A 49637-nucleotide genomic window follows, 5' to 3' on the forward strand; every position below is an offset into this window, starting at 1 on the left:
CAGCGCCTGGCGAGCTGGTCGACGAGGTAGAGACCGCGGCCGCCCTCGTCGTTCTCCCCGGCGCTGCGGATGCGGGGAAGCCGCAGGTCCTGGTCGAAGACCTCGACCCAGACGGACTCCCGGCCGCGCCGGATCCGGAGCGTGAACTCCTTCTCGGCGACGGTCTCGCCTTCGTCCTCGTCCTCGAAGCCGGGCAGGTCCCAGGACTCGTCGAAGTCCAGCGCACCGCCGTCCATCACCAGGTCCCGGCGGGGGACGCCGGAGTTGGCCGCGTGCAGCACGACGTTGGTGACCACCTCGGAGACGAGCAGGCAGGCGAGCTCGGCCCGCTCCTCCGGGACGTTCCACCCGGCGAAGGCCTCCGCCGCCATCCGGCGGGCCTCGCTGACCATGATCGGCTGGGCCGCGAAGGTGCGCTCCTCGACCTCCAGGTCGGCGGCGGAGGACCTGACCACCAGGATGGCCATGTCGTCGTCGATCTCACCGGGCACCGCGACCGTCGCGGCGTCGGCGATGCGCTCCACCGAGCCGCCGGAGAACTCGACGAGCTTGTCGCAGAGCAGCGCGAGGTTCTCCTCGTCGCTGAGCGGGTGGCTGCCGGAGTCGCGCATGGGGCGGCGGTCCACCAGGCCGTCGGTGTAGAGCAGCAGCGAGGCCCCCGGCGGCAGCGTCCGCGTCTCCTCCTTGTAGACCAGGTCGGCGTGCATGCCCTTGGCACGGACGCCGAGCGGCTGGCCGACCTCCTTGATGTCGAGCTCGACGCAGGTGCCGTCGGCGAGCAGCAGCGGCGGGGCGTGCCCGGCGTTGGCGAAGGACAGCTCGCGCGACCACGCGTCGTACACGAGGTACTGGCAGGTGACGATGGGCGGGACGCTGATGTCCTCGCCGCTGTCGTCCTGCTCGGGGGTGGCGATGATGCGGGTCCACTCGTCCAGCCGGGCGAGGATCTCCGCGGGCGGCTTGTCGTCCTGGGCGAAGGCGCGCAGCGCGGCCCGGAGCTGCCCCATGACGGCGGCGGCCTTGGCGCCCCGGCCCTCCACGTCGCCGATGACGATGCCGACCCGGCCGGCCGAGAGCGGGATCACGTCGTACCAGTCGCCGCCGACCTGGGTCTGGATGCCCTGGCCGTGCGAGGCGAGCGGTGCGGCGGGGTAGTAGCGGACCGCGATCTCCAGCCCGTCGAGCTGGGGCAGGGCGCGGGGCAGGAGGTATTTCTGGAAGGACTCGGCGGTGTGCCGCTCCTCCTCGAACAGCAGCGCGTTGTCCACGGCCAGCGCGACCCTGGTGGCGATGGCGCCGACGAAGTCGCGGTCGAAGGTGTCGTAGTGCGGGCTGCGCCGGTCGGTGAGGTTGGACAGCCCGAGGTACATCAGGCCGAGCGTCTCGCCGCGCACGCACAGCGGGGCGACGATGGCCGACGTCAGGCCGACCTCCGCGGCCAGCCGGGTGCTGCCCTCACTGGGGCTCGGGTAGCTGGTCCGGGCGAAGTCCTCGACCAGGACCGTCTCCTGGCGGCGCAGCGCGGTGTCGGCGTAGTGGCCCGCGGGGTAGCGGATCTCGGCGCCGAGCGGCGCCCAGGTGTCCGGCGGCGGGCTCCAGCCCTGGACGTGGGTGGAGACCCTGCGGGTCAGCCGCTCGCCCTCCATCAGCTCGATGAAGCAGTGGTCGGCGAACTGCGGGACGAGCATCTCGGCGACGCGCTTGAGCGTCTCCTCGACGTAGAGGGAGCCGGCGAGGCGCTCGCCGATCCGCTCCAGCAGGCCGAAGCGGTCCTTCTCCCGCTCGTTGCTCCGCATGGCCTCGCGGGCGGTGATGACGATGCCCGTCACCGCCCCGGAGGAGTGGCGCAGGGGCACGGCCTGCGCGCGGACGTAGATCATCGTCCCGTCGCCGCGCTTGACCTCGAAGGTGCCCTCCCAGACGCCGCCCTTGAGCACCTGCTTGGCGGCCTCGACCGCGAGCGGGTGGTCGGCCTCCATGAGGCTCGACGTGAGCCCGCGCGGCTCGGCGGAGCCCGGCGGGCCGGAATGGCCGAAGAGCTTCTCGGCGAACGGGTTCCAGTAGAGGAGATTGCTGAAGCGGTCGGTGACCACCACCGCCATCTCCGCCTGGTCGAGGACGGCTCCCGCCGAAAGGTGGTCGGCGGCGTCCTGCGGAAGATCCCCCCACCGCTTCATCCGGTGACCGCCCCTCGGTAACGGGTGTGCGCAAAGCGAACCACGGTTGCTCCTGCTGCAGTCTCGGCCGGGGAGTGGAGGGATTTCCCCGTGGGATCCAACCGAGTGAGTGCGCGCCGGTCAGCGCGCGGAGACGAAGACGTGGGCAGCGACCTCCCGCGGAAGGTCCGCAAGAGAGTTGCCCGTCGCATCGTCACCTATCACCCGCACACCGTAGTCGCTCGCCGCGAGCGTGACCTCGCGTCCGGGTTGTATCCCAACTTGCTTGAGTTTAAGCATCACAGCGGGATCGCTTTGCACTTGTTCGCTAATTCGACGGACGACAACGGGTACGTCCCTGGGTCCGGCCGCCTCCGCCATCGACGGCAGCGACTCCCATTCGACTCCGGCCACGGCGACGCCGAGCTCCTCCAGACCGGGGATCGGGTTGCCGTGCGGGTCCCGGACGGGGTTGTTCAGCAGCGTGACCAGGCGCGCCTCGACGGACTCCGACATCACGTGCTCCCAGCGGCACGCCTCGATGTGCACCTCCTCCCAGGGCAGGCCGATCACCTGGGTCAGCAGGCACTCCGCGAGGCGGTGCTTGCGCATGACACGGGTCGCGAGGGTGCGGCCGAGGTCGGTCATGGTCAGGTGCCGGTCGCCCTCGACGCGGACCAGGCCGTCCCGCTCCATCCGCGCGACCGTCTGGCTGACGGTCGGGCCGCTCTGCTGGAGCCGCTCGGCGATGCGGGCCCGGAGGGGGACGATCCCCTCCTCCTCCAGTTCGAAGATCGTGCGGAGATACATCTCCGTGGTGTCGATCAAGCCGTGTGCGGTCAAGACCCCTCCCTTCCTGTATCGGTGCCGTGTCCGCTCCGCGGCGTCCCGCGGGTCGTTCCGGACAGGGCTGGATTCACAAAAAGGTCTTGGGCTACGACCCTATTGGGAGAACCGCCCGCGATGGCCCCGAGATGACAAAGGAGGGCAACACCACGCGGCCCGGAATGCTTCCCGACCGGCCTTGGACGCCCCGGTCACGCCCCGGTCCCGCCGTCGCGCGCGCCGGTCCCGCCCGCCCGGTAGTTCCGGAACGCCGGTACGGCCAGCCCCGCGGCGAGCACCGCGGCCGCGCAGGCCAGCCCGCCGCCGACCCAGGCGCCGGTGGCGCCGAACCAGGTCGCGGTGGCCCCGGCCCGCAGGTCGCCCAGGCGGGGGCCGCCGGCGACCACCACCGTGAAGACCCCCTGCATCCGGCCGCGCATCTCGTCGGGGGCGTGGGTCTGCAGGATGGTCTGCCGCCACACGGCCGAAACCATGTCCGCCGCCCCGCCGACCGCGAGCAGCGCGACCATCAGCCAGAGCTCGCCCGCCAGGCCGGAGGCGGCGACGCTCGCCCCCCACACCGCGATGGTGAACGTGAGCGCCACTCCCTGGCGCCGGACCCGGCCCACCCAGCCCGACAGCAGCCCGCCGGCCACCGAGCCGATGGCCATGCCCGCCGAGAGCCAGCCGAACGCGATCTGGGAGCCGCCGAACCGCTCCGCCGCGATCTCCGGGAACAGCGCCCTGGGGAGCGCGAAGGCCATGGCGATGACGTCCACGACGAACGACATCAGCACCACGGGGTTGCCCGCGATGTAGCGCAGGCCGTCCGCGACGGACCGCAGGCCGGGCCTGGTCACCTCTCCCAGGGGGGCGAGTCTCGGCAGCCGCAGGGCGGCGTACAGGCTCGCGCCGAACAGCACCGCGTCGGCGAGGTAGGCGATGGCGACCCCGCCCCCGGCGAGCGCCACCCCGGCCAGCAGCGGGCCGATCACCGCGCCGATGCTGCTGACCAGGAAGTTGAGCGTGTTGGCCGCCGGGACCTGCTCGACGGGGAGCAACCGGGGGATGATCGCGCCCCGGGTCGGGCTGGTCACGGCGAAGCCGGTGGCGTGCACGGCCACGGTCGCCAGCAGCAGGCCGACGCTCGCCGTACCCGTCCAGGCCTGGACGAGCAGGGCGAGCGTCGCCGCCCAGGCGACCAGCGCGCCGCCGATCAGGAGCCGGCGCCGGTCGACGGCGTCGGCGACCGCGCCGCCCCACAGGCCGAAGACGACCAGCGGGACGAGGTTGGCCGGGCCGAGCATGCCGACCCAGAAGGACGAGCCGGTGATGGCGTAGATCTGCGCGCTGACCGCCACCGAGGTGAGCTGGAACCCCATGTAGGAGACGCCCTGCCCCAGCCAGAGCCGCCGGTAGGCCGGGTGGGCCAGGGGCCTGACGTCGACCAGATGCCTGCGCCCGAACTGCAGCAGCCCCACGTCCGCCCCCTCTTACCCATCCGGAATGACCGGATATATCAGTAAAAAGAGGGTGATGCGGTCAGGGGGCCAGGCGCTCGACGATCCAGGAGTCCCCCGCGCGGCGGTAACGCAGGCGGTCGTGCATGCGGTCGAGCTGGCCCTGCCAGAACTCCACCTCCACCGGCACGACCCGGAACCCGCCCCAGAAGTCCGGCACCGGCGGGTCCTCCGGCCAGCGCTCCGCCAGCCTGGCGTACCGCTCGTCCAGCTCCTGGCGCGAGCCCACCACCGCGGACTGCCGCGACGCCCAGGCTCCGATCCGCGAGCCGTACGGCCGGGACCTGAAGTAGGCGGCCGACTCCTCCCGCGGCAGCCTGACCACCGGGCCCTCCACCCGCACCTGGCGGCGGATGGAGTGCCAGGGGAACAGCAGGCCGGCCCGGGGGTTCTCGGTCAGGTCCCGGCCCTTGCGCGACTCGTAGTTGGTGTAGAAGACGAACCCGGTCTCGTCGTAGCCCTTGAGCAGCACGGTCCGCGCCGTCGGCCGCCCACCCGCCGAGCACGTCGCGACGACCATCGCGTTCGGCTCGGGAAGCCCGGCGTCCACGGCCTCGCCGAACCAGGCGGCGAACTGGGAGATGGGATCGGGTGCGAGGTCCTCCTCCAGCAGGGGATGACCCTCGTAGGTGCGTCGGAGCCCCGCCAGTGACGGCGGGCGCGAGGTGGCGTCCACGGGACGGTATTCTCGCGTGCTTGACGCCCGCGCACGCGCACCGCCCCCCACCTGGGGCTATCGCGTTCCGGCGGGACCGGCGGCAGGCCTCCTGAACACAGGGGGTTGAATATGACTCGCCGGTATCTCGACATCAAGGCTTTGACTTCAAGAAAGGGAGGCGGCCGAGAATGTCCGACTTCAAACCCGGGCTCGAAGGCGTCGTAGCTTTCGAGACGGAGATCGCGGAACCGGACAAAGAAGGGGGCGCCCTCCGCTACCGGGGCGTCGACATCGAAGAGCTGGTCGGCCGCGTCTCCTTCGGGAACGTCTGGGGCCTGCTCGTCGACAACAAGTTTCAGCCGGGCCTCCCCCCGGCCGAGCCGTACCCCATTCCTGTCCATTCCGGTGACATCCGCGTCGACGTGCAGAGTGCGCTGGCCATGCTGGCCCCCGCCTACGGCTTCAAGCCGCTGCTCGACATCGACGAGGACGAGGCGCGCGACAACCTCGCGCGCGCCAGCGTGACCGCCCTCAGCTTCGTCGCCCAGTCGGCGCGCGGCCTCGGTCTGCCGATGGTCCCGCAGAAGCGCGTCGACGAGGCCCAGAGCATCGTCGAGCGGTTCATGGTCCGCTGGCGGGGCGAGCCCGACCCCAAGCACGTCAAGGCCATCGACGCCTACTGGGTGTCCGCGGCCGAGCACGGCATGAACGCCTCCACCTTCACCGCCCGCGTCATCGCCTCCACCGGCGCCGACGTCTCCGCGGCGCTGAGCGGTGCGGTCGGCGCCATGTCGGGCCCGCTGCACGGCGGCGCCCCCGCCCGCGTGCTGCACATGATCGAGGGCGTCGAGCAGGTCGGCGACGCCAAGAAGTACGTCCAGAGCGAGCTGGACAAGGGCCAGCGGCTGATGGGCTTCGGCCACCGCGTCTACCGCGCCGAGGACCCCCGGGCCCGCGTGCTCCGCCGTACCGCCAAGGAGCTCGACGCGCCCCGCTACGAGGTCGCCGCGGCGCTGGAGAAGGCCGCCCTGGAGGAACTGCACGCCCGCAAGCCCGACCGGGTGCTCGCCACCAACGTCGAGTACTGGGCCGCGGTCATCCTGGACTTCGCCCAGGTCCCCTCGCACATGTTCACCTCGATGTTCACCTGCGCCCGCACCGCGGGCTGGGCCGCGCACATCCTGGAGCAGAAGCGCACGGGCAGGCTCGTCCGCCCCAGCGCCGACTACGTCGGCCCGGCACAGCGCTCGGTCAACGACGTCCCCGGCGCCGCCGAGGTCATCGGCGCGTTCTGACGCGCCCCGAGCCGGTACGGCCGTCCCGCGGGGCGGCCGTCTCGTTCTCCACCGGTACGGCCGTCCCGCGGGTCTCCGCGGGGCGGCCGTCTCGCTCTCCAGTAATCCCCGTCTCAAATCCCGGACCCGGGTCCGGGCCGCAGGACGGGCTCAGTAGGCTGGTCAGGTGGCTGACATCGTGATTCCCTCTGACCTCAAGCCCGCCGACGGCCGTTTCGGCTGCGGGCCCTCGAAGGTGCGCCCCGAGCAGATCTCGGCTCTGGCCGCCTCCGGCGCGAGCGTGCTGGGCACCTCCCACCGCCAGAAGCCGGTCAAGTCGCTCGTCGGGCGCGTCCGGGCGGGTCTGTCGGAGCTGTTCTCCCTCCCCGAGGGCTACGAGGTCGTCCTCGGCAACGGCGGCACGACCGCGTTCTGGGACATCGCCGCCTTCGGGCTCATCCGCGAGCGGTCGCAGCACCTGCACTTCGGCGAGTTCTCCTCCAAGTTCGCCTCCGTCGCGGCCAAGGCCCCGTGGCTGGGCGACCCGAGCGTCATCAAGTCCGAGGTCGGCAGCCACCCCGAGGCCGTCACCGAGGCCGGCGTGGACGTCTACGCGCTCACCCACAACGAGACCTCGACCGGCGTCGCGATGCCCGTCAAGCGCGTGGGCGAGGACGGCTCGCTCGTGCTGGTGGACGCCACCTCCGGCGCCGGCGGCCTGCCCGTCGACATCAGCGAGACCGACGTCTACTACTTCGCGCCGCAGAAGAGCTTCGCCTCCGACGGCGGCCTGTGGATCGCCCTGATGTCCCCGGCCGCGCTCGCCCGGGTCGAGGAGATCGCCGGCAGCGGCCGCTACATCCCCGAGTTCTTCAGCCTGCCCGTGGCGATCGACAACTCCGCCAAGGACCAGACCTACAACACCCCGTCGGTCGCCACGCTCTTCCTGCTCGCCGAGCAGATCGAGTGGATGAACGGCAACGGCGGCCTGGCCTGGACCACGGCGCGCAGCGCCGACTCGGCGAGCCGGCTCTACACGTGGGCGGAGAAGACCTCCTACACCACGCCGTTCGCCGCCCCCGAGTTCCGCTCCAACGTCGTCGGCACCATCGACTTCTCCGACGGGGTGGACGCCGCCGCGGTCGCCAAGGTGCTGCGCGCCAACGGCATCGTCGACGTCGAGCCCTACCGCAAGCTGGGCCGCAACCAGCTCCGCGTCGCGATGTTCCCGGCGATCGACCCGGCCGACGTCGAGGCGCTGACCCACTGCATCGACCACGTCGTCGAGCGCCTCTAGTCACGCGCTGAAGGCCCGGGAACGGCTTCCCCTTCCCGGGCCCCACCCATGACGGCCCCTGTTCGACGCACGCCGTACGGTTCCCCGGTCACAGCACCGTCGGAAGGCGTCAGGAGCCGATGCGGACATCCGTGCGGCGAGCCGGTCATCCGGAACCACCTGGGTCAGCTCCCGACGCTGGATCATCCCGATGATCTCTTCTCGGCCACGCGCCCAGCCGGTCATGGAGCATCTTCTCGCCGGAGTGGAACCGGAACACGCGGCCTGCTCCGGAGTTCGGTCAGGAAGCCGTCGTCGCTGGTCCGCCATCGCGATGCGGACACCACGACCGTGTTGACCTCTCTCCCGAGCCTGGCACCGCCCCTGGCGGCGGCATCATGCAGGTCATCCCGGTCGGGTCGGCCTATGACGAGGAGATCGATGTCGACGGGGGCCGGTCCCGGCTCACCGAGCATGCGCGCGGCCCAGGAACCGAACACCTCCGCCTGCTCTATCCCCGCCACCTCGACCAGTTCCTCGGACAGAACGTGAGCGGGACCGAGGGTTATGGTGACAAGCTCGCTGAGTGCCCGGTAGAAGGGGGCGTTCCGGTTCGCCTCCACCAGTCTGGTCCGCCCGATCCTGCGACTCCGGAGAACGGCCGCCTGCTCCAGACGCGCCACCTCCCGCGCCATGGTGCCGGTGTCGGTGTCCGCCGCGGCGGCGAGTTCGGCGATCGAGCATTCATCGCCACCGAGGTAAGCCCTGGCGAGCACCGCCGATGTGATCCGGGACCGGAAGACCGGGAAGACCGGTGGCGCTGGCTCCCGCACGCCCATCCTCTCCAGCAGGGGCGTGAGTGATGCGTTCGTCACGCTCCGAAATTCACTGTCATACGGACAGCATGTGCTGCGTTTTTGACAGTATACGTTGGCCGTTCCGGGTGGGGTGGGAACCGTGCGCGGTCAGTACGGGGATCCGTGCGGAGTGAAGGCGGGGCGAGGGCGGCGGACGATCCAGGCGGCCAGGACGCCGCCGAGCAGGCCGAAGAGGTGGCCCTGCCAGGAGACGCCCTCCTGGGTGGGGAGCACGCCCCAGATGATCGAGTAGTAGGCCACCGCGACGCCGACGCCGATCACGATGTCGAGCAGGCGGCGGTCGAACAGGCCGCGGGCCACCACCAGGCCGAAGTAGCCGAAGACCAGGCCGCTCGCGCCGACCGTGACGGACCGGGGGTCGCTGGTGAACCAGACGCCCAGGCCGCTGACCAGGATGATGATCAGGCTGGCGCCCAGGAAGCGGCCCAGGCCGCGCAGGGCCGCCAGGAAGCCCAGGACGAGCAGGGGCAGCGAGTTGGCCATCAGGTGGGCGAAGTCGGCGTGCAGGAACGGGGCGAGGAAGATGCCGGTCAGGCCCTCGACGTCCCAGGGCCGGATGCCGTAGGCGTCGAACTCGCCGGGGAGCACGTAGTCGGCGACCTCGATCGCCCACATGCCGGCGACCAGGAGGATGACGAGCATGCCGGCCCCTGCGGCTCCCGCGGCCAGGCTGCCCGCGCTGCGCCGGAGCCGCGCACCGGTGGATCGGGTGGGAGGGGTCGCCCCCGGGTGGTCGTACATGCGCTCTCCTGGCCTCATGGAGCCGTCACGTGGGCCTGTCCCGTGCCCACGCCGCACGCACCCACACCTTCACCGTACGCACTCCGGAGGCGCCGCACGCGCCCGGACGCGAACAGGCCGGGCGCGTGAGGTCTAAGGCGCTACTCGCCCTTCCACTGCGGAGCGCGCTTCTCGGCGAAGGCCGCCGCGCCCTCCATGGCGTCCTTGGAGCCGAACACCGGATTGACGATCTCGCCCTGCTTCTTGAACATCTCGTCGAGGCTCCAGTCGGCGGACTCGACGATCACGCGCTTGGTCGCGGCCAGCGCCAGCGGGGCGTTCGCCGCGATCCTGCGCGCCAGCTCCAGTGCCTTGCCCAGGGCCCCGCCCGCGGGGGTGAGATGGTTGACCAGGCCGACCTCGTACAGCCGCGAGGCCGGGAAGTGGTCGCCGGTCAGCGCGATCTCCATGGCGATGTGGTACGGGATGCGCCGCGGCAGCCGCATCACGCCGCCCGCTCCGGCGACCAGGCCGCGCTTGGGCTCGGGCAGCCCGAACTTGGCCTCCTCGGAGGCGACGATGATGTCGCAGGCCAGCGCCAGCTCGCAGCCGCCGGCCAGGGCGTACCCCTCGACCGCCGCGATGAGGGGCTTGCTCGGCGGGGCCTCGGCGAGACCGCCGAACCCCCGGCCCTCGACGACCGGGAAGTCCCCGGTCAGGAAGCCCTTGAGGTCCATCCCCGCGCAGAACGTGCCGCCCGCGCCGGTCAGCACGTAGGCGGAGACGTCCTTGCGCTCCTCCAACTCGTCCAGCGCCGCGGCGATGGCACGGGCCACGACGCCGTTGACGGCGTTCTTGGCCCTGGGCCGGTTGATCGTGATGACGGCGACGCCGCCGTCGACCTCGACGAGGACTTCGTCGGAGGCCTTCTTGTCGTCGGGAGAGACGTCGGACACCGGTGACTCCTACTTGGGCTGGAAGCGGATGCCGCCGTCGAAGCGGATGGTCTCGGCGTTCATGTAGTCGTTCTCGATCAGCGAGCGCACCAGGTGGGCGAACTCGGAGGCCAGGCCCATGCGCTTGGGGAAGACCACCGGAGCGACCAGCTTGGCCTTGAACTCGTCGGCGTTGGGCGAGAAGCCGTAGATCGGGGTGTCGATGATGCCCGGGCAGATCGTGTTGACCCGGATGCCCACCGCGCCCAGGTCGCGGGCGGCCGGGACCGTCATGCCGACGATGCCGCCCTTGGACGCGGAGTACGCCACCTGGCCGACCTGGCCCTCCAGCGCCGCCACGGAGGCGGTGTTGATCACCACGCCGCGCTGGCCGTCCGCGTCGACCGGTTCGGTCCTGGCGATGGCCGCGGCGCCGATGCGCATCAGGTTGAAGGTGCCGATCAGGTTGACCTCGATGACCTTGCGGTAGGAGGCGAGGTCGTGCGGCGAGCCGTCGCGGTTCACCGTACGGGTGGCCCAGCCGATGCCGGCGCTGTTGATCACCACGCGCAACGGCTTGCCGGTGGCCACCGCGGCGTCCACCGCCGCCTGCACCTGCTCCTCGTCGGACACGTCGGTCTTGACGAAAACCCCGCCCAGCTCGTCGGCGAGGGCCTTGCCGCGCTCCTCGTTCAGGTCGGCGACGACCACGGTCGCGCCGTGCGCGGCGAGCTCGCGGGCCGTGGCCTCGCCGAGGCCGCTGGCACCGCCCGAGATGATTGCTGCTGCTCCGTTCAGGTCCATGAGCGGACTTTAACGCGGAGACCGAATGAAGTTCTACTCAGGGTGGGGTAAATCTCGCCCGGGGAACGCCAGGGAATCGTCAGATCGGGTCACAGCTCCCCGACGGCGGTGCCGACGTCGGCGAAGACCTTGATCCGGCGGTCGAGACCGGTCGTGCGCAGGATCCGCGCCACCGGTGCCTGCGGGGCGGCGAGGGCGACGCCCCCGCCCTGGCTCGTCGCCAGCCGCCACGCCTCGATCAGCACCGAGAGCCCGCTGGAGTCCATGAAGGACAACGCGGTCAGGTCGAGCACCAGCCGGGAGCCGTCGAGCTTGATCGCCTCACGGACCTCGTCCCGCAGGAAGGGCGCGGTGAACAGGTCGAGCTCTCCCTCGACCGCCACCACCACGGCGTCGCCGACGGCCCGGCGAGCCAGCCGTAGTTTCATCGATCCTCCTAGTCGAGCACGAGAGGCAGGTCTACTTTACTTCGACATCACCGCATGCGTGCTCACGCGGTCCGGCGGCCCCCTCCGGCGCGGCAGGGACGGCTCCGTGCGGCAGGGGACACTCCGTGCGGCACGGCCGGGGAGGAGCGCACGGCTCCGAGATCGTCGGAGGAATCGCCCGCGACGGCCGCTTCCGCCTCCTCGCGCGCCCGGAGGACCGACATCCGGGCTGGAAAACGCTATCCATCGACCTGCGGGAAAGTCCCTCAGGCAACGACTGGCCGATAGCGGCCAGGACTGATCGGATGTATGCGGGTTTTATGGCTTATATGTTTACCTGAGGCAATGAGGTTCACCGGAAGCCCCGAACCGGAACGGCTCGACGCGGACGGGTGCGCCCGCCTGCTCGGCGTCCCGCCGAGCCGGACGCGGCGGGCGGTGGACGACGGCGGGTTCGCCAGACTCGCAGGATACGACGCCTGCGGACGGCCGTACTGGCACGCGGAGGACGTCTACCGGTGGGCGGCGCGGACGGCTCCCGAGCTCCGCGACCGCGTCCCGATCGGCTACTGGCCCGCCGCCCGCCGACCGGCGCGGTACCTCGGCACGGAGACCGTCGTGGACTGGTCCGACCGCTCCGCGACGGCGCTGGGCTGGCGGACCGCGGCCGGGCCGGTGTGGGTGGTGTGGGACCACCCGCTCGGCGGGGACGACACCCTGGCCGAGGCCGCGCGGCGGCTGCCGTCCGCCGCCGCGATCACCGCCGTGGGGGGCGACTTCGGCTTCGACGGCCCCGCGCTGCGCGGGGTCCTGCCCGCCCTCCCCGACCGCGTCTACGAGGTGCCCTGGTCCGCGCTGTCGCGGGCGGTCGGCGCGCCCGTCCCCTTCTGGCCGTTCGAGCTGCGCGTCCCCGAACTGCTGAAGGCCTGGCACCCGGGCGCCCCGCCCGTCGTGGCGCCGGCCGTCCCCGTCCAGAACCACGTCCCGGTGCTGTGCCTGGCCTCCCTGGTCGAGCCGGGCAGCCCCGCCCAGCGGGTGCTGACGAACCTGGCCCGGATCTGGCAGCACCGCGCCGCCGAGGCGGCCGCGCGGGACCTGGCGACCCTCGACCGGATCCAGGCCCCCGGGACCACGGTGGTGGCCGCCGTCCCGCTCCCCGTTCCCGACACCGTGCCGGACGACGTGGACCGCTCCGTCCGGCGCGCCGGATGGCTGGAGATCCTCTCCCGCGACGACGTCCTCGCCGCCGCCTGCGTCCGCCAGGCCATGCTGTGGGACGGCGGGGCCGACTTCCCCTTCGGCAATCCCGAGACCGTGGAGCCCGACAGCGCCCCGGGCGCCGAGTGGACCGAGCGGCTGGTCCCCGCGCGCCGCACCGCCGCCTTCACGCTCCTGGACCCGGACCGGTCGGCGGTCGAGACGCTGCTCGACCCCGAGACCGACGCCCCGGTCATCCGCACCGGGAACGGGACGCTGCACGTCGCCGTCCCGCAGCGGCTGCCCGCCACCAGCCCCCTGGCCGAGGTGATCCTGGACTCCCCCGTCTGGGTGCGGACCCGGGACGGCGTGCTCTACCCCGCGCCCATGGACCGGCGCCAGAGGCTGGGCTGGGGCTACCGCGGATCCGGCGCCACGGCCCTGGCGCTGCTGACCGACCGGCTCCTCGCCGACGTCAACGCCCTGGCCCCCGAGGGCGGCGAAGCGGCGCCCCGGGGCCTGGAGGAGCTCATGGCCACGGGATGGCCCCGGGGCACGGTCCTGACGCGGGGCCTGCTGGAGGCCGCCAGGGCGGGCCGGCCGTACAGCGGGCCGGCCTGAGCGGGGACGACCCCGGCGCTCCGACCGACGACTCCGGCGCTCCGACCGGGGACGACTCCGGCGCCTCCGACCGGGGACTCCGGCGCTCCGGCCGGGGACGACTCCGGCGCCTCAGACGACGGTGAAGCCGTACGGAAGCTCCAGCCGGTGCGCGGCCAGCAGCTCGGCGTCGGCCAGCAGCTCCCGGGTCGGCCCGTCGGCGGCGATCACCCCGCCGGACAGGATGAGCGAGCGCTCGCACAGCTCCAGGGCGTAGGGCAGGTCGTGGGTGACCATCAGCACCGTCACGTCGAGGCTGCGCAGGATCTCGGCGAGCTCGCGGCGCGAGGCCGGGTCGAGGTTGGACGACGGCTCGTCCAGCACCAGGATCTCCGGTTCCATGGCCAGCACGGTCGCCACCGCCACCCGGCGGCGCTGGCCGAAGGACAGGTGGTGCGGGGGGCGGTCGATCGCCTCCAGCATGCCGACCTTCTCCAGCGCGCCCTTGACCCGCTGCTGGAGCTCCTCGCCGCGGATCCCCAGATTGGCGGGGCCGAAGGCGACGTCCTCGCGGACGGTCGGCATGAAGAGCTGGTCGTCGGGGTCCTGGAAGACGAGGCCGACCCGGCGGCGGATCTCCAGCAGGGAGTCCTTGCCGACCGGGAGGCCGGCCACGGTCACCGTGCCGTGCCCGGCGGTCAGGATGCCGTTGAGGTGCAGCACCAGGGTGGTCTTGCCCGCGCCGTTCGGCCCGAGCAGCGCGACCCGCTCCCCGCGCTCCACCCGCAGGTCCACGCCGAACAGGGCCTGCGTCCCGTCCGGGTAGGCGTAGGCGAGCCGGCTCACCTCCAGCGACGCCGCCGTGCCGTCCCCCGGTCGCCGAGACGCCGTCATGCCATCCCCCAGTTGCCGAGCAGCGCCACCAGCGCCGCGCCCGGCAGCATAGCCGCGACGAGCCACTGCCGCGCCGACGCGGCCAGGTCGACGACGACCGGCATGGAACCGGTGTAGCCGCGGCTCAGCATGGCCAGGTGGACCCGTTCGCCCCGCTCGTAGGAGCGGATGAACAGCGCCCCCGCCGACCGGGCGACCACCGGCAGGTGCCGGACGTCCCTGGCGGCGAACCCCCGCGACTCCCTGGCCACCCGCATCCGGCGCATCTCGCCCGCGACCACGTCCATGTAGCGGAGCATGAACATGGCGATCTGCACCAGCAGCGGCGGCAGCCGCAGCCGCTGCGCGCCCAGCAGCATCAGCCTGGGCTCGGTGGTGGCCGCCAGCAGGATGCTCGCGGTCACCCCCAGCGTGGCCTTGGCCAGGATGTTCCATGCGGCCCACAGGCCCGGCTCGCTGAGCGAGAGCCCCGCGACCGCCACCCGCTCCCCCGTCCCGATGAACGGGATCGCCACTGCGAACAGCACGAACGGGATCTCGACCGCCATCCGGCGGAGCACGAAGCCGGGCGGGATGCGCGCGGCCAGGGCCACGCCCGCCAGCAGCAGCGCGTACGCCCCGAACGCGGAGAACCACTCGCGCGGCGTGGCCACCACGGTCAGCGCGAACGCGGCGACCGCGGCGAGCTTGCACTGCGGCGGCAGCCGGTGGACGAGCGTGTCACCCGGCCGGTGCAGCCGGTGACCGTGGCCCGCGCTCACCGGCGGCTTCCGGGCCCGGTCCGCCGTACGGCGGGCATCAGGCCGCGACCTCGCCGGTCTCGCGGCTCCCCTCCGGAGCGGCGCCCCTGCGGCGGCGCGCGGCGTACGCGACGGCTCCGGAGACCAGCAGCGTGATCCCGACGCCGACGACCCCCGCGACGCCGACCGGGACGCCGCCCACGTCGCCGTAGTCGGCCAGCGTCCACGAGCCGAACGCGTGGTCGGTGGCCCGGTCCAGGAAACCCTCGTCCTCGGCGACCTTCTCCAGGCCGTCCGGGTCGCCGGAGGCGAAGAAGGAGGCGACCCCGGCGAGCACCAGCGTGACGCCGACGCCCGCCAGCAGGAAGGGCCGCGCCGGGCGCGGGGCGGCGGCCGGAGCCGGGGCCTGCGGGGCCACCGTGCTCTCGCCGCCGGGGCCGCGCAGCACCAGCGGGGCGGCCAGGCCGCGCGCGCCGTACACCAGGTCGGGGCGGGTGGCGAGCACGGTGCCGACGGTGACCGCGGTGATCAGGCCCTCGCCGATGCCGATCAGCACGTGCACGCCGCCCATGGCGGCGGCGACCGTGCCGATCTCGACGGGCGCCGTGCCGCCGATCCAGAACAGCAGGGTGAAGGCGAGCGCGGAGGCCGGCACCGAGACCAGCGCGGCGGCGAACGAGGCCGCGGTGATCGCGGCGCGGCCGTTCAGGCTCCGGGCGATCAATCGGAAGACGCCCCAGCCGGCCAGGACGGTGACCAGGCCCATGAGCGTGATGTTGACGCCCAGCGCGGTCAGGCCGCCGTCGGCGAAGAAGAAGCCCTGCACGAGCAGGACCACCGCCATGCACAGCACCGCCGTGTAAGGCCCGACGAGTATCGCGGCCAGCGCCCCGCCGAGGAGGTGGCCGCTCGTGCCCGCGGCGACCGGGAAGTTCAGCATCTGCACGGCGAAGACGAACGCCGCCACCAGGCCCGCCATCGGGGCGGTCCGGTCGTCGAGCTCGCGGCGGGCGCCGCGCAGGCAGACCGCGACCCCGGCGGCCGCGACCGCCGCCGCCGAGACCGACACGGCCGCGTTGAAGAAACCGTCAGGAACGTGCACGACAAGCCTCCGATGGGCGGATTTGCTCTCACCCTAAGCCATCGGCTTGCTGTTGCAATATCCAGGCATTAACGGAACATGCGCCGGACCAGGGTGCGCAGCGGAACCGCCCTGACCACCATGCTGAGCCGTCCCTTGCCCGCCGTGCCGTACGGCTTGGCGGTCCGCCGGACCGTCCCGCGCCACCACGTGCGCGCCGGTGCGACGAGCTCCGCGGCGGCCTCGACGCGGAAGCGCACCGGGGGACCGCCCAGGTCCAGCTCCAGGTAGGCGTCCCAGGTCCCGGCCGCCAGCCGCCCGGCCGCCGTCCGCGCGGCGAACCCGCCGCCCGGCCCTGCGGTGACCGGCGCGTACAGCTCGCGCCCGGAGTGCCGGTCCCGCCACACCAGCCGCCGTACGGCCCGCGCCCCGGCCGGGACCGGCCGGGACCGGCCGACCGTCACCTCGCCGGTCAGCGCCAGCCGGTGCCCGGCCGCCCAGTGCGACCGGGTCAGCCTGGCCGTGCCGGGCACGGTGAGCACGTGACCGCCGACGTCGATGCTGAGGTTGCCGTGCGGCCGGGTGAAGTAGGGCAGGACGATCGTCCCGCCGACCACGCGGGGCTCCGGCCGGGCGATCGTCCCGTCCCGGTCCGCGCCGAGCCGTGCGGTGCGGACGATCCCCTCGCACTCGACGGCCACGTGGACGTCCCACACCCCGGAGGGCAGCCCGGTCAGGTCGATCGTCCCGGTGATCTCCCCGCCGTCCCCGGCGGTGGGCACGACGACGTCGGCGCGGGGCGGCTCCCCGTCCGGCCGCGGGCGCAGCACCAGGGTGACGCCGTCGACGGCGAGCTCCGGTCTGCCCGCCACGCCCAGGGCGTCCAGCGCGACCCGGCTGGAGACCGTCAGCGCGGTCGACCCGGCGTCCCAGCGCAGTCCCGTGAGCTCTCTGCGGACCGCGGCCGACTCGATGTGCGCCAGCCGCACGAGGCGGTCGATGTCCTCCAGCGCGGCGATCCGGTGCCGGTCGACCGGGGTGAGGCGCTCCCGCACGCCGTCGGTCAGCCAGCGCTCGCACAGGTCGGCGACCTCGGCCGCGATCTCCTTGCGCTCGATCTCCCCCGCCTCCAGGAAGGACCTGCCGAGGTGGGCGAGGGCGTCCAGCCGGAGGTGGCGGCGGAGCAGGTGGTCGCGGAGCGGGCCGGGCTGCACGTGGGCGGCCACCAGCTCGATCGGCTTCCTGATCATCCGCATCCAGGAGAGCGGGTCGCGGCTTCCCTTCCGCTGCATGATGCTGGTCCCGTCGGGCCGGTCGACCAGGTGGTAGCAGTCGTAGTCGGCGACCACCGAGATCACCTCGGCGTGGCAGTAGGCGTGGGCGGTGAAGACGATGTCCTCGCCGACCGTGAGCTTCTCGTCGAAGCGGACGCCGTGGCGTTCGATCATCTCCCTGCGGAACAGCTTGAAGCAGCTGAGGCTGTTGTAGACGGCGCTGTCCTCCAGCGGCGCCCGCTCGGCGTTCTCCTGGAACATGGAGACCGGGGCCCTGCGCCCGTGGCCGACGATCTTCCCCAGGACGATGTCGGAGCCGTTGCGCTCGGCCATGGCCAGCATCCGCTCCAGCGCCTCGGGGCCGAGGTAGTCGTCGGCGTCGCAGAAGAAGACGTATCTCCCCCGGGCGACGGACAGGCCCGTGTTGCGCGGGCGGCCCGCGCCGCCCGAGACCTCCTGGTGGACGACCCGGACGATCCCGGGGTGGCAGGCGGCGTAGAGGTCGGCCAGCTCCCCGCCGCCGTCGGTGGAGCCGTCGTCCACGACGATGATCTCCTTGTCGACCCGCTGGACCAGCAACGAGGTCAGGCACCGGTCCAGGTAGGGCCGGCAGTCGTGGAGGGGGACGATCACGCTCACGTCGACGGTGGACCGGCCGGCGCCCGCCGCCGCCACCGGCTCGCCGCCGCCGTGCCCCGTACGGACTCGCTGGAGGATCGCTCGCGTCACCGCACCACCCCTCGTCGGTCACATAGCGCATACGTCGCGCTTCAGTATGTGACGAAGGGCGGCCCTCGCGCGGCCGATCCATCCGGTTGGTCCGCTCACCTCCACGCTGAGATTGCCGTGAAGGGTGAAGAACAACCGGTTCGTACGGCTTGCACCATCGATCCTCGGCGCGCCGTGCCGGTCCGCGTTGAGCCGGACCTCGCGCGTGAGGCCCCGGCAGCCCACCGCCACGGACACGTCCCACGTCCCCGGCGGGACCCCGGCCACCACGGCCCGGAAGCCTCCGCCGGCCGGGGCGGGAAGGGCGCCGCCGGCCGGGGGCGGCGATCCGGCTCCGGTCGCCGGGAGCGGGCGGGCCGGCTGCGGGCCGTCGCCCGGCGGGAGCGGGAAGGCGAGCCGCAGGCCGTCGCCGCGCCGCCGCAGGACGAGCTCCGCCTCGACCGGCAGCCCTGCCGGCTCCAGCCGCGCGACGCCCTCCAGCGTGAACCCGTCCCGCCCGGCCCGGACCGCCGCCAGCCGGACCACCGGCCGCACCCTGGCGGTGATCTCGAACAACCGGTCCGGCAGTCCCGCGCGGAACCCCGGATAGGCGGCGAAGACCCGCCCGCCCTCCACCACCGCCGCGCCGTACGCCCGTCCGGCCGGGAAGCCCGCGACGTCGTCGAGCTCCCGGCGCAGGCCGTGGCGTATGCAGTGGGCGCGGAGCGCGTCCGCCGGCGGGAGGCGGTCCATGATCCAGTCTGTCGCCCAGCGGTCCACGATCGGCCGGGCCCGACCGGTCACCCGGTCCCGGGTCCGGCGGTCGAACGACCGCCACCGCGGGCCGAACCCGCTGAGCACCTCGCACCGGAAGTGCCGCATCATCAGCCGGTCCCGCTCCTCGCCCGGCGAGGTGTGCCGCTCGACCAGCTCCATCACCTCGGCGACCTGCGGGAGCCGCTCCAGGGGGTGGACCGCGGACCGGCTGGCGTTGCGCACGCCCTCGCGGTAGGTGAGGTAGTAGCAGTCGTAGTCGGCCACCACCGAGATGACCCGGGCGTTGAGGTAGGCGAGCGCGGTGAAGGGCTGGTCCTCGCCGGTGCGCAGGTGCTCGGGGAAGCGCAGGCCGAGGCGCTCGACCAGGTCGCGCCGGAAGAGCTTCTGCGCCGAGAGCGTGTAGTAGACGCCGTCCCGGTAGAGGTCGGCCCGGTCCCGGTTGCGGGTGAACGGCGCCTTCGGCGCCCGGCGCCCGCCGACCCCGGCCATCCTGCCGAGCACCACGTCGGAGCCGTTGCGCTCGGCCGCCGCCACCAGGCGCTCCAGTGCCTGGGGCCCCAGGTAGTCGTCGGAGTCGAGGAAGAAGACGTAGCGTCCCCTCGCCAGATCGAGCCCGGTGTTGCGCGGCCCTCCCGGCCCCCCGGAGGCGGCCTGGTGCACCGCCCTTATCCGCGGATGCCTCGTCGCGTAGTCGTCGAGCACGGCTCCGCTGCCGTCCGTCGAGCCGTCGTCGACCGCGACGACCTCCAGCCTCTCCAGCCCGATGCTCTGCCCGACCACCGAGTCGAGGCACTCCCCCAGGTACGCCTCGACGTCGTGCACGGCCACGATCACCGAGACCACGGGAACGTCCACGCTCTCTCCCGACTGCCCCCCGGACAGGAGATGCCCCGCGACCCGGGCGGTGATCCCTGTCGCGGCGGAATCGGGCGGTGATCCCTGCCGCGGCGGAATCGGGCGCCTCGCGGGCAGGGCGGCCGGATTCCGGCCTTCCGGCGCGGACCCCGCCGTCCGGCCCGGGCCGCGCCGATCCAGAGCGGCCGATCCCAGAGCGGCCGATTCGGAGACGGCCGATTCGGAGACGGCCGATTTGCGGGCCGCGTAGAGGGCGGGAGCGTTCTCCGGCGGATTCCCGAGGTAGATCTAGCACATAGCGGGCATGCGGCCAGGCATGGGTGAGCGTTCAGAGGACTTCGACGTCAGCGCGGACGACTTCGGGGACGGCCCCGGATCCCGGCGGGGGGATCTGGACAAGCTGGCCGTCGGTCTGGCCATCTCCGAATCGCTGGCCAACCACGGCCATCACGCCCTGGCCAACGCGCACAGGTCCGCCGCCGACTCGCACCGCCTGCTGGCCGAGGCCGAGGCCGGCGACGTCGGGGAGCACCGGCGGCTGGAGGAGTGGCACCGCTGGTGCGCCCTGGTCGAGAGCCAGCTCGCCGACGAGGCCGACGAGCTGACGCCCACGCGCCGGGACCGGGAGGAGTAGGGGCCGGCCCGCAGCCGTCCGGCGGGAGTCCCGCCCGCCGGACCGCCGGGTCCCCTGAACGCCGAGGCGTGGATCCCCTCCGCCTGTGTCGGCGGCGGTTCCGGGATCGCAGCCGGAATGATGAGACCATGACCGAACCGACCGGTTCCACCTCTCTGCCGTGGCATGCCCTTCCCGCCGCCGAGGCCGCCCGTCGGCTCGGCGTGGACCCGCACACGGGGCTGTCCTCCGCGGAGGCGGCCCTGCGGCTGGAGCGGTACGGTCCCAACCAGCTCGACGAGGCGCCCCGGGAGCCCCGGTGGCGGGCCTTCCTCCGGCAGTTCCAGGACCTGATGATCGTCATCCTGCTGGCCGCCGCCGTGGTCAGCGTCGTGGTGGTGCGCGAATGGGAGACCCCCGCCGCGATCGTCCTGGTGGTGCTGCTCAACGCGACCATCGGCTTCGTCCAGGAGTCGCGGGCCGAGGCCTCGCTGGAGGCCCTGCGGCGGATGAGCGTCACGACGGCGACCGTACGGCGCGACGGCCGGACCGTCCGCCTGGACGCCCGCGAGCTCGTCCCCGGTGACGTGGTCGTGGTCGAGGCCGGCGACCGGATCCCCGCGGACGGGCGGCTGCTGGCGTCGGCCTCCCTGGAGGTGCAGGAGTCGTCCCTGACCGGTGAGGCGCTGGCGGCCCACAAGTCGGCCGGGGCCGAGGTCGGGGAGAACGTCCCGCTGGCCGACCGGGCGACCGCGGTGTTCATGAACACGTCGGTCACCCGGGGCCGCGGGGAGATGGTGGTCACCGCCACCGGTATGGCCACCGAGACCGGCCACATCGCCGGCCTGCTCACCGCGACCGAGCAGGAACCGACGCCGCTGCAGCGCCAGATCGACGCCCTGAGCCGGACGCTCGCCCTGATGGCGGGCGTCGTCGTCGTCATCGTGGCCGTGCTGGGCCTGCTGCGCGGCCAGGAGTTCGGGGCGCTGTTCGTGACCGCGGTCTCGCTGGCCGTCGCGGCCATCCCGGAGGGACTGCCTGCGGTGGTCGCGTTCACCCTCGCCATGGGGACCGGCCGGCTCGCCCGGCGCGGCGCCATCGTCAAGCGGCTGGCCTCGGTGGAGACCCTCGGCGGCACCTCGCAGATCTGCACGGACAAGACCGGCACCCTGACGCTGAACGAGATGACGGCGCGGGAGCTGGTGGCGGCCTCCCGCCGCTTCACCGTCTCCGGCCGGGGCTACGCGACCGAAGGGCGGATCCGGACCACCGACGGGACGCCGCCGCCACCCTCTCTGGACGACGCACTGCTCGCCATGGCCCTGTGCACGGACGCCGTGCTGCGCGACGGCGAGGTGGTCGGCGACCCCACCGAAGGGGCCCTGGTGGTGCTGGCGGAGAAGGGCGGCATCGACGTCGCGGCTCTGCGCGAGGAGCGTCCGCGGCTGCTGGAGATCCCGTTCGACTCCGACTACAAGTTCATGGCGACCTTCCACCGCTGGACCGACGACGCGGGCCGCGAGATCGTCCGGTGCTTCGTCAAGGGCGCCCCGGACGTCCTGTCGGCGCGCGCGGTCCGGCATCTCGGGGAGGACGGGATCACCGGGTTCGACGACGCCGCCCGGGAGCGGTACGACCGGGCCAACGCCGAGCTGGCCGGGCAGGGCATGCGCGTGATCGCGGTGGGCGGGGAGGACTTCCCCGCCGAGGGCTTCGACCCCGGCGACGACCCGAAGGTCCTGCTCGACCGGATCACGCTGTTCGCCCTGGTCGGCATCGTCGACCCGCCGCGCCCGGAGGCGCGGCGGGCCATCGCGGAGTGCCACGGCGCGGGCATCCGGGTCCGCATGATCACCGGGGACCACGCGGCGACGGCGGGCGCCATCGCGGGCGAACTCGGCATCCCGGGCGAGGCCGTCACCGGCGCCGACCTCGACGGGATCACCGACGACGCCGAGCTGGCCCGCCGGCTGGACGGCGTCGGCGTCATCGCGCGGGTCTCCCCGGCGCACAAGATCCGGATTATCCGCGCCCTGCAGAACCGCGGGGACGTGGTCGCGATGACCGGCGACGGGGTCAACGACGCGCCGGCCCTGCGCAAGGCCGACATCGGCGTGGCGATGGGGATCACCGGGACGGAGGTGACGAAGGAGGCCTCGACGATGGTGCTGACCGACGACAACTTCGCCACGATCGTCGGCGCCGTCCGCGAGGGCCGCGGCATCTACGACAACATCGTCAAGTTCACCCGGTTCCAGGTCTCGACCGCGCTGGGGTTCGTGCTGACGTTCCTGATCGCGTCGCTGACCGGGATCGCCGGCGGCGCGCCCTTCACCGCCCTGCAGATCCTCTTCGTCAACCTCGTCATGGACGGGCCTCCGGCGATGTCCCTCGGCGTCGACCCGGTCGCCCACGACGCGATGAGCCGGCCGCCCCGCCGGCCGCGGGAGCGGATCCTCACCCGCGAGCGCCTCGTCCGGGTCCTGCTGGCCTCCTCCGTGATGGCGGCGGGCACCCTCGCCGTCCTCGCCTGGGCTCCCGGCCCCGAGCCCCGCCTGGGGGTGGCCGGCGTCGCGGGCACGATGGCCTTCGTCACCTTCGTGTTCTTCCAGGCGTTCAACCTGCTGAACGTCCGGCACGACACCCGCACGCTGTTCAGCCGCGAGAGCTTCGAGAACCCCTCCGCCTTCGTGGCGACCGCGGCCGTCATCGTGCTGCTGGTCCTCATCGTGGAGATGGACGTGCTGCACGGCTTCTTCACCACCGTCGACCTCACCTCGGAGCAGTGGCTCACCTGCGCGGCCGTCGGCTCGGTGATCCTGTGGGAGGGAGAGCTCGTCAAGGCCGTGCTCCGCAGAGCCCACCGCCGGAATCCGCCTGCAGCGGTCTCCCACGCCTGACGGCGGTGATCGCCGTACGGTTCAGGACCGGGAGGGTCTCTCCCAGAGGACGCTGATGGGCAGCGCGATCAACCTGTCCCCGAAGGACAGCGACCTCGCCCCGGTGTAGAAGACGAATCCGTGGACGAAGTCCTCGCCAAGGCTGTCGCGGAGCGTCGTAAGCCCCCGGAAGTCCCTCTGATCGACGGAGTCGGTGGCCTTCGACTCCACACCGATGACGCGGCCGTTGTTCCGTTCGAGGACGAGGCCCACCTCGGTGCCCTGGCTGATCCGCCAGTGGTGGAGCCCGACGCGGAACGGCGCCCAGGTGGCCTGCTTCGCGATCTCATTCGCGATGAACGACTCGACGAGCGGCCCCCGCGCGGGCGAGACCCGGGCGGCCAGGCCCTCGGCGTCCACTCCGATCAGGTGGGCGGACAGCCCCGTGTCGGTGACGTGCAGCTTGGGGCGGCGGACCGCCCGGGCCACGAGGTTCCGGGACCAGGCCGGGATCTGGCGGACCAGGAACACGGTCTCCAGCAGGCCGAGATAGCGGGTGACCGTGGTGCGATGGAGCTGGAGATCACTGCCGATCTTGGCCATGTTCGGCTCCTGCGCCGTGCTCGCCGCGATGATGCCGAGCAGCCGGCGGAGGTTGCTCGGTTCCTCGATCCGCGCCATCTCCCTGATGTCGGTGTCGATGACCGACTGGACGTACGTGCGGTACCACCCGTCGCGGGTGAGCTCCGACCGCATCCCGATGACCTCGGGGTAGAACCCCCGGCAGATCAGCTCGAAGTAGTCCCGCCGACCGTACTCACTGGGTGACGAGGAGCGCAGCGCCTCGGGGTCGTTGAAGGCCGTGACGAGGAAGGGCCGGCCTGAACCTGCGAGCTCCTCCTGGGCGAAGGGCCAGACCTCCAGGATGCCCGCGCGGCCCGCGAGCGACTCGCTCAGCGAAGGCGTGGACAGGAACCTCGTCGAACCGGCCAGGACGAACTGCCCTCGCCCGTTCTCCCGGTCGACCTCCGCCTTGATGGCGAGGATGAGGTCGTCTCCGCCTCGCTGGATCTCGTCGATCATCATCGGGCGGGAACCGTCGGCGATGAAGGTCACGGGATCTGCCTGGGCCGCCGATCTCAACGGGCCGTCGTCCAGAGTGAGGTAGGTCCCCCGCCTCCCCTTGTTGAGCTGCTGGAGCAAGGTGGTCTTCCCCGACTGCCTGGGGCCGTTGACGATCACCACTCTGAAGGCGTCGAGGAACTCTTCCGCGTGACCCGCCACATGGCGGGTGACCAGCTCCGACATGGCGGTCCATCCTCCGGCATCAAACCGCCCCGATAGCCGACCGACATTTCACGGGGCTCCGGACCGACAGACTACAACCCTGCAACCGACATTTGACGAGCCTTCCGACCGACATTTCACGGCCATCTGTACGGTGATCGGCGATCACACGGGGAACCGCCTTCACGGCGGAGGCGGCCCGTGCCTGTGCACGGGCCGCCTCATCGGGGCGGGAGCCCAGGCGCTCGGCCGGATGGCCCGCACCTGAGCTCAGGGGCCGCCTCCGGTCTCAGATGCGCCCGGCGCCCGCACGCGCGGGGACGGTCCGGGCCACCTTCGCGGCGGGGTCGATCCGGGTGAACAGGGTGGGCGTCCAGCCGGCGTCGGCGCCGAGGTCGGGGTCGTACGCGGCGTTGTGGGCGGCGACCAGGTCGGTCGGCGCGCCGCCCACCAGGTTGTCCCTGGCGGTGATCGCGGTGCCCTTCAGGACCGAGAGCACCTTCTCGGCGGGGATGCCGTCGAAGGCGTTGCTCTCCGCGTAGACCTTCGAGCCCGCGCCCACGCCGATGCTGTAGAGGTGGTTCTCACCGCCGGTGTAGTAGTTGTTGTAGATGTGCACCTGGCCGAAGCGCACCCGCGGGGTCCGCTGGCCCAGGCCCTCGAAGAAGTTGTGGTGCAGCGTCACCTTGAGCTTGTCGGCCTCGCCGTACCTGCTCGCGGTGTCGGTGTTGCCGATCAGCGTCACCTTGTCGTGGCCGCTCAGGTGGTTCCACGACATCGTCACGTGGTTCGCACCGCGCACGATGTCGAGCAGCCCGTCGTGGACCTGGTACGGCCGGCCGAAGTAGGACGGCTGGTTCGAGTCGGGGTTGTCGCCGTCGTTGAGGGTGTTGTGGTCCAGCCAGACGTGTGTGGCCCCGGAGACCTCGACGTTGTCGAAGGAGGCGTTCCAGTTGCCCTCGTCGCCGTCGGTCGGGTCCCACTGCGGGAAGCAGTCGGAGGTGTCGGTGATGGTGAGGTTGCGGACGATGACGTTGTCGACGTTCGTGATCCGGATGCCGAAGCTCTTCAGCGCGGCGTCGGGGCCCAGGCCGACCAGGGTGACGTTGGAGCCGACGTTGATCGTGACGTGCTGCGCCATCTTGTCGTAGGAGGCCTTGCGGGCCTCCTCCAGCGGGCCGGAGGGCACCCTGTCCCTGCCCCAGACCGCCGGGTCGTAGGCGGCCAGGTAGGCCTGCAGGCTGTAGCCGTTCACCGCGTAGGAGTCGCAGGTCAGCGGGTTGCCCGCGGCGTCGGTGTCGGCGTCGATGGCGCCCTTGACGTAGATGATCTTCGGGGTGTTGTCCGCCGGGTTCCCGAGCGCGGCACGCAGCTGCGCGGCGGTGGAGACGGTGTGGACGTTCTCCGGGCGGGCGGCCGAACCGCCGGTGGTGCCGGCGCCCTCGGCGGCCCAGCCGTCGTTCTCCGGCAGCACCTGGCGGCCGAGCTGGTTGTCGGAGCCGGTGGGGAAGCTGCGGAACGGGTCCCAGCCGTCGGCGCCCCTCAGGTAGTCCTCCGGGTCGTGCTGCCTGGCCTGCTCCCGGGTCAGCTGCGGCCGGTCGCCGTTCACGGCCGCGCCGGGACCGCGGTTGAGGTACTCGGCGAGCCGGGCCTCCCGCCAGTTCAGGCCGGACATGTCGGTCCAGGGGGCGTCCTTGAACTGCTGGCCGAGCCAGGACTCGCGGATCAGGACCTGGCCGCGGGCGGTGGCCGAGCCGCCGGCCGGCCACGGGCGGCCCAGGTAGACGGTCTTGGCGGGGGCGTCGCTGACCAGGTGGCTGCGGTAGATCATGAACCCGTAGGGGTTGGTGATCTCGGTGCTGGCGGCGGTGACGTAGCCGTTGTTGCCGTCGGCGGCGCCGCGGCTCAGGGACTTGATCACGCAGTTGTGGAACAGCGCGGTGGCCCGGCCGAAGATGAAGTCCACGTCGCCCTCGACGTAGCAGTTGCGGAAGTACTGCCGGGCCGTGGTGGTGGCGCTGGGGGTGTTGGCGTAGAGGGTGTCCTGGTTGCCGATGAACCGGACGTTCTCGTAGACCTGCCGGTCGCCGGTGGTGCGCACCGCCACGGCCTGGCTGTTGCCGCCCGCGGCCTCGTCGTAGGAGTTCTCGAAGGTGAGGTTGCGGGCGGTGAAGTCGGGCGCGCCGATCACGTAGGACGCGCTGCCCGAGGTGCCGTACGTGCCCGAGCCGTCCGGCTTCGGGGTTTTGGCGGCGGCGTCGAAGGTGAGCACGACCTTGCGCGGGTCGGAGGTGTCGCCGACCAGTGAGATGTACGGCTTGTCCGCGGGGATGACCACCTGCTGCTTGTAGGTGCCCTCGCGGACCTTGATGGTGACCGGCCTGGTGTTGCCTGCCGGGACGGCGTCGACCGCGGCCTGCACGGTCGTGTGGTCGCCCGAGCCGTCGGCGGCGACCACGATGGTGGCGGGGCTGGGTGCGGCGGTCTCTGCGGCGGCCGGCGCGGCCGTCGCGACGACCGCGAGCGCGATGACCGTGGGGAGTGTCAGGAGTCGCATCTGCAACCTTGTGGAGGAAGCGGCAATCGGTTGCATGAAACGCTGACGTAATCCCACATTCACGTCAATAGCCTTGAGGAAATCGCTTTCCCTGATGACAAGCGCTTGCAGGAAAAGCCGAAAAAAGGGCACGCCGACGGCCCCGGAGGGTGGGGGGAGGGTCCTCCGGGGCCGTACGGGCCCCACCGCCGGAGCGGCGGGGCCGTCTGGGGGGTGCGGCGCGGGGTCAGGGCGGCGTCGGCACCCCGTTCACCCGGCGTGGCAGCCGCCACGGGTTGTCGTCGCGCAGCGCCTCGGGCAGCAGGTGCGGCGGGCAGTCCTGGTACGCGACCGGCCGCAGGAAGCGGAAGACCGCGGCCGCGCCGACCGAGGTGGTCGTCGGCTCGGTGGTCGCCGGGTACGGCCCGCCGTGCTCCTGGGCCCAGCCGACCGCCACTCCGGTCGGGTAGCCGTCGAAGACCAGCCGCCCCGCCCGGTCCCGCATCACCGCCACGAGGCGGGCGGCCAGCTTCTCCTCCTCCGGCTCGCTGTGCAGCGTCGCGGTCAGGTTGCCGGGGGCGGCGGCCAGCGCCTCGACCAGCTCGTCCTCATCGTCGTAGGTGAGCACGACGGTCACCGGCCCGAAGCACTCCTCCATCAGCAGCTCGGAGTCGTCCAGGGCGGAGACGGGCCCGGTGAGCAGCCGCGCCGCCACCTGCCTCGCACCCTGCCCCGGCCGGCCGGCGGCCGCCACGCGCAGGCCCGGTACGGCCTCCCGCGCGGCCGCGCCCTCCTCGAACCGCTCCCGGATGCCGTCGCCGAGCAGCACCTGCGGGCCGAACCCGGCGAAGTGCCCCGCCATCGCCTCGACCAGCCCGGCGTCCGCGGGGGCCAGGACCAGCCCCGGCTTGACGCAGAACTGCCCCGCGCCCAGCGTCGCCGAGGCCGAGAGCCCCGCCGCGATCTCCTCGGTGCGGCGGGCCGCCGCGCCCGGGGTGACGACGAGCGGGTTGAGGCTGCCCAGCTCCCCGTAGAACGGGATCGGCTCGGGCCGGGACTTGGCCAGGTCGTGCAGGAAGCGGCCGCCCGCGGTCGACCCGGTGAACCCGACGGCCTTGACCAGGGGGCTCGTGACCAGCGCGATCCCGGCCTCGTGGCCGTGGACGAGCTGGACGACCTCCGCGGGCAGGCCCGCCCGGCGGGCGCCCTCCTGCAGCGCGGCCAGGGTCAGCTCGGAGGTCTCCGGGTGCAGGGGGTGGGCCTTGACGATGACCGGGCAGCCCGCGGCCAGGGCGCTGGCGGTGTCGCCGCCGCCGACGCTGAAGGCGAAGGGGAAGTTGCTCGCGGAGAAGACCCCGACGATGCCGAGCGGGACGTTCATCCGGCGCAGGTCCGGCGCGCTCCCGCCTCCCCCGCCCGTCCCGTCCCCGGTGTCGATGCGCACGTCGAGGAAGGAGCCGTCGCGCAGCACCTCGGCCATGAGCCGGAGCTGCCCGCCGGTCCGGGCGACCTCCCCGGTCAGCCGGGGCAGGCCGAGCGCGGTCTCCGCGTCCGCGGCGTACACCAGGGTGTCCACCCGCTCGTCCAGCGCGTCGGCCATGGCCTCCAGCAGCGCGGCCCGGCCCGCCGGTCCGGCCGCGTCCAGGGCCGGGAGCACCGCCTCGGCCTCGCGGCAGGCGCGGCCGACCTCCTCCCGGCTGGTCGAGACGTACTCCCGGCGGCGCTCGCCCGAGCGGGCGTCGACGCTCCAGACGGGATCGGCGGGCCGCCACTCCAGCCGGGCGGCGTCGGGCTCGCGGACGGCGGCGGGGAGCAGGTCGCCCGCCGCCTCCAGCAGCAGCCCGGCCACCTCGATCGCGCCGCGCGCGGTGAAGTGGGTGTCGTCGGCGCTGCCCCGGGGGTAGTTGGGCTGCGGGTCGAGCCAGAGGAACAGCTCCCTGGTCGCCTCGGGGCCGAGCTCCCGCCAGCGCCGGAAGCTCGCGGCCTGCAGGTCGATCAGGGGCGCCCCCTCGGCGGCGGCCAGGTCCCGCATCGCGTCGGGGTAGCGGCCGTGCGTGCCCTCCGGGCCGAAGGCGCGCCGTTCGACGGAGGTGACCAGCACCGGGCGCGCGCCCCGCTCGCGGGCCGCGCGGACGTAGCGGCGCAGGTGGTCCTGGTAGCCGCCGTACGGCGGGGCGAAGCGGCCCTGCTCGTGCTTGCCGTCGTTGTGGCCGAAGCAGATCAGCAGGTGGTCGCCCGGCCCGATGGCGTCCATGATCCGCTGGTGCATCCCCAGGTGCTCGACCGAGGTGCGGGCGCTGGCCCCGGGGATGGCCTCGTTGACCACGGGCACGTCCCAGAAGAGCGGGAGCGCCTGCCCCCAGCCCGCCTGCGGGGCGAGCGTGACCGGGTAGGTGGCCGCGGTGGAGTCCCCGGCGATGAAGACCGTCACGGAGCCTCCCCGGCCGCCTTTGCCGGAGCACCGGCTCCGGCCGTGCCCTCCGTCCCGGCGGGGGATCCGGTTCCGGCCGCGTCCGCGGTGCCCGCCGTACCGGCGGCCTCCGCCAGGCGCGCGGCGGCGGCCCGGTCGAGCCGGCCGTCCGCCACGACCGTGACCACCCGCCGGGTCAGCGTGTCCGAGACGGCCAGCGGGCGGTCCCAGGCGAGGGCCGGGCCGACGCCGGGATACTCGGCGACCCGCACGAACCACGGGTCCACCGCGCCGACCTGGACGAACACCAGGCTCCACGCGTCCGCGACCAGCGCCAGCCAAGGGGTGACGCTGCCGTGCACGGCCTGCTCGCCCTCGGCCTCGGCGGTGAACACCGCCAGGTTCGCCGACTCCTTGGGCGCCCGCCAGAAGAACCCGCCGTACCCGGCTCCCGGCCGCCCCTTGCAGGCCGAGCTCTTGATCTCCAGCGGCTCGCGCACGGTGAGCTCGAAGGCGAAGTCCAGCGCCCAGGCCCCGCCCGGGTCCGGCGCCCCGGTCCCCGACGGGCCGGGTGCCCCCGCTCCGTCCGCCGGAACCGCTCCGTCCGCCGGGACCGGCAGCGACACCGGCACCGGCACCGCCAGCACGGTCCGCCGCTCCCGGGCGACGGTCGCGCCGTCGGGCCCGATCCAGGTCAGCTCCTCGGCGAACCCGCCCTCGGCCTCCTCGAAGGCGTCGTGCCGCTGCCGGCCGTGGTCGTCCAGCCAGGTCGCGCCCTGATCGCGGACGAAGGTCCGGCCGCCCCAGAAGTTCACCGCGCCGACGTCCGCGATGGCCAGGCTCACGCCCAGGTGGTGGACGTGGTCGTCGGGGCGGAACTCGGTGACCGGCACGCCGCCCCGGGTCCGCACCGGGTGCAGGTACGGCCGCGGCGAGTCGGTGGCGGGCAGGTCGGGACGCCACACGTAGGACGCGACCGGCGTCCCCGCCACGCTCAGTTCCCGCGTGTCCGTCCCCGCCATCCGCGTCTCCCTCGCGCTCGGCTCAGTCATGTCAGCGCCTCCCGCCGGCCCAGGCCACGCCCAGCTCGGAGAAGAGGGCCAGCCGCTCGGCGCTCGCGTCCGTCAGCGCCTTGATGCCGGGCAGCTCCCGCCGGTCGGGGTGGAGCACCTGGTGCTCGTCCGCGATCGGCAGCGGGTCGGGCGCCAGCCGTACCGCCTCCATGAACTCCATGAAGGCGCCGGTGCGGGCCAGCGGCACCAGCAGCTCCACCCCGGTCCTGACGTGCTCGACCAGGTTCTCCAGCAGGTTCGCCCGGGGGTGGGCGACGCCGTCGAGCTCGTCGGTGGTGTAGGTCAGCCGGGCGGTGCCCGCCGAGCCGTGCACGATCAGGTACGGCTCGGTGCGCCCCGTCGAGCAGAGCGTCACGGCCACGGTGATCATCCGGCCGTCCGCCAGGCGGATCCGGGCCGTGGAGGTGTCGTCCGCCTCGATCGGGTTGGCGTGGAACATCTCCAGCTCGACGGAGGCGACCGCGCCGCGCTCCTCGGCCCCGGCGACCGCCAGCGCGGTGGCCGTCGCGTGCGCGAACGGGTTGGTGAGCGCGCCGTCCACCACGTCCTGGCCGTCCAGCCGCCGCCGGCCCGACCAGGCCGAGCGGGTGTAGTAGTCGGCGGGCCGCTCCCAGGCTCCCGCCACCCCGATGCCGCGGACCTCGCCGAGCTCTCCGGAGGCGATCCGCTTGCGCAGCGCGGGGATCGCGGCGGAGGCGAGGCTCTGGAAGCCGACCTGGCACGCCAGTCCGGTCTCCTCCACCGCCGCGGCGATCCGCTCGAAGGCGGCCAGCGAGGCCGCGGGCGGCTTCTCCAGCAGCAGGTGCGAGCCCGCGCCCAGCGCGGTCACGGCGAGGTCGGCGTGGGTGTTGATCGGCGTGCACAGGATGGTGACCTCGGCGCCGGTGCGCTCGATCAGTCCGGCCAGGCCGTCGGGGCGCACCTGCTCGGGGGTGCCCAGACCGTGCAGCCAGTCGGCCTCCACCGGGCGCACGTCGCAGACGCCGACCAGCTCGACCAGTCCCCGCGCGGACAGCCCGCGCAGGTTCTCCAGGTGCGACCGGCCGTGGCCGTACACGCCCGCGAGCACGACTCTGGTCGGCCCGTCCGCCGCCCTGCCCGCCACCCTGCTCGCCATCGGGCGTTCCACCCTGCCTTCCGCACTGCCTTCCACCGGGCCCTCCACCGGGCCTGCCGGGCCGGTCGCCCGGTCCGTCACTCCGCCCATGTCAGCCCCAGTCCCGGACGGCCCGCCGAGCGCAGCTCCGCGCCGTCGATCTCCACCGGGTACGGCGCGGCCAGCAGTCCCAGGTCCGACAGGGAGGCGTCCTCCACCAGCTCCACCATGACGGGGTGGTGCAGGGTGAGGGCGAGCTGCCCGGAGAGCTCGGTCAGCAGGTGCGGGTAGACCGGCACGTCGAAGGCGCGGGCCAGCTCGGCCACGCGCAGGAACGGGGTGATCCCGCCGACCCTGACCACGTTGGGCTGGACCACGTCGCAGGCGCCCGCGGTGAGCAGGTCGCGGAAGCCGTGCACGGTGTAGACGTTCTCGCCGACCGCCACCGGCACGTCGATGCTCCGCCGCAGTTCCACGTGGGCGGCGATGTCGTCGGCGGGCAGCGGCTCCTCGATCCAGTGCAGGCCGTACGGCTCCAGCGCGGCGATCGCGCGGCGGGCCCGGTGCAGGTCCCAGCGCTGGTTGGCGTCGATCATCAGGATCGTTCCGGGGCCGACGACCTCGCGGACCGCGGCCACCCGCTCGACGTCCTCGGCCAGGTCGGGCCTGCCCACCTTCATCTTGACCGCGGGGTAGCCCGCGGCCTTCCAGCGGCCGGCCTGCTCGACCAGCTCCTCCAGGGAGTAGTGCAGGTTGACGCCGCTGCCGTAGACCGGGAGGCTCTCCCGGCGCGGGCCGAGCACGTCCACCAGGGAGGACTCCCCGCAGCGCAGGTCCCACAGCGCCAGGTCGACCCCGGCCATCGCGACCGTGGCCAGCCCGCCGCGCCCGGCCTCGCTCAGGTGGACCGCGAGCCGGTCCCAGACCACGCCCGGGTGGGCGGGCAGGCCGATCAGCGCCTCGCGGACGTCGTTGTCCAGCAGGGCCTGCACGGCGTGCGCGCCGATCTGCGGCGTCCAGGAGAAACCGGTGCCGGTCCGCCCGTCCTCCAGCGTGACCTCACAGACGATCACGTGGTTGTACGGCACGTCCGCACCCCACGGCCGGCGCAGCGGCGCCGACCGCAGGGTGGTCCTCAGATCCTTGATCATTCGGACACCAGGGCGAGGCCGCGCTTGATGATCTCGTCGAGCTCCGCCAGGTGCTCGGGGGCGACGTCGGTCAGCGGCGCCCGGACCGGGCCGACGTCCAGGCCGCGCAGCCGCAGGCCCGCCTTGACCAGCGCGACCGCGTAGCCCGGTCCCTTGCCGCGCAGCTCGACCAGCGGCGCGTAGAACTCGGTCAGCAGCCGCTCGCTCAGGTCGCCGCCGTTGAAGTACGCGGTGGCGATCTCCGGGGCGAAGGCGAACACGGCCGAGGAGTACAGCTCCACGCCGAGGCCGCGGTAGGCCGGCATGGTGAGCTCGGCGGTCGGCAGGCCGTTGAAGAAGGTGAAGTCCGGGCCGATCTCCCGCCGGACCGCCAGCACGGTGCGCTGGAAGCGGTCGATGTCGCCCAGCCCGTCCTTGAGCCCGATGACGCCGGGGATGCGGGCCAGCTCCACCACCGCGTCGGGCTCCAGCACCAGCGCGCCGCGCTGGTAGACGATGACGGGCAGCTCCGCGGCGACCGCGCGGACGTACTCGGCGAATCCGGCGCGGCTGCCGAGCATCAGGTAGGGCGGCATGAGCAGCAGGCCGTCGGCGCCCGCGGCGCGGGCCGCGCGGGCCTGCTCCAGGGCCGCGCCGAGCGGGCCGCCCGCGCCTGCGAGCACCGGCACCGCGCCCTGGACGGTCTTGACCGCCACCTCGACGGCGCGGGTGTGCTCGGCCTGGGAGAGCGCGGAGAACTCCCCGGTGCCGCAGGCGACGAAGACGCCGCCCGGGCGGTGCTCCAGGTTCCGGCCGATGTGCTCGGCCAGCACGTCCTCGGCCAGCGCGCCCTCGGCGTCGAACGGCGTCACGGGGAAGAACAGGACTCCGCTGAGATTCATGGTCGGTCGTTCCCTTCGGGAAGGCTCTGCTTCGGGAAAGTCTGTTTCGGGGAGACCCGGGCTCCGGGCTCCGGGCCTGGATTCCGGGCTTCGGGTTCGGGCCGGGCTCCGGACCTGGGTTTCGGGCTTCGAGCTGGACTCCGGGCTTCGGACCTGGACTCCGGGCTTCGGGTTCGGGCCGGGCTTCGGGTTCGGGGAGGCCCTGCTTCAGGCGAGCTCGGTGCGCCAGCTGCGCTTGGCCTGCCAGCCCAGCATGCGCTCGGCCTTGGCGGACGAGAAGGCCGGCGCGGTGCCGGTGAGGCCGGCGGCGAAGCCCGCGGTGGAGGGCATGACCTGCGGCAGCAGCTCCGCCAGCGGCTCGCGGGCCAGCGCGTCGGCGGCCCCGGCGAAGAAGGTCTCGCCGTTCGGCAGGCCGGGAAGCTGCTCCAGGAGGGTGATGAACAGGTCGGCCGCGTCACGGGCGTCGATGTAGTTGAACAGCGAGACCCCGGCGATCTCCGGCCGGTCCAGCCGCTCGGTCACCGTGTGCCCCGACTGGGTCGGCGCGCCCTCCCACTCCTCCGGTGCGATCACGAAGCAGGGCCGCACCGCGGCCAGCTTCGTCGTGGTCGTGGCGCGGGCGAAGGAGCGCATCGTCTCCTCGGCCACGTGCTTCGACAGGCTGTAGGCGTTCCACGGCTGGGCCGGGTGGTCCTCGTCGAGGGGCAGGTAGGAGGGGGTCCAGCCGGTCGGCGAGCCGTACCCGATGACGGTCGGGCTGCTGGCCACGATCACCTTGCCCACGCCCAGCGCCACCGTCGCGTCGCAGACGTTGAAGGCCAGTCTCGTGTTGGTCTGAAAGATCACCTGGTCGCTGCGGCTGAACGGGGTGGCGATGGCCGCCAGGTGCACCACGGCGTCCGGCCGGAACCGGGCGATCACCTCGTACGCCTCACCGAGATCGGTCAGGTCGGCGGGGAGGCTGTCGGCGGCGTCCGCCGGGGTGCCCGGCATGTTGTCCACGCCGATCACCTCGTGACCGGCGGCGGCGAGTGCGGACACGACGCTGCGCCCGAGGCGCCCGGCGCTCCCGGTGACAAGAGTTCTGCTCACGGGTGTCTTTCCCTTCTGGCAGTCGCGGGCGGACCCGGGGACTGCAACCAGTTGCACCAAACAGTGTCGTCAACTCCGGGAAACGTCAAGGGAGCAATTTCGACAACCGCATTGAGCTGCGGATATGTGACGCTGACATACGACGGTCATCACAACCGGTCGCAGCAAAAGAGCGGCCGGCCCCCTGATGGAGGCTGGTAGCCGCGCGATCGCCTGCGTTACGGTGCCGCGGGCGGGAGGGGCCCGCACCCCGGTGCCGGCACGCCCGCCCCGCCTTCCAGGAACCGACGCAGAGAGCGAGCCCACCGTGAGATCCGAGATCACCGCCCCCAGGACCCCCGAGGTCACGAGGTTCGGGACCACCCCCGCCGGAGAGGCCGTGGACCGGCACGTGCTGTCGAACGGCCGGCTCCGGGTGGGCGTCCTCACCCTGGGCGCGATCATCCAGTCGATCGAGCTGCCCGACGGGACCGACGTCGTGCTCGGCCTGCCCACCGTGGCCGACTACCTGACCCGGAGCCGCTACTTCGGCGCCGTGGTCGGCCGGTACGGCAACCGCATCGCCGGCGGGCGCTTCACCCTCGACGGGAACGAGCACCGGCTGCCGCTCAACAACAACGGGCACAGCCTGCACGGCGGCGAGACCGGGTTCGACAAGCGGGTCTGGCGGGCCGAGCCGGACGGCGGGCGGTCCGTCCGGCTGAGCCTGGTCAGCGAGGACGGCGAGGAGGGCTATCCGGGCACGCTCACCGCCTCGGTCACCTACACCCTCACCGACGCGGACGAGCTGCGGATCGACTACCGCGCCACCACCGACGCGCCGACCGTGCTCAACCTAACCAACCACTCGTACTTCAACCTGGCGGGCTCGGGCGACGTCCTCGGCCACGTCGTCACCATCGAGGCCGACCACTACCTGCCGGTCGACGAGGGGAAGATCCCCCTGCCCGGGGCGCCCGCGCCGGTGGCGGGCACGCCGTACGACTTCACCCGGCCGGCGGCCGTGGGCGCCCGGCTGGAGGGGTGCTACGACCACTGCTACGCGCTCCGGCCCGGCGGCACGATGCGGGTGGAGGAGCCGGTGAGCGGCCGGGCGATGGAGGTGACGACCAGCGAGCCGGGGGTCCAGTTCTACACCGGGCACATGCTCGACGGCGTCGCCACGCCGTACGGCAGGCACGCCGGGCTCTGCCTGGAGACGCAGCACTTCCCCGACTCGCCGAACCGGCCCGACTACCCCTCCACCGTGCTCCGGCCCGGGGAGGAGTACGCCTCGACGACCGTCTACCGCTTCACCGGCTGATTCAGGTCTGGTTTGCCGCTAGAAAGGGTCTCGTGACCGATTTTTTCTCCGAGACTCCCCGGCGATTTCCATCCGGCGATGGATTCATCCTATGACCGGCTGTGTTGCCTCCACCGCTGCAACCGCTTGTAGCAACGCAGCAATTGTTACAAGATCCTTTATTCTACGAAACCTTGCGTTAACCGCCTGACCTGCACAAACATGGTTGTCGATATATCGATAACGATGAAGTAACGCCTGCAAAGGGTTGACGCAGGCTTTCCCAGAGCTATAGGAAAGCGCCATCCAATCACGTCACATCGGGAGGTCCCGTGATGACGAGTGAATCGAGAAAAGCCCGGCCCCGATCCGTTCAGGGGTATCGCCGTGGTTGATTCGCTGTCGCTGAAGAAGCCCGTGGTCACGGCCCCCGCTCCCGAGAACGGGCGCCGGCGGGCCGTCAACCGCTCTCGTCGCGAGACGCTTGCGGCCTACACGTTCCTCGCACCGTGGTTCGTAGGACTGTTCCTGATCACGGTCGGCCCAATCGTGGCCTCGTTCTACCTGTCCTTCACCGACTACAGCCTCATCGAGGAGGCCGAGTGGGTCGGGCTGGACAACTACACCCATCTGTTCACCGAGAACCCGCGGTTCTGGACCTCGCTGAAGGTCACCGGGATCTACGTGGTCGTCTCGGTGCCGCTGCAGCTCGGTTTCGCCCTGCTGCTCGCCCTGGCGCTGGACCGCGGCCTGCGCGGCCTGTCGTTCTACCGGTCGATCTACTACCTGCCGTCCCTCCTCGGCGGCAGCGTCGCGATCGCCATCCTCTGGCGGAAGATCTTCGGCGCCGACGGTCTCGTCAACGGCGTGCTGGCGGTCTTCGGGATCGAGGGCACCAGCTACGTCAACGACCCCGACACCGCGCTGGGGACCCTGATCCTGCTGCACGTCTGGACGTTCGGCGCGCCGATGGTCATCTTCCTGGCCGGCCTGCGGCAGATCCCGAGCAGCTACTACGAGGCCGCCCAGATGGACGGCGCCGGAGTGGTCCAGCAGTTCAAGTCCATCACGCTGCCGCTGCTCACGCCGATCATCTTCTTCAACCTCGTGCTCGAGGTGATCAAGTCCTTCCAGTCGTTCACCCAGTCGTTCATCGTCAGCAACGGCACGGGCGGCCCGACCGACTCCACGCTCTTCTACACGCTCTACCTCTACACCAAGGGGTTCAAGGACTACGAGATGGGCTACGCCTCGGCGATGGCCTGGGTGCTCGTGGTCATCATCGCCGGTCTGACCGGGGTCAACTTCCTCGCGTCCAAGTATTGGGTCTTCTATGGCGACAGCAAGTAGCCGGAATCCGTTCCTGTACCGGCGCCGCTTCTCCCGGGGTGCCAAGCACCTGCTGCTGATCGGCTTCGGCCTGGTCATGCTCTATCCGCTGCTGTGGATGATCTCCAGCTCGCTCAAGCCGGAGGAGCTGATCTTCCGCGAGCCGGGCCTGATCCCCAGCGAGTTCACCCTCGAGAACTACACCGAGGGCTGGGACGCGCTGGCCCATCCGTTCGGCTACTACCTGTGGAACTCGACGGTCATCACGGCGCTGTCGGTCATCGGCAACCTGATGGCGTGCTCGCTGGCCGCCTACGCCTTCGCCCGGCTGAACTTCCCGCTGCAGAAGCTCTGGTTCGCGCTCATGCTGGGCACGATCATGCTGCCGCTGCACGTGGTGATCGTGCCGCAGTACATCATGTTCTCCCAGCTGGACATGATCAACACGATCTGGCCGCTGATCCTGCCGAAGTTCCTGGCCCACGACTCGTTCTTCATCTTCCTGATGGTCCAGTTCATCAGGACGCTCCCGCGCGAGCTCGACGAGGCCGCCTCGATCGACGGAGCCGGATACTGGCGCACGTTCTTCCGCGTCATCCTCCCGCTCTGCACCCCCGCGCTGACCACCACCGCGATCTTCACGTTCATCTGGACGTGGAACGACTTCTTCAGCCAGCTGCTCTACCTGAACAACCCCGACAACTTCACCGTTCCGGTGGCGCTGCGCACCTTCCTGGACTCCAGCGGCGAGTCCTCCTGGGGCCCGATGTTCGCCATGTCGATCATCGCCCTGGGTCCGATCTTCGGCTTCTTCCTGGCCGGCCAGAAGTACCTGATCCGCGGTATGGCCACCACGGGTCTCAAGTAGTCCTCTTCAACCCCCCTTAATGATCAAGAGGAAGGACCGGGAGATGCGTTCTCTCAAGACTGCAGCCCTGCTCGCGGCGGCGGCTCTCACCCTGACGGCCTGCGGCAGCGGCGACGGCGGCGGCGAAGCCGCCTCCGACGGCAAGGTCAAGCTCCGCTTCTCCTACTGGGGCTCCGACTCCCGGCAGAAGATGACCGAGCAGGCCATCGCGGCGTTCGAGAAGAAGAACCCGACCATCGACGTGGTCGGCGAGTTCTCCGACTGGGCGAGCTACTACGAGTCGCTGGCCACCAAGGTGGCGGCCAACGACGCGCCCGACGTCATGACCCTGGAGATCCGCGGCCTGTCCGAGTACGCCGGCCGGGGCGCCCTCGCCGACCTCACCGGCAAGGTCAACACCGCCGACCTCGACCAGGGCGTGCTGCCCGCGGGCCAGGTGGACGGCAAGCAGTACGCCATCCCCACCGGCGTCAACGTCTTCGCGATGTTCGCCAACAAGGCCACCATCGAGAAGGCGGGCGAGAAGATGCCCGACGACAAGACGTGGACCTGGGACGAGTACATCGAGCTCTCCTCGAAGATCACCAAGGGGGGCGGCGGCTCGATCTACGGCACCGAGTACACCTTCAACCCCGCCTACCTGACCATCTTCGCCGCGCAGCGCGGGGAGAACTTCTACCAGGACGGCAAGATCGGCATCACGGCCGACACGCTGAAGGCCTGGTGGGCGAACTACGACAAGCTGATCAAGGAGAAGGGCTCGCCCGACGCCGCCAAGATGGCCGAGATCGCCGCCGCCGGCCAGGAGCAGGCGCTGATCGCCACCAACACCGGCGGGTTCGGCATGTGGTGGACCAACCAGCTCGGCGCCATGGTCAAGTCCTCGGGCCAGGAGCTGACCCTGCTCCGCCTGCCGAAGACGCCGGACGCGCAGAAGTCGGGCCTGTTCCTCCAGCCCGCCATGCACTGGACCATCTCCAGCAAGACCGAGCACCCGGCCGAGGCGCAGAAGTTCGTCGACTTCCTGCTCAACGACCCGGAGGCCGGCGCCATCCTGCTCAGCGACCGCGGGCTGCCGATCAACAGCAAGGTGCTGGCGGCGATCAAGGACAAGCTGCCCCCGGCCGACACGCAGAGCCTCGAGTTCATCGAGTCCATCAAGAGCGACCTCGACGCCGTGGTCGTGCCCCCGAAGGGCGGCGGCAAGATGGAGGACATCATCCGCCGCTACTCCGAGGCCGTGACCTCCGGCCAGCAGAGCCCCGACGAGGCGGCCACCAAGCTCCTCGAAGAGGCCAACGCGGCCATCGCCGGCTAGCCCGCGCCGCCGGCGGGCCCGTCCCGGCTGATCCGGCCGGGACGGGCCCGCCACCGTCGGGAACACCTCACGCCTGCCGTACGGCTCGCTGCGGAACGCGCGCGAGCCGTACGGCACACCAACCGGCGAGCCGTACGGCACACCATCGGGGAGAAGGAAATGAGATACGCATTCGTCGGGCTCGGCCACCGCGCCCAGATGTACGTCGACGCGCTGCTCGGCGACTGGCGGGACACCGGCACCATCGTCGCCCTGTGCGACACCAACCGGACCCGGATGGACTACTACGCCGAGCGCATCGGGGAGAAGGTGCCCTGCTTCGCGCCGGACGACTTCGCCGAGATGCTGGAGCTGTGCGACGCGGTGGTCGTCGCCACGGTCGACGCCACGCACGCCCACTACGTGGTCACCGCGCTGGACGCGGGCAAGCGCGTCATCGTCGAGAAGCCGCTGACCATCGACGCCGAGGGGTGCGCCGCGATCGCCGCCGCCGCCGAGCGGAGCACCGGCTCGCTGGTCGTCACCTTCAACTACCGCTACTCGCCCCGCAACTCCGCGGTCCGCCGCCTCATCATGGAGGGCGCGATCGGCGAGGTCACCTCCGTGCACTTCGACTGGGCGCTGGACACCATCCACGGCGCCGACTACTTCCGCCGCTGGCACCGCGACAAGGTCAACTCCGGCGGCCTGCTGGTGCACAAGTCCACCCACCACTTCGATCTGGTCAACTGGTGGCTGGACGCCGCGGCGCAGAGCGTCTACGCCCAGGGCGAGCTGCGCTTCTACGGCGCGGAGAACGCCCGCGCCCGCGAGCTCGACGCGCGGCCCGAGCGCGGCCAGGGCGCGCCCGGCCTCGGCAGCGACCCGTTCATCCTGGACATCTCCGCCGACCCGCGGCTCAAGCGCCTCTACCTGGACGCCGAGCACGAGGACGGCTACATCCGCGACCAGGACGTCTTCACCGAGGGCGTCACCATCGAGGACAACATGTCGGTCCTGGTCCGCTACGACAACCGGGCCCTGCTCACCTACTCGCTCAACGCGCACGCCCCCTCCGAGGGCTACCGCGTCGTGTTCAACGGCACCGGCGGCCGGATCGAGCTGGAGGTGTGCGAGCGCGCCTGGACGCCGCCGCACGCCGCGATCGACCCCACCGCGGCCTCCAAGGAGCACGCGACCGGCGCCTGGGAGAGGCTTACCCTGCACCAGCACTGGCAGGAGGCGCGGGAGATCCCGATCGAGCAGGGCGAGGGCGGCCACGGCGGCGGCGACCGGCTGCTGCTGGACGACGTCTTCCGCGGCCCCGGCGGCGACCCGCTGGCCCGGCAGGCCGGTTACCTCGACGGGATCCGCAGCGTCATGGTGGGCGCCTCGGCCAACGAGTCCATCCGCACCGGCCGGCCGATCCGCCTGGTCGACGGGGGCACCCGTATGGCGGACAGCTGAGCCGTGCTGCCCGATCCTGCCGGCGGCCCGCGCCGCCTGCGGCACCTCGGCGAGTTCTCCGGGCTCGCCGGCCTGGCCATCGAGCAGCGCGGGCTGTTCCCCGCCCCCGCCCCGGGTCCCGCGCTGCGCGAACGGGCGCGTGACGTCGTCGGCGTCCTCGACCTGACCGCCGCCGACGTGCGCACCGAGCGCACCTGGACGGCGGGCGACCTGTCCGGTGAGGAGGTCTCCTGGGACGTCGGGTTCGGCCCCCGGACCCGCGCCTACGTGCTGCGCCCCCGCGAGGCGGGCGGCGCGGCGCTGCCCGGCGTGCTCGCCCTGCACTGCCACGCCGGGATGAAGTGGGCCGGCAAGGAGAAGATCGCCGATGGCCCGGAGGGCCCCTCCCCCGAGGTCGCCCGGCTCCGGGCCGAGCTCTACGGCGGCCGGGCCTGGGCGGAGGAGCTGGCCCGGCGCGGCTTCACCGTGCTCGTCCCCGACGTGCTGGGCTGGGGAAGCCGCCGCGTCCCGCTCGCCGACATGCCCGACCGGGTTCGCGGCAACCCCGTGCCCGGCTCCGGCGGGACCGGGCACGGCTCCAGCGGGACCGGGCCCGGCTCCGGCGATCCGGGGCCAGGCGATCCAGGCCCCGGTCAGTCCGGCCCCGGTCAGTCCGGCCTCAGCGAGACGGGACTCGGTGAGGCCGGACTCAGCGAGGCCGACCGCTACGACGCCGCGGCGGCCCGGCACGAGCACGTGCTGGCCAAGTACTGCACCGTGCTGGGCACCTCCTTCGCCGGCGTCGTCGCCGGAGAGGACCTGGCCGCCGCCGCCTATCTGCGCTCCCGCCCCGACACCGGGGCCGTCGCCGCCGCCGGGCTGTCCGGCGGCGGCCTGCGCGCGGCCCTGCTCGGCGCCTTCGACCCCGGCCTGGCCGCGGTCGCCGTGGTCGCGATGATCTCCTCCTACCGCGACCTGCTGGACGGGTACGTCGCCTCCCACACCTGGATGCTCTACCCGCCGGGCCTGTCCCGGCTCTGCGACCTGCCCGACCTGGTCGCCTGCGCCGCCCCCCGCCCGCTGCTGGTCTGGTACGGCGAGCACGACGCGATCCTCCCCCCGGAGGGGATGCGCCGCGCCCACGCCATGATCACGGAGCACTACCGGCGGGACCCGGCCGGTTACACCGGCGTGTTCGGTGACGCGGGGCACCGCTTCGACCTCCCCACCCAGGAGCTGGTCTTCGACTGGCTCGCCCGCCATGTGACAACGGCCCGCCCCACGGGAACAGCAGTCCGTCCCACGAGAACAGCAGGAGGTGAGCCGCGATGGTGACGATCAGAGATGTGGCGCAGGCGTCGGGAGTCCACGTCTCGACGGTGTCGCGGACGTTCTCCGCGCCGCACCTGGTCAGCGCGGAGACGCGCAACCGGGTGCTGGCCGTGGCAGAAGGGCTGGGCTACCGGCCGAACCGGGCGGCGCGGGCGCTGACCACCGGGCGGACCCACAACCTGGGGCTGATCGTCGCCGACATCGCCAACCCGTTCTTCCCCCCGCTGATCAAGGCGGCGCAGGCGCAGGCGCGGGAGCGGGACTACCACGTGTTCGTCGCGGACACCGACGAGAACCCGCTGATGGAGCAGGAGCTGATCGAGACGCTCTGCAAGCAGGTGGACGGGGTGCTGCTGTGCAGCCCGCGCCTGTCGAACCGGGTGATCGAGCGGTTGCGCGCGCAGGTGCCGTTCGCGGTGGTCAACCGGCGGGTGAAGGGACTGCCCACGGTGCTGATGGACGTGGGGCAGGGGGTGCGCGCCGCGGTGGAGCACCTGGCGGACCTGGGTCACCGCCGGATCGCGCTGCTGTCCGGGCCGAGCGGCTCGTGGACCAGCGAGGAGATGCACGCCACCGCCACCGACGCCGCGGCCGAGGCGGGCGTGGAGCTGACCGTGCTGCGGCCGAACGAGCCGACCGAGCAGGGCGGGCTGGCGGCGGCCGCGGCCGTCGCCGGGTCGGGGATGACCGGCGTGCTCTGCCACAACGACCTGGTCGCGCTGGGCCTGATCGAGGGGCTGCGCGAGCGGGGCCTGAGCGTGCCCGGCGACCTGAGCGTCATCGGCGTGGACGACAGCCTGCCCGGCCGGCTGAACCGGCCCAAGCTGACGACGATCACCATGCCGACCGCGGCCGCCGGGCGGATGGCGGTCGACCTGCTGCTGGCCGCCGTCAACGCCGGGGACGCCGCGACGGCGGCGCTGGCCCGGCTGGAGACCACCCTCATCGTGCGCGAGTCCACCGGTCCGGTGGCCCCGGCCGTGCTTCCGGCCAGACTCCCCGCCGGCCAAGCCGTACGGTGACCGTCTGAGAGCCGCCCTCCTGGTCCGCGAGCCGGCCGAAGCCGAGCACGAGCCTCCCGCCCGTCTCGGCGCCCGCCAGGAGCGGCGGCGCGCCGAGCACCTCGGCGACCGGCCGGTCCCAGATCACGGTCAGCGCGTCCAGGTCGCGCCGGGGATCCGCCACGGTCAGCGTGGCCGTACCGTCGCCGCGCTCCCGGACCAGGACCGCGCACGGCGCGGAGGCGGTCAGGTCCCCGGCGACCCCGCCCGTCCAGAAGTTGACCGCGGTGATCCCGAGTGACGGGACCCGGACCCCCTGCTGCCGGGCGGTGTTGGCGAGCACCCGCGCCCAGCCCGGATCGGCGGCCCGGGCCCGCGTGCCCGCCAGGTCCGCACCGGGCAGGAGCAGGTAGACGTAACCGGCCGAGACGGGATCGACGCCGTGGTCGAGCCAGAGGGTCGTGTACCTCCGGGTCCCAGTCCGGGTCCCAGTCCGGGTCCCAGTCCGGGTCCGGAGGCCCGCACCGCCACCGCCGCCACCGCCGTCACCACCGGTGCGTTCCTCGCGCAGGGTCCGCAGCGGAGCACCGCCGAGCAGGACGTAGCCGCCGTGCCCCTCCAGATGCGCCCAGGCCGCCCCGCCACCGGCGGCCTCCGGACGCGCCCGGTCCGTCCGGCCCCCGGCGGCCCCGTGAGCGATGCCGTCCGCCGCCCCGTGCGCGGCTCCGCCCGTGCCCGCGTACGCGGCTCCGCCGGTGCCCGCGTGCGCCGCTCCGCCCACCGCCCCGCCCACCGTGAGGCGTGCCCCGGTCCTCCGGTTGTCCACGACCGTCTCGACCGGCACCCCGTCCGCCGCGGTGATCCCGGCGCCCAGGCAGACCACCGCGTCGTCGAGGAAGAACCACGACTTGAAGGCCTCCAGCGTGCTCCCGAAGCCGTTCAGGTGCTGGCCGACCGCCGCGTACACGCCGTCGGTGGCCCCGCCGACCCAGCGCGCCGGCGGGCGGGTGTCGCCCCACGCCCCACCGGCGCCGTCGGCCAGCCGCAGCGTGGAGACGGTCGTGCCCGGCAGGCGGTAGGGGTCGACGGTGGCCCAGAAGGAGTCGGAGTACTGGTCGCCGTGGCCCTCGGCCCACCACTGGAGCATCCCGGCGCCGGTGTGCCAGCCGCGTAGGTTCTCACCGTTTCCGTGCTCGTAGTGGCCGATCCGGTCGGAGGCCATGCCGAGCCCCGCGCACCAGCCCGGCCGGCGGTGGACGGCGCGGGCGCTCATCGCCAGCAGCCGGTGGCCGTCGGGTTCCCCGGCCGCGGGGATCGCGTCGTCGTCCAGGACCCGGGCCAGGCGGACGTGGAACCCCAGGTCGCTCCGCTCCGCGGCCCGGAGCATGGGCATGCTGGAGTTCCGCACCGCCCACCCCTTGACCATGGCCCGCCACCGGGCCCGCTCGGCGGCCGAGGCCGTCTCCCCCAGCAGCAGGACCGCCGCGGCGATCGCGTGCCCCCTCCGGTGGTCCTCGTACGGCCGCCTGCCGATCCCCCGGCCGCCGGCGAGGTCCATGCAGAAACCGTCGTGCACGACCGGCGCGAAGGACCTCTCGACCGCATCGAGGACGACCTGCCGGTCCGGGTCGGCCACCTCCCACGGCGAGCCGCGCAGCACCGCGAAGAGCGTCGCGAGACCGGACAGCAGCACCGCCCCGTACCCGCCCTGGTAGGGGACGGAGGTGTGCTGGACGAACGAGCCGTCCCGGTAGAACCCGTCCCCCTCCCTGACGTAGGGGAAGACCGGCGAGAGCGCCGACACGGCCAGGGCTGCCTTGCCCGGATCCGACCCCAGGACGGCCCGCAGCAGCGTCACCGTGCACAGGTCCACCCGGTTGGCCCCGGTGCTGGTCCCGCCGTAGTCGTCCAGCACGCACTCGGGGACGAAGTGGTCCACCGCGTCCAGCAGCGCCCCGCACCGCGCCTCCCCCAGCTGCGGGCCGATCAGCACGGCCGCGTCGAGGAGCCTTCTGGGGACGCCGATCCGCCAGTCCCACCAGTTGCCGGCCGGGTCCGCGCCCGCGGCGTACACCCGCCGCCGGTAGTGGTCGACGCCCGCGGCGACGGCGCCCGCCAGCCCGGCGTCACCGGTCAGCCCGGTCCCCGGCAGTGCGTACGCGCGGGCCATGGCCCGCAACCGCGCCGGGGTCGCGGTGAAGGAGGGGAAGGCCAGGCCGGGCCAGAGCGACGTATCGCCCGGTGCCATGGAGTCCCGGTACCCGGCCGCGACCGCCCCCAGCTCCGCCAGCCGGCTCCGGTACGGCTCGGCCGTCGCGTCGAACCCCGACCCGGCCGTCACGTCCCGCCACCGGCGGCGCAGCAGGATGAACGGATCGTCTCCGGCCAACGGATCGTCTCCGGCGGACACGGCGGGACCCGCCCCGCACGGGGCACGGCCCTCCGTCCCGGGGGCGCACCCCACCGGGATCAGCACTCCGGCCGCGGCGGCACCGCCGAGCCGGAGGAAGGACCGCCTGGAATGCCCGACCATGCGTAGATTATTACGTCGGTCCCGGCTCTGTAGGCTGATCACCATGGTCGGCGAGCAGGATGATTCGGTGCAGTGCGCGATCTCAGGCGAACTCCGCCTCCTCGACCCGGAGGTCCGTTCCTCGGCGGTGCTCATGGGCGAGCTCATGGACCCCGAGTTCAGGGAGATCGGGGCCTCCGGACGTCTCTGGGACCGCGACTCCCTCATCACCGCGATCTCCCAGGACCCCGATCCGCTGACGGCCCCGATCGCGGTGAGCGACATGGAGGGCAGGCTCCTCGCCCCCGGGCTCGTCCACCTGACCTACGTCTCCGAGTACGACGGCCGCCGGGCACGCCGGAGCTCCATCTGGCGGCACTCGGAGCAGGGCTGGCGGCTGTACTTCCACCAGGGAACGCTGAGCACCGACTGAAACCGGCCAGGCGGAGGATCCGGAGTCCGGCTCCCGGGGAGGACAGCCGGTCGTGGGCCGAACCGGGTCAGAGCCGGCCCATCAGCGCCTTCCAGAGGTGGTACACGGCGGAAGACAGGACGATCAGGCTGAACGGGGCGAGCAAGAGGGCCACCGAGACCATCCAGTAGAGCCGTACACGGCGCCCAAGCTACCGTCACCTCCGCCGCGCCCGCCAGCGCCGCCGTGAATGCGGACATCCGTCCGGCCGCCCCGACGACGCCGACCTCCGGCACTGGTTGCCGGCCCGGCTGGAGACCGCCGACGACCCCCGCAGGGATCGGTACCTCCGGCTGCTCGCGGTGATCAACGGCTGGCCTGCTCCGGAAAGCCTGACACCGGTGTCCGACTGGTTCGCCCGGGCCCTGCGTGTCCGGCTGCCGGGGAACACACCGGACACATCGGCCTCCCGCCGAGCCCGCGAGAGGCGCTGAACCCCTGACCGCTCCGCACCGCCCGGCGCGATCCCGGTTCGTCGGAACCGTGAACCACCCGGCGGCCTCCCGGACGACCGGAGGGCCACCGACCGGTCACCCGGCTCAGGCCGGACCGACTCCGGAGACGTGATATCGGAGCACTTCGGCGTCGCGGATCGCCACCGTCTGCTCCTCGTCCGGCCCGGAGCCCCGGAAGGCTTCCAGAGCATCCTCGGACTCCCACCGCTCATAGACGTTGATCCTCCCCGCATCGACCAGGTCGGCGCCGAGCACGAAGTCGAGGCAGCCGGAGGCGGCACGCGCCTGCTCGACCACACCGGCACAACCCTGCAGATAGGCGTCCCTGTCATCGGGATCGACGACGAGCCGGCCAGAAATGATGATCATGCCGTGATCGTAAGGTCCGCCACCGACGGAATCCGCGACGTGCGTCGTCTTCCCGGTGCCACCAACTGGAACACGAGATCTCCGACCAGCAGGAGCTCTCCCGGAGGGCATCACTGTCCGAGCACAGGGTTGTTCCTGTGCCCGACCGGCAGGAGGTGACGGTCAGGCGATGTCACCGCGCACGACGACCGGTCACCCGGCGGCCAGACGACGCCGGAGCTCCTCCTCCGAGACGTCTTCGATGTGGGTCAGGAACACCCAGATGTGACCGGAAGGGTCCTTGAGGATGACGGTGCGGTCGCCGTGGAACATGTCCTTCGGCGGCTGGAGGATCTCGGCTCCGGCGGCCTCCGCGCGCTCCGCCAGGCTGTCGACGTCCGGCACGAAGACGTGCAGCGTGACGGACGTGCCTCCGCCGAGCGAGCTCGGCGCGGCGAAGGAGCCGGCCTCCGCCTCGTCCACGCTGCCGTCACCGAGCATCAGGACCGACCGCCCGATGGTGATCTCGGCGTGCAGGATCCCGCCGCCCGGTGCGTCGACCCTGAAATCCTCGCGGGCGCCGAATGCCCGCTGGTAGAAGTCGATCGCCGCGGCGGCGTCGTCGACCATGATGTGCGGGATCACCGCATAGCGGTAGCGGTCGGGGATCTCGGCGTCGACTGTGCTCTCGGCCATGGCGAACCTCCTAGGAAAAGCACCGCAGCCGGTTCCTGCGGTCCTGAGAAGAACCTAGAAGCTCAAGTTTGGTTCAGGTCAATCACCGAGGCGGCTCCGCCTCGCAACGCCGAAGGCCCGGCGGACTCCACCGCGGTGAGGCGCTCGGGCCGATGCGGAACACCTCCAGCCCGGACGCCGGACCCCTGCGGGTACCGCGTGTCGTGAAGCGACTCGGGAACCGCACTCCCGTGGCCGAACGGAGAACCCGCCTCCGTCGTCCACCAGATCCTCGGGCAGGCCGGCATCCCCATCACGAAGGACGTCCACGGATGCCCGGCAAGCGGCTAGTCGCCCGTGTCCGTAGCCGGCAGCGGTACCTCGGCGACGAAGAACAGAAAGCTGATTCTGGTCGAAAAGTCATGGAAATCATCGGGGAACAGCTCACGGCCTGCCGGGTCGGGCTGCGGCTCGCTGATGACGGCAAGGCGGAAGCCGGCGGCGGTGAGGGCGCCGGTCATCGCGTGCAACGGCCGACGCCAGAAGACCATCGGGAAGGACTGCCCGTTGAACGTCCACAGGTCGGTATAGCTGGTGGTCGCGTGGTAGTCGGGCCGGGGATCTTGGAGCGCGTAGTCCGCGAACGGGTGGTTCACCGAGGCGATCAGCCGTCCGCCCGGCCTGAGCACACGCCGCATCTCGGCCAGCGTCGGTCCCCAGTCCTGCAGGTAGTGCAGCACCAGCGACGCGACCACGTCGTCGAACGCGCCGTCATCGAACGGCAGGCGGTCGCTCAGGTCGGCCACACGCAGGTCCGCGTCGTCACCGAGCCGCCTCCTGGCCAGCGCCAGCATCCCGGCGCTGGCGTCGATGCCCGTGACGACGGCACCGCGCTCGCGCAGTACGGCCGACAGGGGGCCTGAGCCGCAACCGGCGTCCAGGACCCGGCGGCCGGCCACGTCTCCGGCGAGGGTCATGATCGCGGGCCGCGCATAATACGCGTTGATGAAGCTGTTCTCGGTTTCCGCCGAGTACGCCTCGGCGAAGCTGTCGTAGTCATTCACCTGGGCCGCCGGATCGACCGGCTGGGTTGCGGTCGAAACCCAGCCGGGCCTCGATGATGCGGGATTCTCGGGCACGTCGGTTACGCGTTCCATGATCGCAGCCTAACCCGCGGTTGGCGGGCGCGACATGATCAGTCCGCTGCGTAGGCAGCAGTGCGCGCTGCCGTTTTCCCCCGGACATTCCCGCGCCTGTCGATCACCGACCGTTGCCCGAATCCGTCAACAAGCGCTGCCACCTCCCATTGACACAACCACACATCGTGATCGCAAGGGACCTTCGAACCGCGAGCCGACGAGAGGCATCGAACCCCTGACTTTCTGTCTGCGAGGTCCCCGAACGACGTACAGGGTCGTTCAGAGCCGTTCGCCCTGCTGCTCGTCGGGACACCGGCCGTTCGGATCCGTCCGGTGCAGTTCATGATCCTTCATTCGGATGGCTCCCACGATGGCTCCCGGGAGGCCGGTGGATCGCCTGTTGGAAGCCGGCTCAGATGTGGGTGATCGAGTAGTAGAACCAGTAGGCGAGGAGCGCCATCAGGCTCACTCCGGCGAAGAAGATCCCCAATGCGATTCCGAAGAATCTTCCGCCCGGCCCACTGAATCTCAGGAAGGTTCCGATGAGCGTTCCGAGCGCGGGAAGTCCGACCAGGACCAGCACCGGAACGAGCAACTGCCGTAGGCCGTGCTCATTCACCTCGATCATGACGCGGCGAACAGGCATCACCATGAGGATTGCGCTCAAGAGCAGAAGGGCGGAAGCGAAGGGTTTGTAGCTGTGCTGGTCCTGCCCGGAAGAGTCGGCGATCATAGTGCCGGATGCTGGCATTGCCGCGGTGCAGCGTCAAGATCGAACGGCGTCAGGGCAGGCGCGGGTCAGTGAGCTTCCCCTCGTAGCGTGGAGACCGAACCGAGAGAGGTTTGGTCGTGGCAGGTACCAC

General features: G+C 72.1%; 40 protein-coding genes (1 of these 40 only partly in view). 13 read left to right on the forward strand and 27 right to left on the reverse strand.

The annotated features are described in order from the left end of the window. The 4 genes from IEZ06_RS03125 to pdxH form a co-directional block, all read right to left on the reverse strand. Positions 1-2177, reverse strand: the 5' portion of a protein-coding gene (locus tag IEZ06_RS03125) for an ATP-binding SpoIIE family protein phosphatase (RefSeq protein WP_189235105.1). 64 nt of this gene lie to the left of the window's left edge; 2177 of the gene's 2241 nt are visible here — the first part of the coding sequence; it begins with the start codon at positions 2175-2177; the stop codon falls past the left edge of the window. 120 nt (positions 2178-2297) lie between these two features. Further along, entirely contained in the window at positions 2298-2999 is a 702-nt protein-coding gene (locus IEZ06_RS03130) for an iron-dependent transcriptional repressor DtxR (RefSeq protein ID WP_189235106.1), read from the reverse strand. 194 nt (positions 3000-3193) lie between these two features. Beyond that, positions 3194-4462 carry an MFS transporter gene (locus IEZ06_RS03135; RefSeq protein ID WP_229797737.1) on the reverse strand — a complete coding sequence of 423 codons (1269 nt, stop codon included), beginning with the start codon at positions 4460-4462 and terminating at the stop codon, positions 3194-3196. 61 nt (positions 4463-4523) lie between these two features. Further along, the gene (gene pdxH, locus IEZ06_RS03140) at positions 4524-5177 is read right to left on the reverse strand and encodes a pyridoxamine 5'-phosphate oxidase (protein WP_189235107.1); all 654 of its coding nucleotides are present in this window, start codon (positions 5175-5177) and stop codon (positions 4524-4526) included. A gap of 170 nt (positions 5178-5347) precedes the next feature. Here pdxH and IEZ06_RS03145 point away from each other — a divergent pair, with 170 nt between their 5' ends. Together IEZ06_RS03145 and serC are read left to right on the forward strand one after the other, a co-directional pair. Further along, entirely contained in the window at positions 5348-6454 is a 1107-nt protein-coding gene (locus IEZ06_RS03145; RefSeq protein ID WP_189235108.1) for a citrate synthase 2, read from the forward strand. A 166-nt stretch (positions 6455-6620) separates the two neighbouring features. Beyond that, positions 6621-7730 carry a phosphoserine transaminase gene (serC, locus tag IEZ06_RS03150; protein ID WP_189235109.1) on the forward strand — a complete coding sequence of 370 codons (1110 nt, stop codon included), beginning with the start codon at positions 6621-6623 and terminating at the stop codon, positions 7728-7730. Between the two features lie 221 nt (positions 7731-7951). Here serC and IEZ06_RS03155 read toward each other — a convergent pair whose 3' ends face one another. The 5 genes from IEZ06_RS03155 to IEZ06_RS03175 all read right to left on the reverse strand — a co-directional run bounded on the left by IEZ06_RS03155 (position 7952) and on the right by IEZ06_RS03175 (position 11474). Further along, positions 7952-8584 carry a helix-turn-helix domain-containing protein gene (locus IEZ06_RS03155; protein ID WP_203871775.1) on the reverse strand — a complete coding sequence of 211 codons (633 nt, stop codon included), beginning with the start codon at positions 8582-8584 and terminating at the stop codon, positions 7952-7954. A 90-nt stretch (positions 8585-8674) separates the two neighbouring features. After that, on the reverse strand, positions 8675-9328 hold the full coding sequence (locus IEZ06_RS03160) for a rhomboid family intramembrane serine protease (protein ID WP_189235110.1): 654 nt from the start codon (positions 9326-9328) through the stop codon (positions 8675-8677). Between the two features lie 140 nt (positions 9329-9468). Beyond that, entirely contained in the window at positions 9469-10263 is a 795-nt protein-coding gene (locus IEZ06_RS03165) for a crotonase/enoyl-CoA hydratase family protein (protein WP_189235111.1), read from the reverse strand. Positions 10264-10272: 9 nt separating this feature from the next. Further along, a complete protein-coding gene (locus IEZ06_RS03170; protein WP_189235112.1) occupies positions 10273-11046 on the reverse strand; it encodes an SDR family NAD(P)-dependent oxidoreductase in 774 nt (257 codons plus the stop codon). A gap of 89 nt (positions 11047-11135) precedes the next feature. Then, positions 11136-11474 carry an STAS domain-containing protein gene (locus tag IEZ06_RS03175; RefSeq protein WP_068896492.1) on the reverse strand — a complete coding sequence of 113 codons (339 nt, stop codon included), beginning with the start codon at positions 11472-11474 and terminating at the stop codon, positions 11136-11138. Positions 11475-11819: 345 nt separating this feature from the next. Here IEZ06_RS03175 and IEZ06_RS03180 point away from each other — a divergent pair, with 345 nt between their 5' ends. After that, a complete protein-coding gene (locus IEZ06_RS03180; RefSeq protein WP_189235113.1) occupies positions 11820-13292 on the forward strand; it encodes a hypothetical protein in 1473 nt (490 codons plus the stop codon). Positions 13293-13403: 111 nt separating this feature from the next. Here IEZ06_RS03180 and IEZ06_RS03185 read toward each other — a convergent pair whose 3' ends face one another. The 5 genes from IEZ06_RS03185 to IEZ06_RS03205 form a co-directional block, all read right to left on the reverse strand. Next, entirely contained in the window at positions 13404-14165 is a 762-nt protein-coding gene (locus IEZ06_RS03185; RefSeq protein ID WP_189235114.1) for an energy-coupling factor ABC transporter ATP-binding protein, read from the reverse strand. Continuing rightward, positions 14162-14926: a cobalt ECF transporter T component CbiQ gene (cbiQ, locus tag IEZ06_RS03190; protein WP_189235115.1), complete on the reverse strand. Its 765-nt coding sequence runs from the start codon at positions 14924-14926 to the stop codon at positions 14162-14164. Before cbiQ ends, IEZ06_RS03185 begins: the two co-directional genes overlap by 4 nt. A 37-nt stretch (positions 14927-14963) precedes the next feature. Continuing rightward, positions 14964-16007: an energy-coupling factor ABC transporter permease gene (locus IEZ06_RS03195; RefSeq protein WP_189235116.1), complete on the reverse strand. Its 1044-nt coding sequence runs from the start codon at positions 16005-16007 to the stop codon at positions 14964-14966. A gap of 68 nt (positions 16008-16075) precedes the next feature. Next, positions 16076-17989, reverse strand: coding sequence for a glycosyltransferase family 2 protein (locus IEZ06_RS03200; protein ID WP_189235117.1), 1914 nt, complete (start codon positions 17987-17989; stop codon positions 16076-16078). 18 nt (positions 17990-18007) lie between these two features. After that, positions 18008-19600 (reverse strand): glycosyltransferase family 2 protein, encoded by a 1593-nt coding sequence (locus IEZ06_RS03205; protein WP_189235118.1) that lies wholly within the window; start codon positions 19598-19600, stop codon positions 18008-18010. 316 nt (positions 19601-19916) lie between these two features. On the opposite strand from IEZ06_RS03205, the gene IEZ06_RS03210 reads away from it, so the two are divergent. Next, entirely contained in the window at positions 19917-20234 is a 318-nt protein-coding gene (locus IEZ06_RS03210) for a hypothetical protein (RefSeq protein ID WP_189235119.1), read from the forward strand. A 128-nt stretch (positions 20235-20362) separates the two neighbouring features. Then, entirely contained in the window at positions 20363-23113 is a 2751-nt protein-coding gene (locus tag IEZ06_RS03215) for a cation-translocating P-type ATPase (protein ID WP_189235120.1), read from the forward strand. A 21-nt stretch (positions 23114-23134) separates the two neighbouring features. On the opposite strand, the gene IEZ06_RS03220 is transcribed toward IEZ06_RS03215, so the two are convergent. From IEZ06_RS03220 to IEZ06_RS03255, 8 genes are all read right to left on the reverse strand, one after another. Continuing rightward, positions 23135-24400, reverse strand: a complete 1266-nt coding sequence (locus IEZ06_RS03220) for an ATP-binding protein (protein WP_189235121.1) — start codon at positions 24398-24400, stop codon at positions 23135-23137. 268 nt (positions 24401-24668) lie between these two features. Beyond that, the gene (locus IEZ06_RS36055) at positions 24669-26936 is read right to left on the reverse strand and encodes a pectinesterase family protein (protein WP_229797738.1); all 2268 of its coding nucleotides are present in this window, start codon (positions 26934-26936) and stop codon (positions 24669-24671) included. 226 nt (positions 26937-27162) lie between these two features. Beyond that, positions 27163-29346 (reverse strand): aldehyde dehydrogenase family protein, encoded by a 2184-nt coding sequence (locus IEZ06_RS03230; protein WP_189235122.1) that lies wholly within the window; start codon positions 29344-29346, stop codon positions 27163-27165. After that, entirely contained in the window at positions 29343-30377 is a 1035-nt protein-coding gene (locus tag IEZ06_RS03235) for a DUF6807 domain-containing protein (RefSeq protein WP_229797739.1), read from the reverse strand. Before IEZ06_RS03235 ends, IEZ06_RS03230 begins: the two co-directional genes overlap by 4 nt. A 1-nt stretch (position 30378) precedes the next feature. Next, entirely contained in the window at positions 30379-31515 is a 1137-nt protein-coding gene (locus tag IEZ06_RS03240; RefSeq protein ID WP_189235123.1) for a Gfo/Idh/MocA family protein, read from the reverse strand. A gap of 77 nt (positions 31516-31592) precedes the next feature. After that, complete coding sequence (locus IEZ06_RS03245) at positions 31593-32645, reverse strand: mandelate racemase/muconate lactonizing enzyme family protein (RefSeq protein ID WP_189235124.1); 1053 nt, start codon at positions 32643-32645, stop codon at positions 31593-31595. Further along, positions 32642-33526, reverse strand: a complete 885-nt coding sequence (locus IEZ06_RS03250; protein WP_189235125.1) for a 5-dehydro-4-deoxyglucarate dehydratase — start codon at positions 33524-33526, stop codon at positions 32642-32644. The genes IEZ06_RS03245 and IEZ06_RS03250 overlap by 4 nt, the downstream gene beginning before the upstream one ends. A gap of 207 nt (positions 33527-33733) precedes the next feature. Next, entirely contained in the window at positions 33734-34618 is an 885-nt protein-coding gene (locus IEZ06_RS03255; protein ID WP_189235126.1) for an NAD-dependent epimerase/dehydratase family protein, read from the reverse strand. A 307-nt stretch (positions 34619-34925) separates the two neighbouring features. On the opposite strand from IEZ06_RS03255, the gene IEZ06_RS03260 reads away from it, so the two are divergent. The 7 genes from IEZ06_RS03260 (at position 34926) to IEZ06_RS03290 (ending at position 43194) form a co-directional block, all read left to right on the forward strand. Continuing rightward, positions 34926-35921 (forward strand): aldose epimerase family protein, encoded by a 996-nt coding sequence (locus IEZ06_RS03260; protein ID WP_229797740.1) that lies wholly within the window; start codon positions 34926-34928, stop codon positions 35919-35921. A 366-nt stretch (positions 35922-36287) separates the two neighbouring features. Continuing rightward, the gene (locus IEZ06_RS03265) at positions 36288-37250 is read left to right on the forward strand and encodes a carbohydrate ABC transporter permease (RefSeq protein WP_189235128.1); all 963 of its coding nucleotides are present in this window, start codon (positions 36288-36290) and stop codon (positions 37248-37250) included. Further along, positions 37234-38097 (forward strand): carbohydrate ABC transporter permease, encoded by an 864-nt coding sequence (locus IEZ06_RS03270; RefSeq protein WP_189235129.1) that lies wholly within the window; start codon positions 37234-37236, stop codon positions 38095-38097. Before IEZ06_RS03265 ends, IEZ06_RS03270 begins: the two co-directional genes overlap by 17 nt. Before the next feature lie 43 nt (positions 38098-38140). Continuing rightward, positions 38141-39415 (forward strand): ABC transporter substrate-binding protein, encoded by a 1275-nt coding sequence (locus IEZ06_RS03275; protein WP_189235130.1) that lies wholly within the window; start codon positions 38141-38143, stop codon positions 39413-39415. Between the two features lie 159 nt (positions 39416-39574). After that, positions 39575-40861 (forward strand): Gfo/Idh/MocA family protein, encoded by a 1287-nt coding sequence (locus IEZ06_RS03280; RefSeq protein WP_189235131.1) that lies wholly within the window; start codon positions 39575-39577, stop codon positions 40859-40861. A gap of 3 nt (positions 40862-40864) precedes the next feature. Then, the gene (locus tag IEZ06_RS03285) at positions 40865-42175 is read left to right on the forward strand and encodes an alpha/beta hydrolase family protein (protein ID WP_189235132.1); all 1311 of its coding nucleotides are present in this window, start codon (positions 40865-40867) and stop codon (positions 42173-42175) included. Further along, positions 42169-43194 carry a LacI family DNA-binding transcriptional regulator gene (locus IEZ06_RS03290; RefSeq protein WP_189235133.1) on the forward strand — a complete coding sequence of 342 codons (1026 nt, stop codon included), beginning with the start codon at positions 42169-42171 and terminating at the stop codon, positions 43192-43194. Before IEZ06_RS03285 ends, IEZ06_RS03290 begins: the two co-directional genes overlap by 7 nt. Here the strand turns inward: IEZ06_RS03290 and IEZ06_RS03295 are convergent. Further along, a complete protein-coding gene (locus tag IEZ06_RS03295; protein ID WP_229797741.1) occupies positions 43115-45562 on the reverse strand; it encodes a polysaccharide lyase 8 family protein in 2448 nt (815 codons plus the stop codon). The two genes, IEZ06_RS03290 and IEZ06_RS03295, sit on opposite strands and share 80 nt — an antisense overlap. A 187-nt stretch (positions 45563-45749) precedes the next feature. Between IEZ06_RS03295 and IEZ06_RS03300 the strand changes: the two genes are divergently transcribed. Continuing rightward, positions 45750-46118 carry a nuclear transport factor 2 family protein gene (locus IEZ06_RS03300; protein WP_189235135.1) on the forward strand — a complete coding sequence of 123 codons (369 nt, stop codon included), beginning with the start codon at positions 45750-45752 and terminating at the stop codon, positions 46116-46118. 578 nt (positions 46119-46696) lie between these two features. Here the strand turns inward: IEZ06_RS03300 and IEZ06_RS03305 are convergent. The 4 genes from IEZ06_RS03305 to IEZ06_RS03320 all read right to left on the reverse strand — a co-directional run bounded on the left by IEZ06_RS03305 (position 46697) and on the right by IEZ06_RS03320 (position 49507). Next, the gene (locus IEZ06_RS03305) at positions 46697-46981 is read right to left on the reverse strand and encodes a putative quinol monooxygenase (protein ID WP_189235136.1); all 285 of its coding nucleotides are present in this window, start codon (positions 46979-46981) and stop codon (positions 46697-46699) included. A 192-nt stretch (positions 46982-47173) separates the two neighbouring features. Continuing rightward, on the reverse strand, positions 47174-47656 hold the full coding sequence (locus tag IEZ06_RS03310) for a VOC family protein (protein ID WP_189235137.1): 483 nt from the start codon (positions 47654-47656) through the stop codon (positions 47174-47176). Between the two features lie 326 nt (positions 47657-47982). After that, positions 47983-48792, reverse strand: coding sequence for a class I SAM-dependent methyltransferase (locus tag IEZ06_RS03315; RefSeq protein WP_189235138.1), 810 nt, complete (start codon positions 48790-48792; stop codon positions 47983-47985). 394 nt (positions 48793-49186) lie between these two features. Then, the gene (locus tag IEZ06_RS03320) at positions 49187-49507 is read right to left on the reverse strand and encodes a hypothetical protein (protein ID WP_189235139.1); all 321 of its coding nucleotides are present in this window, start codon (positions 49505-49507) and stop codon (positions 49187-49189) included. Positions 49508-49637 lie beyond the last annotated feature (130 nt).

The organism is Planomonospora antibiotica, from assembly GCF_014647955.1.
Taxonomy (GTDB): domain Bacteria; phylum Actinomycetota; class Actinomycetes; order Streptosporangiales; family Streptosporangiaceae; genus Planomonospora; species Planomonospora parontospora.

Excerpts from the sequence above, each read along its gene's own strand:
- IEZ06_RS03145 (WP_189235108.1), top strand. The coding sequence starts at position 5,348 with ATGTCCGACTTCAAACCCGGGCTCGAAGGCGTCGTAGCTTTCGAGACG.
- IEZ06_RS03160 (WP_189235110.1), bottom strand. The coding sequence starts at position 9,328 with ATGTACGACCACCCGGGGGCGACCCCTCCCACCCGATCCACCGGTGCG.
- IEZ06_RS03170 (WP_189235112.1), bottom strand. The coding sequence starts at position 11,046 with ATGGACCTGAACGGAGCAGCAGCAATCATCTCGGGCGGTGCCAGCGGC.
- IEZ06_RS03175 (WP_068896492.1), bottom strand. The coding sequence starts at position 11,474 with ATGAAACTACGGCTGGCTCGCCGGGCCGTCGGCGACGCCGTGGTGGTG.
- IEZ06_RS03180 (WP_189235113.1), top strand. The coding sequence starts at position 11,820 with ATGAGGTTCACCGGAAGCCCCGAACCGGAACGGCTCGACGCGGACGGG.
- IEZ06_RS03185 (WP_189235114.1), bottom strand. The coding sequence starts at position 14,165 with ATGACGGCGTCTCGGCGACCGGGGGACGGCACGGCGGCGTCGCTGGAG.
- IEZ06_RS03210 (WP_189235119.1), top strand. The coding sequence starts at position 19,917 with ATGGGTGAGCGTTCAGAGGACTTCGACGTCAGCGCGGACGACTTCGGG.
- IEZ06_RS03215 (WP_189235120.1), top strand. The coding sequence starts at position 20,363 with ATGACCGAACCGACCGGTTCCACCTCTCTGCCGTGGCATGCCCTTCCC.
- IEZ06_RS03220 (WP_189235121.1), bottom strand. The coding sequence starts at position 24,400 with ATGTCGGAGCTGGTCACCCGCCATGTGGCGGGTCACGCGGAAGAGTTC.
- IEZ06_RS36055 (WP_229797738.1), bottom strand. The coding sequence starts at position 26,936 with ATGCGACTCCTGACACTCCCCACGGTCATCGCGCTCGCGGTCGTCGCG.
- IEZ06_RS03235 (WP_229797739.1), bottom strand. The coding sequence starts at position 30,377 with ATGACTGAGCCGAGCGCGAGGGAGACGCGGATGGCGGGGACGGACACG.
- IEZ06_RS03240 (WP_189235123.1), bottom strand. The coding sequence starts at position 31,515 with ATGGCGAGCAGGGTGGCGGGCAGGGCGGCGGACGGGCCGACCAGAGTC.
- IEZ06_RS03245 (WP_189235124.1), bottom strand. The coding sequence starts at position 32,645 with ATGATCAAGGATCTGAGGACCACCCTGCGGTCGGCGCCGCTGCGCCGG.
- IEZ06_RS03250 (WP_189235125.1), bottom strand. The coding sequence starts at position 33,526 with ATGAATCTCAGCGGAGTCCTGTTCTTCCCCGTGACGCCGTTCGACGCC.
- IEZ06_RS03270 (WP_189235129.1), top strand. The coding sequence starts at position 37,234 with ATGGCGACAGCAAGTAGCCGGAATCCGTTCCTGTACCGGCGCCGCTTC.
- IEZ06_RS03275 (WP_189235130.1), top strand. The coding sequence starts at position 38,141 with ATGCGTTCTCTCAAGACTGCAGCCCTGCTCGCGGCGGCGGCTCTCACC.
- IEZ06_RS03280 (WP_189235131.1), top strand. The coding sequence starts at position 39,575 with ATGAGATACGCATTCGTCGGGCTCGGCCACCGCGCCCAGATGTACGTC.
- IEZ06_RS03290 (WP_189235133.1), top strand. The coding sequence starts at position 42,169 with ATGGTGACGATCAGAGATGTGGCGCAGGCGTCGGGAGTCCACGTCTCG.
- IEZ06_RS03300 (WP_189235135.1), top strand. The coding sequence starts at position 45,750 with ATGGTCGGCGAGCAGGATGATTCGGTGCAGTGCGCGATCTCAGGCGAA.
- IEZ06_RS03305 (WP_189235136.1), bottom strand. The coding sequence starts at position 46,981 with ATGATCATCATTTCTGGCCGGCTCGTCGTCGATCCCGATGACAGGGAC.
- IEZ06_RS03310 (WP_189235137.1), bottom strand. The coding sequence starts at position 47,656 with ATGGCCGAGAGCACAGTCGACGCCGAGATCCCCGACCGCTACCGCTAT.
- IEZ06_RS03315 (WP_189235138.1), bottom strand. The coding sequence starts at position 48,792 with ATGGAACGCGTAACCGACGTGCCCGAGAATCCCGCATCATCGAGGCCC.
- IEZ06_RS03320 (WP_189235139.1), bottom strand. The coding sequence starts at position 49,507 with ATGATCGCCGACTCTTCCGGGCAGGACCAGCACAGCTACAAACCCTTC.